The 55072-nt window shown below is 69.1% G+C and carries 66 protein-coding genes (1 of these 66 running past the window's edge); 21 read left to right on the forward strand and 45 right to left on the reverse strand.

Annotated features, from left to right (window positions below; translation table 11 throughout):
• The 12 genes from ACIQWX_RS13800 to ACIQWX_RS13855 form a co-directional block, all read right to left on the reverse strand.
• A protein-coding gene (locus ACIQWX_RS13800; protein WP_400869184.1) for a PP2C family protein-serine/threonine phosphatase crosses the window boundary here: on the reverse strand, window positions 1-3 show its start. It extends 954 nt beyond the left edge of the window; 3 of the gene's 957 nt are visible here — the first part of the coding sequence; the start codon lies at window positions 1-3; its stop codon lies off the left edge, out of view.
• 149 nt (window positions 4-152) lie between these two features.
• Window positions 153-2207 (reverse strand): ParB/RepB/Spo0J family partition protein, encoded by a 2055-nt coding sequence (locus ACIQWX_RS13805; RefSeq protein ID WP_400869186.1) that lies wholly within the window; start codon window positions 2205-2207, stop codon window positions 153-155.
• 383 nt (window positions 2208-2590) lie between these two features.
• Window positions 2591-4087, reverse strand: coding sequence for an ATP-binding protein (locus ACIQWX_RS13810; protein ID WP_400869188.1), 1497 nt, complete (start codon window positions 4085-4087; stop codon window positions 2591-2593).
• A gap of 96 nt (window positions 4088-4183) precedes the next feature.
• Window positions 4184-4807 (reverse strand): hypothetical protein, encoded by a 624-nt coding sequence (locus tag ACIQWX_RS13815; protein WP_400869189.1) that lies wholly within the window; start codon window positions 4805-4807, stop codon window positions 4184-4186.
• A 181-nt stretch (window positions 4808-4988) separates the two neighbouring features.
• The gene (locus tag ACIQWX_RS13820) at window positions 4989-5750 is read right to left on the reverse strand and encodes a hypothetical protein (RefSeq protein ID WP_400869191.1); all 762 of its coding nucleotides are present in this window, start codon (window positions 5748-5750) and stop codon (window positions 4989-4991) included.
• A 143-nt stretch (window positions 5751-5893) separates the two neighbouring features.
• Window positions 5894-6244 (reverse strand): helix-turn-helix transcriptional regulator, encoded by a 351-nt coding sequence (locus ACIQWX_RS13825; protein WP_400869193.1) that lies wholly within the window; start codon window positions 6242-6244, stop codon window positions 5894-5896.
• Window positions 6245-6545: 301 nt separating this feature from the next.
• On the reverse strand, window positions 6546-7226 hold the full coding sequence (locus ACIQWX_RS13830; protein ID WP_400869195.1) for a hypothetical protein: 681 nt from the start codon (window positions 7224-7226) through the stop codon (window positions 6546-6548).
• Window positions 7227-7282: 56 nt separating this feature from the next.
• Window positions 7283-8287 (reverse strand): DUF932 domain-containing protein, encoded by a 1005-nt coding sequence (locus ACIQWX_RS13835; RefSeq protein WP_400869197.1) that lies wholly within the window; start codon window positions 8285-8287, stop codon window positions 7283-7285.
• 261 nt (window positions 8288-8548) lie between these two features.
• Window positions 8549-9433, reverse strand: a complete 885-nt coding sequence (locus ACIQWX_RS13840) for a hypothetical protein (protein WP_400869199.1) — start codon at window positions 9431-9433, stop codon at window positions 8549-8551.
• A 49-nt stretch (window positions 9434-9482) separates the two neighbouring features.
• Complete coding sequence (locus ACIQWX_RS13845) at window positions 9483-10481, reverse strand: DUF4192 family protein (RefSeq protein WP_400869201.1); 999 nt, start codon at window positions 10479-10481, stop codon at window positions 9483-9485.
• Between the two features lie 168 nt (window positions 10482-10649).
• Window positions 10650-11624 carry a DNA-processing protein DprA gene (gene dprA / locus ACIQWX_RS13850; RefSeq protein WP_400869203.1) on the reverse strand — a complete coding sequence of 325 codons (975 nt, stop codon included), beginning with the start codon at window positions 11622-11624 and terminating at the stop codon, window positions 10650-10652.
• 42 nt (window positions 11625-11666) lie between these two features.
• The gene (locus ACIQWX_RS13855; RefSeq protein WP_400869205.1) at window positions 11667-12065 is read right to left on the reverse strand and encodes a hypothetical protein; all 399 of its coding nucleotides are present in this window, start codon (window positions 12063-12065) and stop codon (window positions 11667-11669) included.
• 622 nt (window positions 12066-12687) lie between these two features.
• Here ACIQWX_RS13855 and ACIQWX_RS13860 point away from each other — a divergent pair.
• Window positions 12688-13212, forward strand: a complete 525-nt coding sequence (locus ACIQWX_RS13860) for a hypothetical protein (RefSeq protein ID WP_400869207.1) — start codon at window positions 12688-12690, stop codon at window positions 13210-13212.
• Window positions 13213-13365: 153 nt separating this feature from the next.
• Here ACIQWX_RS13860 and ACIQWX_RS13865 read toward each other — a convergent pair whose 3' ends face one another.
• The 19 genes from ACIQWX_RS13865 to ACIQWX_RS13955 all read right to left on the reverse strand — a co-directional run bounded on the left by ACIQWX_RS13865 (window position 13366) and on the right by ACIQWX_RS13955 (window position 25951).
• Window positions 13366-13473, reverse strand: a complete 108-nt coding sequence (locus ACIQWX_RS13865; RefSeq protein WP_400869209.1) for a helix-turn-helix domain-containing protein — start codon at window positions 13471-13473, stop codon at window positions 13366-13368.
• A 100-nt stretch (window positions 13474-13573) separates the two neighbouring features.
• Window positions 13574-13915, reverse strand: a complete 342-nt coding sequence (locus ACIQWX_RS13870; protein WP_400869211.1) for a hypothetical protein — start codon at window positions 13913-13915, stop codon at window positions 13574-13576.
• Window positions 13916-14353, reverse strand: coding sequence for a hypothetical protein (locus tag ACIQWX_RS13875; protein WP_400869212.1), 438 nt, complete (start codon window positions 14351-14353; stop codon window positions 13916-13918).
• Complete coding sequence (locus tag ACIQWX_RS13880) at window positions 14350-15156, reverse strand: hypothetical protein (protein WP_400869213.1); 807 nt, start codon at window positions 15154-15156, stop codon at window positions 14350-14352. Before ACIQWX_RS13880 ends, ACIQWX_RS13875 begins: the two co-directional genes overlap by 4 nt.
• Window positions 15140-15754, reverse strand: coding sequence for a helix-turn-helix domain-containing protein (locus ACIQWX_RS13885; protein WP_400869215.1), 615 nt, complete (start codon window positions 15752-15754; stop codon window positions 15140-15142). The genes ACIQWX_RS13880 and ACIQWX_RS13885 overlap by 17 nt, the downstream gene beginning before the upstream one ends.
• Window positions 15751-16374, reverse strand: a complete 624-nt coding sequence (locus tag ACIQWX_RS13890; RefSeq protein ID WP_400869217.1) for a 2'-5' RNA ligase family protein — start codon at window positions 16372-16374, stop codon at window positions 15751-15753. The genes ACIQWX_RS13885 and ACIQWX_RS13890 overlap by 4 nt, the downstream gene beginning before the upstream one ends.
• Window positions 16375-16399: 25 nt before the next feature.
• Complete coding sequence (locus tag ACIQWX_RS13895) at window positions 16400-17641, reverse strand: tetratricopeptide repeat protein (protein ID WP_400869219.1); 1242 nt, start codon at window positions 17639-17641, stop codon at window positions 16400-16402.
• Window positions 17642-18072: 431 nt separating this feature from the next.
• Entirely contained in the window at window positions 18073-18732 is a 660-nt protein-coding gene (locus tag ACIQWX_RS13900; protein ID WP_400869221.1) for a transcriptional regulator, read from the reverse strand.
• Window positions 18733-18898: 166 nt separating this feature from the next.
• Entirely contained in the window at window positions 18899-19327 is a 429-nt protein-coding gene (locus ACIQWX_RS13905; protein ID WP_400869223.1) for a hypothetical protein, read from the reverse strand.
• Window positions 19324-20292: an SAM-dependent methyltransferase gene (locus ACIQWX_RS13910; RefSeq protein WP_400869225.1), complete on the reverse strand. Its 969-nt coding sequence runs from the start codon at window positions 20290-20292 to the stop codon at window positions 19324-19326. The genes ACIQWX_RS13905 and ACIQWX_RS13910 overlap by 4 nt, the downstream gene beginning before the upstream one ends.
• 70 nt (window positions 20293-20362) lie before the next feature.
• Window positions 20363-21361, reverse strand: coding sequence for a S1 family peptidase (locus ACIQWX_RS13915; protein ID WP_400869227.1), 999 nt, complete (start codon window positions 21359-21361; stop codon window positions 20363-20365).
• 186 nt (window positions 21362-21547) lie between these two features.
• Window positions 21548-22147, reverse strand: coding sequence for a hypothetical protein (locus ACIQWX_RS13920; RefSeq protein WP_400869229.1), 600 nt, complete (start codon window positions 22145-22147; stop codon window positions 21548-21550).
• A gap of 7 nt (window positions 22148-22154) precedes the next feature.
• Window positions 22155-22370, reverse strand: a complete 216-nt coding sequence (locus tag ACIQWX_RS13925) for a hypothetical protein (RefSeq protein WP_400869231.1) — start codon at window positions 22368-22370, stop codon at window positions 22155-22157.
• Between the two features lie 152 nt (window positions 22371-22522).
• Window positions 22523-23539, reverse strand: a complete 1017-nt coding sequence (locus ACIQWX_RS13930; protein ID WP_400869233.1) for an SAM-dependent methyltransferase — start codon at window positions 23537-23539, stop codon at window positions 22523-22525.
• Entirely contained in the window at window positions 23536-24000 is a 465-nt protein-coding gene (locus ACIQWX_RS13935; RefSeq protein WP_400869235.1) for a hypothetical protein, read from the reverse strand. The genes ACIQWX_RS13930 and ACIQWX_RS13935 overlap by 4 nt, the downstream gene beginning before the upstream one ends.
• 509 nt (window positions 24001-24509) lie before the next feature.
• On the reverse strand, window positions 24510-24980 hold the full coding sequence (locus tag ACIQWX_RS13940) for a hypothetical protein (protein ID WP_400869237.1): 471 nt from the start codon (window positions 24978-24980) through the stop codon (window positions 24510-24512).
• 19 nt (window positions 24981-24999) lie between these two features.
• Window positions 25000-25410, reverse strand: a complete 411-nt coding sequence (locus ACIQWX_RS13945) for a hypothetical protein (protein ID WP_400869239.1) — start codon at window positions 25408-25410, stop codon at window positions 25000-25002.
• Window positions 25407-25763: a hypothetical protein gene (locus tag ACIQWX_RS13950; RefSeq protein WP_400869241.1), complete on the reverse strand. Its 357-nt coding sequence runs from the start codon at window positions 25761-25763 to the stop codon at window positions 25407-25409. The genes ACIQWX_RS13945 and ACIQWX_RS13950 overlap by 4 nt, the downstream gene beginning before the upstream one ends.
• Window positions 25760-25951: a hypothetical protein gene (locus ACIQWX_RS13955; protein WP_400869243.1), complete on the reverse strand. Its 192-nt coding sequence runs from the start codon at window positions 25949-25951 to the stop codon at window positions 25760-25762. Before ACIQWX_RS13955 ends, ACIQWX_RS13950 begins: the two co-directional genes overlap by 4 nt.
• An 843-nt stretch (window positions 25952-26794) precedes the next feature.
• Here ACIQWX_RS13955 and ACIQWX_RS13960 point away from each other — a divergent pair.
• Window positions 26795-27985, forward strand: a complete 1191-nt coding sequence (locus ACIQWX_RS13960) for a multiprotein-bridging factor 1 family protein (protein ID WP_400869245.1) — start codon at window positions 26795-26797, stop codon at window positions 27983-27985.
• Between the two features lie 163 nt (window positions 27986-28148).
• Here ACIQWX_RS13960 and cutA read toward each other — a convergent pair whose 3' ends face one another.
• The 3 genes from cutA to ACIQWX_RS13975 all read right to left on the reverse strand — a co-directional run bounded on the left by cutA (window position 28149) and on the right by ACIQWX_RS13975 (window position 30410).
• Window positions 28149-28475: a divalent-cation tolerance protein CutA gene (gene cutA / locus ACIQWX_RS13965; RefSeq protein ID WP_400869247.1), complete on the reverse strand. Its 327-nt coding sequence runs from the start codon at window positions 28473-28475 to the stop codon at window positions 28149-28151.
• Window positions 28476-28546: 71 nt separating this feature from the next.
• Window positions 28547-28918: a hypothetical protein gene (locus ACIQWX_RS13970; RefSeq protein ID WP_400869249.1), complete on the reverse strand. Its 372-nt coding sequence runs from the start codon at window positions 28916-28918 to the stop codon at window positions 28547-28549.
• Between the two features lie 13 nt (window positions 28919-28931).
• Window positions 28932-30410 carry a transcriptional regulator gene (locus ACIQWX_RS13975; RefSeq protein WP_400869251.1) on the reverse strand — a complete coding sequence of 493 codons (1479 nt, stop codon included), beginning with the start codon at window positions 30408-30410 and terminating at the stop codon, window positions 28932-28934.
• Window positions 30411-31085: 675 nt separating this feature from the next.
• On the opposite strand from ACIQWX_RS13975, the gene ACIQWX_RS13980 reads away from it, so the two are divergent.
• The 12 genes from ACIQWX_RS13980 (at window position 31086) to ACIQWX_RS14035 (ending at window position 41740) form a co-directional block, all read left to right on the forward strand.
• Window positions 31086-31325: a hypothetical protein gene (locus ACIQWX_RS13980; protein WP_400869253.1), complete on the forward strand. Its 240-nt coding sequence runs from the start codon at window positions 31086-31088 to the stop codon at window positions 31323-31325.
• Window positions 31326-31397: 72 nt separating this feature from the next.
• A complete protein-coding gene (locus ACIQWX_RS13985; protein ID WP_400869255.1) occupies window positions 31398-32216 on the forward strand; it encodes a hypothetical protein in 819 nt (272 codons plus the stop codon).
• Entirely contained in the window at window positions 32194-33657 is a 1464-nt protein-coding gene (locus tag ACIQWX_RS13990) for a B12-binding domain-containing radical SAM protein (protein WP_400869257.1), read from the forward strand. The genes ACIQWX_RS13985 and ACIQWX_RS13990 overlap by 23 nt, the downstream gene beginning before the upstream one ends.
• Window positions 33654-34295, forward strand: coding sequence for a dTMP kinase (gene tmk, locus ACIQWX_RS13995; protein ID WP_400869259.1), 642 nt, complete (start codon window positions 33654-33656; stop codon window positions 34293-34295). The genes ACIQWX_RS13990 and tmk overlap by 4 nt, the downstream gene beginning before the upstream one ends.
• A 71-nt stretch (window positions 34296-34366) precedes the next feature.
• Entirely contained in the window at window positions 34367-34828 is a 462-nt protein-coding gene (locus ACIQWX_RS14000) for an NUDIX domain-containing protein (RefSeq protein ID WP_400869261.1), read from the forward strand.
• Between the two features lie 177 nt (window positions 34829-35005).
• Entirely contained in the window at window positions 35006-36061 is a 1056-nt protein-coding gene (locus tag ACIQWX_RS14005) for an XRE family transcriptional regulator (RefSeq protein ID WP_400869263.1), read from the forward strand.
• 50 nt (window positions 36062-36111) lie between these two features.
• Window positions 36112-37131, forward strand: coding sequence for a twin-arginine translocation signal domain-containing protein (locus tag ACIQWX_RS14010; RefSeq protein WP_400869265.1), 1020 nt, complete (start codon window positions 36112-36114; stop codon window positions 37129-37131).
• A gap of 164 nt (window positions 37132-37295) precedes the next feature.
• Window positions 37296-38078, forward strand: a complete 783-nt coding sequence (locus ACIQWX_RS14015) for a DddA-like double-stranded DNA deaminase toxin (protein WP_400869267.1) — start codon at window positions 37296-37298, stop codon at window positions 38076-38078.
• Window positions 38075-38485 carry an Imm1 family immunity protein gene (locus ACIQWX_RS14020; protein WP_400869268.1) on the forward strand — a complete coding sequence of 137 codons (411 nt, stop codon included), beginning with the start codon at window positions 38075-38077 and terminating at the stop codon, window positions 38483-38485. Before ACIQWX_RS14015 ends, ACIQWX_RS14020 begins: the two co-directional genes overlap by 4 nt.
• 182 nt (window positions 38486-38667) lie before the next feature.
• The gene (locus ACIQWX_RS14025) at window positions 38668-39330 is read left to right on the forward strand and encodes an HAD family hydrolase (protein WP_400869270.1); all 663 of its coding nucleotides are present in this window, start codon (window positions 38668-38670) and stop codon (window positions 39328-39330) included.
• Between the two features lie 523 nt (window positions 39331-39853).
• Entirely contained in the window at window positions 39854-41065 is a 1212-nt protein-coding gene (fxlM, locus tag ACIQWX_RS14030) for a methyltransferase, FxLD system (RefSeq protein ID WP_400869272.1), read from the forward strand.
• Window positions 41066-41215: 150 nt separating this feature from the next.
• Window positions 41216-41740, forward strand: coding sequence for a lantibiotic dehydratase (locus ACIQWX_RS14035; protein WP_400869274.1), 525 nt, complete (start codon window positions 41216-41218; stop codon window positions 41738-41740).
• A gap of 303 nt (window positions 41741-42043) precedes the next feature.
• Here ACIQWX_RS14035 and ACIQWX_RS14040 read toward each other — a convergent pair whose 3' ends face one another.
• Window positions 42044-42931 (reverse strand): RNA polymerase sigma factor, encoded by an 888-nt coding sequence (locus ACIQWX_RS14040; protein WP_400869276.1) that lies wholly within the window; start codon window positions 42929-42931, stop codon window positions 42044-42046.
• A gap of 93 nt (window positions 42932-43024) precedes the next feature.
• On the opposite strand from ACIQWX_RS14040, the gene ACIQWX_RS14045 reads away from it, so the two are divergent.
• Window positions 43025-43792, forward strand: coding sequence for a GntR family transcriptional regulator (locus ACIQWX_RS14045; RefSeq protein ID WP_400869278.1), 768 nt, complete (start codon window positions 43025-43027; stop codon window positions 43790-43792).
• 559 nt (window positions 43793-44351) lie between these two features.
• Here the strand turns inward: ACIQWX_RS14045 and ACIQWX_RS14050 are convergent.
• Genes ACIQWX_RS14050 through ACIQWX_RS14065 form a run of 4 tightly spaced genes read right to left on the reverse strand, consistent with a single transcriptional unit; the run spans window position 44352 to window position 47268 of the window.
• On the reverse strand, window positions 44352-45341 hold the full coding sequence (locus ACIQWX_RS14050) for an ABC transporter substrate-binding protein (protein ID WP_400869280.1): 990 nt from the start codon (window positions 45339-45341) through the stop codon (window positions 44352-44354).
• A 42-nt stretch (window positions 45342-45383) separates the two neighbouring features.
• A complete protein-coding gene (locus ACIQWX_RS14055) occupies window positions 45384-45719 on the reverse strand; it encodes a hypothetical protein (RefSeq protein ID WP_400869282.1) in 336 nt (111 codons plus the stop codon).
• Window positions 45719-46903 carry an MFS transporter gene (locus ACIQWX_RS14060; protein ID WP_400869284.1) on the reverse strand — a complete coding sequence of 395 codons (1185 nt, stop codon included), beginning with the start codon at window positions 46901-46903 and terminating at the stop codon, window positions 45719-45721. The genes ACIQWX_RS14055 and ACIQWX_RS14060 overlap by 1 nt, the downstream gene beginning before the upstream one ends.
• Window positions 46900-47268 (reverse strand): hypothetical protein, encoded by a 369-nt coding sequence (locus ACIQWX_RS14065; RefSeq protein ID WP_400869286.1) that lies wholly within the window; start codon window positions 47266-47268, stop codon window positions 46900-46902. The genes ACIQWX_RS14060 and ACIQWX_RS14065 overlap by 4 nt, the downstream gene beginning before the upstream one ends.
• Window positions 47269-47357: 89 nt before the next feature.
• On the opposite strand from ACIQWX_RS14065, the gene ACIQWX_RS14070 reads away from it, so the two are divergent.
• Window positions 47358-47618, forward strand: a complete 261-nt coding sequence (locus tag ACIQWX_RS14070; RefSeq protein ID WP_400869288.1) for a helix-turn-helix domain-containing protein — start codon at window positions 47358-47360, stop codon at window positions 47616-47618.
• Window position 47619: 1 nt separating this feature from the next.
• On the opposite strand, the gene ACIQWX_RS14075 is transcribed toward ACIQWX_RS14070, so the two are convergent.
• The 4 genes from ACIQWX_RS14075 to ACIQWX_RS14090 form a co-directional block, all read right to left on the reverse strand.
• Window positions 47620-47817, reverse strand: a complete 198-nt coding sequence (locus ACIQWX_RS14075) for a histidine phosphatase family protein (protein ID WP_400869290.1) — start codon at window positions 47815-47817, stop codon at window positions 47620-47622.
• Entirely contained in the window at window positions 47814-47945 is a 132-nt protein-coding gene (locus ACIQWX_RS14080) for a hypothetical protein (protein ID WP_400869292.1), read from the reverse strand. Before ACIQWX_RS14080 ends, ACIQWX_RS14075 begins: the two co-directional genes overlap by 4 nt.
• Window positions 47946-48262: 317 nt before the next feature.
• The gene (locus ACIQWX_RS14085) at window positions 48263-48604 is read right to left on the reverse strand and encodes an STAS domain-containing protein (protein WP_400869294.1); all 342 of its coding nucleotides are present in this window, start codon (window positions 48602-48604) and stop codon (window positions 48263-48265) included.
• A gap of 272 nt (window positions 48605-48876) precedes the next feature.
• Window positions 48877-49197: an ANTAR domain-containing protein gene (locus ACIQWX_RS14090; RefSeq protein WP_400869296.1), complete on the reverse strand. Its 321-nt coding sequence runs from the start codon at window positions 49195-49197 to the stop codon at window positions 48877-48879.
• A gap of 309 nt (window positions 49198-49506) precedes the next feature.
• Between ACIQWX_RS14090 and ACIQWX_RS14095 the strand changes: the two genes are divergently transcribed.
• Window positions 49507-49902 carry an STAS domain-containing protein gene (locus ACIQWX_RS14095; protein WP_400869298.1) on the forward strand — a complete coding sequence of 132 codons (396 nt, stop codon included), beginning with the start codon at window positions 49507-49509 and terminating at the stop codon, window positions 49900-49902.
• A gap of 156 nt (window positions 49903-50058) precedes the next feature.
• On the forward strand, window positions 50059-50277 hold the full coding sequence (locus ACIQWX_RS14100) for a hypothetical protein (protein ID WP_400869300.1): 219 nt from the start codon (window positions 50059-50061) through the stop codon (window positions 50275-50277).
• 26 nt (window positions 50278-50303) lie between these two features.
• On the opposite strand, the gene ACIQWX_RS14105 is transcribed toward ACIQWX_RS14100, so the two are convergent.
• Window positions 50304-51134 (reverse strand): SAM-dependent methyltransferase, encoded by an 831-nt coding sequence (locus tag ACIQWX_RS14105; RefSeq protein ID WP_400869302.1) that lies wholly within the window; start codon window positions 51132-51134, stop codon window positions 50304-50306.
• 791 nt (window positions 51135-51925) lie between these two features.
• Here ACIQWX_RS14105 and ACIQWX_RS14110 point away from each other — a divergent pair.
• The 3 genes from ACIQWX_RS14110 (at window position 51926) to ACIQWX_RS14120 (ending at window position 54171) form a co-directional block, all read left to right on the forward strand.
• Window positions 51926-52297 (forward strand): hypothetical protein, encoded by a 372-nt coding sequence (locus ACIQWX_RS14110; protein ID WP_400869304.1) that lies wholly within the window; start codon window positions 51926-51928, stop codon window positions 52295-52297.
• Window positions 52298-53383: 1086 nt separating this feature from the next.
• On the forward strand, window positions 53384-53656 hold the full coding sequence (locus ACIQWX_RS14115; RefSeq protein ID WP_400869306.1) for a DUF1883 domain-containing protein: 273 nt from the start codon (window positions 53384-53386) through the stop codon (window positions 53654-53656).
• A 221-nt stretch (window positions 53657-53877) separates the two neighbouring features.
• The gene (locus tag ACIQWX_RS14120; RefSeq protein ID WP_400869308.1) at window positions 53878-54171 is read left to right on the forward strand and encodes an isoamylase; all 294 of its coding nucleotides are present in this window, start codon (window positions 53878-53880) and stop codon (window positions 54169-54171) included.
• Between the two features lie 306 nt (window positions 54172-54477).
• Here the strand turns inward: ACIQWX_RS14120 and ACIQWX_RS14125 are convergent, their stop codons facing one another.
• Window positions 54478-54888 (reverse strand): STAS domain-containing protein, encoded by a 411-nt coding sequence (locus tag ACIQWX_RS14125; RefSeq protein WP_400869310.1) that lies wholly within the window; start codon window positions 54886-54888, stop codon window positions 54478-54480.
• Window positions 54889-55072 lie beyond the last annotated feature (184 nt).

A 55072-nucleotide genomic window follows, 5' to 3' on the forward strand; every position in this document is an offset into this window, starting at 1 on the left:
CATCGAAGCGACTCCGTTCACCCGCGGGGCTGGCGGCGAGCCCGGCGGGAGGCGAGGACGACGGGGTGGATGAGAACGGGGGCGGGCCCGGCAGCGCAGTGCGCGGGCCCGCCCCCTGGGCGAAGGACCGGGTGCGGCGACGAGCCGGGCGGTTAGACCGCGGCGCTGATCAGCTCCGCCTCGGCCTCGGTGTCGTGCTCGACCGGCTCCTGATCGGTGCCGGTGGCGTCGTCATCGGTGTGGTCGGTCGCCGTGTCGCTCTGGTCGTCCGTGCTCACGTCGTCGACGTCGTCGATCCCGGTGGTGGGCTCGTCAGTGGGGTCCTCGACTTCGGTGTGGTCGGCGTCGTTCCGGGCCTCGGCACCGTCGGCCTCGTCACCCTCGGCGATCGTGCCGCCGTCGCTGATGGCGTCGGTGGCGAGGTCGCCGAGCTGCGCGGCGATGACCTCCTGCTCGGTTTCCGGGGCGACGACCTTCCGCTCGACGTCGGAGGCGGGGTAGCCCCAGCCGATGATCGCGGCCATGTACTCCCGTGCGGAGCCCCACGGGCTGCGCCACGTGTTGCGAGACAGGTCGTCTTCGATCGCGCACAGGGTGAGGACCAGGTCGTAGAGGGTGGCCTTCCCCGCGGTGGGCGCCTTGGCGACCTTGTCGGTCAGGTCGGCGAGCGTCGCACCCACCGGCATGCCGAACAGCTTCATCCCCAGCGGGTGGTTGCGCTCGAACGCGCGCCGCAGCGCGTAGCCGCCGTGCGCCTTCTGCAGCGCGAGGAACAACTGCGCACCCTTGGGCGCGGTGCCGCGCTGCACCAGCCCGGCCAGCCACTGCCGGCGCGGGGCCTGGGATGCGTCCCAGTCCTTATTGTTCTGGATCACCCACTTGCGGATGATCCGCGCCTTCTGGCGCTCCAGCTCGGCGGCGGCGTGGGCAGCACGCGCGGCCGCGACCTCATCGGCCTGCCCGGCTGCGTCCTCCTCGTCGGGCGACTCGTGGTCGACGGATGTGCCGGTGCTGGTGGGCACGGGGGTGAAGTCCGCGCGGCCGGCCGGGGCGTAGCTGAGGGCGTGACCGTGGGCCAGGAAGTCGGCGCAGCCGTAGACGGCCACCGGGATCTGATTGCCCTGCTCGTCGTAGTGGTCGGTCTCGATCCACGCGCCGTGTCCCGGGCAGGACGCGTGGTCCTCGGCGCTCAGCTCGGTGTGGGGCTCGTCCTCGGGGGTGGGGCGCAGCCGGTCCAGCGTGCGCGCGTCCCCGTGACTGTCGGGCAGGCTCGTGTCGAAGATCGTGACGCCCGCGGCGGTCAGTTCCTCGGTGAGGTCCTCGGTCAGGGCCGCGAGCCGCTGCTGGTCGGCGCGTTCGGTGCGCTTGCGCTCGGCGAGCTGGGCGAAGTTGTTCGGCGCCGTACGCGCGGTGAGGATGAGCTCCTTGGCCGTGTCGGTGTCGCCGGCCTCGTCGAATTCGGCGATGACCGCGGCCTGCAGCAGATCGAGGTCGTAGCGCTCGGCGGCCTTGAGCGCCAGCTCGCTCTGTCCGGCCTGCAGGACGTTCTCGACGTAGGCTTTGCCCTGCTTGCCCAGTGCGAGCTTGCGGGCGATTCCGGCGGGCTTGAGGTTGAACGCGGCGAGCTGCTTGAGGGCGCGGGCGGTGTCGGCCAGGGTCACGGGCTTGCGGAGGGCGGGGTCGTTCTCGATGAGCTGGTTGACGATGCGCTCGATGGTGGCTTTGCGCTCGTCGGCCGGCGGCGGGGTCTTGATCCAGATCGGCACCGTGCAGCCGGCTTCGCGGGCGTTGAGGACGCGGCGCTGGCCTTCGGTGACCACGATGGTGCCGGTGTCGTAGTCGCGGTAGCCGTTGACCGCGGTCTTGACGCCGTGGGTCTTGAAGTTCGCCGTGGTGTCCTCGTCGGCTTCGGCGTTGTCGGTGCGCACGTTCTCAGCCAGCAGCACGGTGTGCGGGTCGGCCCGGACGATGGTGTCGATCTCGGCGTCCCACTGCGCGTGCAGCGCCGCGCGGTCCTTATCGGACAGTTCGTCGAGCGGGATCTCCTCGACGTCGGTCGCGGTCGTGTCGCCGTCGGAGACGGTGTCCTCGGCGGCGGCACCGCCCAGGTCGTCGGTGGGGAGGTCGGTCGTGGGGAGGTCGGTGTCCGGTGCGGACGTCGGGTTGTCGGTGTCGCGCTGGGTCGGCAGATCCATCGTGCTGGTCACGAAAGGCGCTCCTTCACACGGGCCGGCCGGTCACCGGGAACGAATCCGGTGACCGGCCACGAACCCCGCACCACCTTCCTTCTCCATCACCGCGTCGTGGTGATGGAGAAGCGGAGTGCGGGTGTCCCGGTCGGGACGCACTCGCCCCAGCGGGGCCGCCCGCGTCGACGGCAAGGCCGCCCCGACCGCACGACCGGAAGTAGAGATCGTGATGGGGCGGGCTTCCGTTGACGCCAGGCTCCGCTAGAGTGCGTCGGCCCGACCGGAATACCCGCACCGCTTTTTCCAGCGCAGCAACACTTTCCTCATCCTTCTGCCTGGCCCCGCTGCAGCGGCTTTATCGCCATGAGGCTCGTGCCTCACAACTCAGGGCCTGTTGCAGCTCACCTGGGAGCCGGATTCCGGAGCAGGCCGAGCATTCCGCTGCGGTGGGCGAGCGTCAGCCAGATGTCGGCGATGTCCGGGTGCGCCCGGCCATCCAGGTCGGCCCGTGTCCAGGCCAGCCCCAGGCACCGCGCAGCGGTCCGGGGAGTGATCCGGCCCTGTCGGATCGCGTCGTCCAGTTCCCGTACCGCGTGGGTGGGAAGGCCGGTGACGGCTGTCGTGTAGTCGATCTCGGTGCCGGGTTCCGGTGCGGCACCCCACCGGTAGCGCGCGCGTTCCCGCGCTCGGGCGACGCCCTCCCGCACCGACTCCAGGGACGGCAGCGACGGATGGGGCTCGGCGACGGTGACCTTCCGCAGGAACAGGTCGACGCGGTCGAGCAGCCACTGCGGGATCCGGGCGAGGTAGCCCGCACGCTGCGCCGGGGTGCAGCGGCAGTCCTCGGTCCGGATGCTGCCGCACAGGCAGTCGCGGGCGGTGAACACCATGCGCGCTCCGGCCGGGCGCGTTTCGGCACCCGCCGCTGCGGTCACGCCGATCGTGCCGTTCTCCAGCGCCGGACGCAGCACCTCGACGATGCGCGCAGAAAGCTCGGGGAGGTCCTCGACGGTCAGGACACCGCGATGCGCCAGCGTCAGCAGTCCCGGACGACTCAGGGATCCGGCTACCCCGGCTATCGTGTCGCCGGGCAGCAACGGAACTCCGGGCGGCCGGAGGCGCTCGCTGCGGTCAGGGGCAGGTTCGCCGGCCAGGAAGTGCCACGTGCTGACCTCGAGCGCCTCAGTGTCGGTCAGGTCGGCCATCAGCGCCCGGATCAACCGCGGCAGCAGCAGGACCGGGGTGCCGGGTGCCGCGACGTGCAGGGTGTGGTGACCGCCGGCCGCGGCGACCGCGGCGGCCCGGACCGCCGTGGGCGACAGCCGGGCCCAGGCTTCGGGAGTCCACGACGCGGTAGCCAATGCTCCTTCGCCCGATTCGGGTCGTAGGGCCGGAGCGGGCCCGCCGCGCAGCCAGCTGACCAGGTCATCCAGGCAGGCGACAGGGATGACGGTGAGGCCGGGGACGTCGCCGGCCTCGGCGGCATTGGCGGTGGGCACGACCAGGTGGGTGAACCCGGCGGCGGCCGCGATCGCGCGCGATCGCATGCCGGGAACCGAGCGGACGGTGCCGTCGAGACTGAGTTCGCCGACCAGCGCCGTCGCGGTCAGCCGCCGCGCTGGTACGGCCTCGGTGACCAGTAGGGCTGCGGCCGCGGCGGCGAGATCGACGTCGGAGCGTGGGTGGGCGGTGGAGGCGGTGAGGTGCACGACGCCGTCGGGCCAGGACATGCCGCTGTTGCGGACGCCGGCACGCACCCGGTCGCGGGTCTCGCGTGAGACCGTCGGGCTGAGGCCGTGCACGCGCAGCCCGGCGTCGCCGACGCTGAGGTGGGCGCGGATGTCGACGATCCGGGCCTGGGAATCGTCGAGGGTGACCACACGGGTCAGGGCTTCCATGGCTTCGTCCTTCCAGGAGGCAGAAAGAGACTCCGGTGCCAGGTAGGGCGCCGGAGTCGGGGGGTGTTCGTCGCCGCGCGACGGCGGGGCCGGAGGTCAGCGTGTGGTGTCAGGCGCGGCGGGTGCGGGGTGGTCGGTGGCGGCGCGTTCACCGATGAGCGCGGCGAGGGCGAGCGCGTTCTCGACGGTGGCGTCGATGCTGAACCGGACCCGGCGCTGGGGGTCGCGCCAGACCGGCTGCAGCACCTGCGCGGTCGCGAACAGCGGCTGGCCGTAGGCGCCGACCGACACGGTGTTCGCCCCTGCCGCCGGGGTCGTGCCGAAGCCCGCGCCGATCGCGGCGAGAAGGTTGGAGAGGTCGGCGGCGTCGCATGCGCGCCGGTGTGCCAGGTCTTTCGCCGCGTCGATCAGCTCGACCACGTTGGGGATCAGCCGCCGGGCGAGGTCTTTGCCGACCGCGTCGGCGGGCCGGGTACGCGCCACGGTCGCTGACGGCCGGACCATTCCGGTGGGCTGGTGGGGACTGAGCTCGGAGTCCAGCCAGACCTCCAACACCAGGCGTTCTGTCGATCCGTTGGAGGAGACGGTCACGCTGATCCACCCGCCGTCCGGGCCGATGAGCGCGGCGTCCTCGCCGACACAGCGGGGTGTGGCGGCACGCCACGGCTCACCGAGCGCCTCCGCAACCGCGCGCAGATACGGCATCAAGTCGTTCGACATCTCTCGGGTTTCCTTTCGATCGCGAGGTGTGCAGATCCGGTCGCCGGTGCCGCGGTCGCGGCGGGCCGGCGTCCCGGGTGGCACGTCGTGAAGCCGGTGACAGCGCGGACGGGGACCACGGCGGCGCTGCACCTGGGCCGCACCGTTGGGCAGCAGGGGGCCGCCGTGGTCCCGGGCGGCGCTACCGTGTTTCTCCGGACGCACCTGACCGGTTATCGCCGGCCGCTGTGGTTGGCTGGGTGCTGGTGCGGCGGGCGGCGCGGGCGGCGTCGACGCCGGCTTGCCAGCGGCTCCAGCGGCGCCCGGCTTGGCGGGCCTTGAAATGGGCGATGTTGTTCGCCGGGATCCCGACCGGTGTCGGTCCGAGTACGGCCAGCAAGTCGGACTCCTCCTGCGAATGCCAGCCCGCGGCCGCGATCGACTGCTCATCGGGGAAAACGTCCGCAACCCGATCTACTGCAGGGTCCAATGTGGAGTCTTGGGTGCCGCCGTAGGAGTAGACCCACCAGAAGTTCCGCGGCGGATTAGGCTCGACCAGCTCCCGAAAGGCCGCCACTTCCTTGGTGTAGGCGTAGAACCGGGTGCGCTGCCGGGCGCGCATGATCTCCAGCCACGCGGACAGGTAGGCGCGGGAGTAGAAGTCGCCGCTGTCGTGGATCCGCACCCACGCGTCGATGAACCGCTTGTGCGACAACTCATCCAGCATCGCGTGCTGCCAGCCGGGCAAGTCGTCCAAGGTCCAGCGCAGATTTTCCTGATGCCGTGCTCTCACCTGAGGAAAAAGGTATGTGCCGTTGCGGGCGTAGCAGGCTTGCGCGCACACCCCGGCCGAGGGACAGGCGTTGTAGTTACGGCCGTCCGGTAGTTTCCCGGCGAAGGCGGGCAGGGACCAATTCCAGATTCCCAGTCGTTTCAGTTCGCGGTTCTGCCGCAGCAGCGTCATTGTGACCACCGTCCTCATGCCACTCAATGCATGGGGAAGGCCATACCAAGATCTGGTAGCTCCAGGGTACACCTGCTACGCCACGGCGACGTGAGACCGACAGTGACGGGAAGACTGTCCTAACCGGAATGTCAGCGGCTCGGTCATCGCGGCCCTCGCCGTTGGCGGACGCCGCGACGAGCAGGTGTGGACGCCGTCCGACCCGTCTGTCCGGGTTCGCACGTCGCGTGGCCAGGCGGCGACATCCGCTGCGGTATCGCCTGCGTCCTCGGCAGGTGCGGTAGCGGGCACCGGAGGATACCGGTGACGTGGGCGATGGCGACGGCGTGCGCGCGGTTGCGGGCCTTCAGTTTGGCGAGGATGTTCTTCACGTGGGTACGGATGGTCTCGTGTGACCGGAACTGCTTGAGCGCGATCTGGATGTTGCTCAGGCCGCGGGCGACGTCGTCGAGGACTTCCCGTTCGGTAGCGGTCAGTGTGGCTGGCTGGGACATGCTCGGACCTCCGACGACGGTGGCGAGGCGAGGGGGCTGGCCGGGCAGCGCGGCGCGTGCGCTGACCCGGCCAGCCCCGAACCGGGATTCGGCTTGCCCGGGGGAAGGCGTGCCGCTCGGGGATTCCCGGTTCATTCAGGTGGCCTCGCGTGGGGTGGTGTGCGGACGAGGGCGGTCACCCAGGTCCCGCCGTGGCACCGGTCAAGGCCCCGTGCCTGCGTCCGGAGGTCGATGTGTCGACGTTGCTTGACCGGTGTCGCGGGACCTGGTCGCGTGATTGAGGCCGCACGACACCGCGAGGTCACGGGTGCCTGGGAGCCGCGGCATCGGTCGCGGGCCTACGATTCGCCGTCCATGCGATGAGGGCGTCTGCGGCGGCATGGACGGAGTCGTAGAGGGGTTGCTCGTCATCGGGCAGGTCGGGACGCAGTACGGATCCGGTGAGGCTGCGGGCCTCGTAGCGGTCGAGCAAGCCGGCGGTGGTGAGGCGGACGCAGCCGACGGCGCTGCGGTCGACGCGGACCCACCAAATCTGGTCAAACCGGTAGACCGCGCGCGTCGGTGCGGTCCGGGGATGGTGATCGGGATGGCGGCAGGCGGCCCACCAGTTGGTGACGGAGCAGTCGATGACGTGGTCGCCGGCGTTGACGATCGCGGTGACCGCGTCGCGGGCCAGCGCCGGGACGACGAGGTCGGCCAGCATCGTGAACGCATCCCGCGCCTCACTGATCGCGGCCAGCAGCGGCGCGGCCTGTTCCCGCAGCGTGGTCACGTTCAGGTGCCCGAGTTCGGTGTTGCGGTCGGCGTAGGCACGCTCGTCGGTGAACCCGCGGATCCAGCGGGGGGCGAGCGCGTCCAGGCAGGCGATGCAGTCGTGGCAGCGGTAGATAATCGGGCGCGACACCGCGATCGAGATGCCGTGACCGGTGTTCGTGCAGCCGTCGGTGCCGCACGTCACCGGTGTGATGGTGCTGGTGATCATGGTAGAAGTCCTTTCGTGAGCGGGAACGGCGAGCGAGGGCGGGGGCCGGAGCGCGTTCAGACGGCGGCGAGGACCTTGTGCAGGGTCGCGGCGGCGGTGCGGTCGTGCTTGGCCAGCTCACCCGTCATCACCCGGGTCATGTTCCGTTCTGCGCGGCCGGCGCCGCGGATGACGGCCTCGTGGTTGAGGTGCGTGTTGACCGCCTGGATTACGCCCCACCCGGTGTTCTTCCACGGGCTGACCCGGCTGTCGCTGGTCCACAACCGGGTCAGCGCCGAGCGCTTCTTGGCGGCGTTGGTGCGTCCCCGGCCCGGCTGCTCGGGGATCGGTGTGTGGGCGTCGAGGAAGGCTTTCCAGGCTCGGTCGGTGACGGTGGTTTGACACAGTTTCTTGACTTCGGCGGCGAAGTCGTCGGCGACGGTGTGCACGATCTGCAGGGCTTCGCGGGCGGACAGGAGCTGCAGGGCGCTGTTGCGCTTGTGGACGACGGCGACTTCTTGGCCGTCTTCGCGCAGGCCGAGGTTCATGGTGTTGTCGCAGACGACGTTGGTGACGACGCGCTTGTAGCGGGTTTTCAGGCTGGCGTCGTGGCTGGAGCAGGCGAGCAGGTTGGGCCGGAACTCCACGCCTTCGGGGGTGGTGATGTTGTCGGGGGCTTCGACGCTGACCCAGGCTTGCTTGCGTTCGCGCAGCAGGCCGGCGGAGCCGATGCTGAGGCCGTCGTCGAGCAGGGCGGCGACGTTGTCCAGCAGCCAGGTGCTGTACTGGTGGATGCCGTATTCGTCGGTGTGGATGGCGAGGATGTCGCCGGTGTCGGAGGTGGTGACGCCCAGGTGATGCGGGGCAAGACGCAGTCCGAACCGGTCCTCGACCAGGACCCGGGCCGGTTCGGCGCTCCAGCCGAACAGGCGTCGTTTGACCTCGGTGATGGGAATCGGGCCGGGGTAGTGGTTCGGTTCGGTTCCTTGGTGGTCGGCGCGGTAGTGCCAGGCGTGGCCGCGTTGGTCGGTGAATCCGATGAGGACGTTGTTGTTGAGCCAGGTGCTGGTTTCCTTTGACACGGTCAGGGTCCTCTCGTCGTGGCCGGTGCTTGCCCGCTGCTCGGGGGCGGCGGGCTCGCGGGTGGACGGGGCACGGCTCACCAGGCCGAGCGCCGGCGGTGCACCAGGCCCCGAACCGTGGGGTGAGCCGGTGTTGTGGACTGGTGGGGTGTGCACCGCCGGCGCGGGCCTGGTTCCCTCGGTCCGGTCACACCGCGATGGCCGAATGCCCGGCACCCCGCAACCGCCTCTCCGCGGGGGCGCGAGGGGCATGCCGGGGCGTCACCCGGCCCGAGTTGCCGCCGTGGCAGGGGATTCCACCTGGAGACGGCGTCGACGATCTTCGGGTCGTTCGCCGAGGCCGAGCAGGCGCAGGACGTGCTCGATGTCCAGCTCGGTGAGGGCTGGTGCGGCCGCGGAGCCGGTGTGCAGGTCGCGTAGTGGCAGCGGGTGGGTCTGGCCGTGGCAGCGCTGTTTGAGGATCGCCACGTCCCCGTGTTTGGCGCGGAAGTCCTGTTCGAGCTGGGCGTACCAGGCGAACCGATCGGGGAAGACCTTCTGGGTGCGCCGCCAGTGGGCCTGGCCCCCGCGCACGCAGAGACCGCCGCAGTTGTTGTGGCTGAACCCGAAGCGATACAGCCGCGGCGGCTCCAACCCGACGCCCCGACACCAGGACAGCAGATCGTCCTTGGTGAGATCGGGATGCTGCATCAGCGGATACTCGACGCGCCATGGCCGCCACCCGGTCGTGACCGCCGGGGCTCGGCGTTGCTCGCCAGGCTCAAGCCCGACGTAGAGGACGGTGTCGGCTGGGTCGGTGTGCTCGGTCAGCCACCGACGGCATGGTTTCTGCTTCAGCACCTGTGAACAGGGAGCAATTCGGGCGTTGCCGAGGTAGCTGCGCTGGACGAACAGCTGGGACGGTGTCCGGCCGTCGCAGACCCGTGTGATCGGGATCCCGAGCCGATGGGAGGCGTCGGCGTTGAAGCGGTAGAGGTCGCTGTCCTCGATCAGGACGTCTGAGAAGAGCAGGGTGATCGGGTCGCCGGGGTGTGCGCGGCGGACGAGTTCGGTGGCAGCCCAGGACCCGATACCGCCGGACCATTGAATCACGTGATGCACGAGGTGGCCTCCTGAAAGGCAGAGGCCGCAGGGTCCCGGGCGCACTACGACGCCCCGGGACACTGCGGCCGAGCAGGCTTGCTGGGGACGTGGGCTACCAGCGCTTGGCGCTGCCCCCGGGCGCCGCGGCGACCCGGTCGGCGGTCTGGTCCAGCTGCTGCTCGACGATCTCGGCGGCGGCGTGGTGCTGGAACAGCAGTCCGACGGTGGTGGCGCCGGGCGCTCCGTGGGCGTGGGCGAGGGCGCAGGCGGTGAGGTGGCGGTCGCCGCGGCGGACGGCGCTGGCCGCGATCAGGGTGGCCAGCCGGGCCCGGACAGCAGGGTCGGGGCTGCCGCGGTAGAGGGCCATCCACAGCTGCTCGACCCGCTGCGGGTCGTGCTCAGTCGGCGGCAGGAGCATCGGCCCGTAGATGGCGTTGTCGGCCAGAGCGGTCGTGACGGCGAAGGCTGCGATGTCGTCGACGAGTTCGCCGCGGCCGGCCTGGGCGGTGGCGTGGGCGATGATCCGGTTGGCTTCGTCCCCGCGTCGAATCAGCAGGGGCACGATCCGGCGGGCGAAGCGGCCGAGGTGGGCCGGCAGGGATTCGCCGGTGTTGGTGAAGGGCAGGCCCCAGGTTGGGGTCGGGGCGTCCCCTCCGAGCTGGATGGGTGCGGCGAAGTCGAGGTCAGTGCGTGGGGGGATGACGGTGCCGAGGTGGGTGGGGCGGCGGTAGTCGCGCCACGGGGCGCCGGGGCGGGTGTGCGGGGCCCAGTAGCGGCCGACGATCGTGTGTCCGGCGGGGCGCAGGTCAGTCTCGAGTGCGGCGATTGCGGCCCGCAGGGGCAGCCCGTTGCGCGAGTGGGTCCCGGCGATCACGACGACGACCAGATCGGTGTCGCGGTCGGTCGGAAGCGCCGCTCGTACGTGCCCGGCGATCTCGGTGGTGGTCATGCCCCGTACCAGGGTGACCGGGAACGCCGCGCCGGTCGGCGACGTCAGTCGCCACGCTGATGTGCTGTCGGTGTGGGAGGGCAGTGCGAGGACGTGCAGGGTGTCGGCACAGGTGTCGGGCAGGGATCCGATCAGTTCCCCCGGGGTCAGGTACGCGGTCACGTATCGGCGCTCCTTGGCTCGGCCTCCCGGGCGTGTGGGCCGTGGGAGGCGGTGGCGGCCCACGAAGGTGTGAGCCGCCACCGCCCCGAGCGCGCGTCCGACGGCGGCCCGTGACGCTCGTCAACGTCACCGGTCTAAGCGAGGTTCGGGCCGTCGTCGGGGCGTGCGCTAGCTTCGGCCGGCCTCATCCGCCGGGACGGCCGCCTTCGGATCGGCGTCCACCTCCTCGGACTCGTCGATCACCGCGATGACCTCGTCGGCCGAGGTAACCAGGCGGGCTGTGCCGTCTTGAATCAGCCTGTGACACCCAGCCGACACGGCGGAGGACACCGGACCCGGGATAGCGAGGACGGGCCGGCCCAGCTCGGCAGCGAGGCGCGCGGCGTGGCGGGCGCCGCTGCGCTGGCCGGCCTCAACCACGACCGTGGCGGTCGTGAGCGTGGCGAGCAGCCGGTGGCGCTGGAGAAAGCGGTGGCGGGCGGGTGGGATACCGGGCGGGTATTCGGACACGATCGCGCCGGAGGTGGCGATGCGCTGGAGCAGGCCCACGTGTCCGGCAGGGTAGGCGCCGTCGATCCCGCACGGCAGGACGGCGACGGTGGCGGCCGGGCGATCGGTCGCCATCGCACCGCGGTGAGCTGCTCCGTCGACGCCGTACGCAGCGCCGCTGAACACCCTGACACCGCGTGAGGCCAGAGCGTAGGCGAATTCGGCGGCGTGGTGCTCGCCGTATGCGGTGGCGGCCCGTGCTCCGACGATGGCGACCGAGTGCGTGGCCGCCAGCTCATCCAGCCGTGGCTCGCCCTGAACCCACAGGCCCAGCGGCGGCCCGCCGAGGGTGTCGTAGTCGGCGGCCAGGGTGCTCAGGCCGACGAAGACGTCGGTCGGCCATTCATCGTCTTCGGGGATCACGAACCGGCCACCGAGACTGACTGCGGTCTGCAGACTGGTGTCGGCGAGTTGCCAGCGCACGTGGCGACGAGACTCGGCGAGGACGTCGGCGGGTGCGGAGCAGTCGGCGATGCGGTGGGCGGCGTCGACGGGCCCGACCGCGGTGACGTAGCGGGCGAGGATCGGGTTGGTGGGTTCGGCGGCGTGCTGGAGGAACGCGCGGGCACGCCGCGCGTCGGTGGAACTGGACATGACGACTCCTTCATGGAGAGCTGCTGAACGGGCGGCGGGCGATCACGATTCGTCCGGGAAGCTCCGCACGCGGATCTCGTGGAGGCGGCGTTCGACGACGGTGCCGACCGGCCACATGGCGGCGAGCAGCAGCAGCTCCACCGCGGCGTCGATGACGCCGTTGCGCGTCTCGACGGTGTCTTTCCAGCCGAGGGCGAGAAGTCCGGCGTGGAAGTGGCCGATGTACTGCGCGGCGGTCATGTCGCTTTCGACGATCTCGGCGGTGGTGGAGGTTTGCCGGCTGGTGATGCCGACGAAGCTGCGGGCGCAGCCGCAGATGGGCGAGTCCGGGTCGTCGTGGCATTCGCCGGGAAGATCGACCAGTTCCGTACCCGGAAGGTCGTTGGAGTCGTTGTCCCGTTCACCTTGGGTGCGGTGGGTGGAGACGAAGTATTTCAACACGGATTCCTCCTCGGTGGCCGCGGCCCGGGTGGGCGGTGGATGCGGTCTTCGTCAGCGGGCCCCCGCGGGTCCGGGGCAAGCCGGCCACGTGGAGAGCGGCCGTGTCCCTCGTGGACGGTGGGCTTGCCCCGGACCGGGGGTCTGCTGCACTGCGCTGCAGCCACGCCCAGCCGTGGCCGCAGCGCGGGGGCGGATGATGTCGTCGAGTGCTGCGTTTCGCGCACAAGGTGACACTCAAAGTTATTACCAGAAAACCCGCCACAGTTGTGGCGAATTACTGGTTTCTGAGGCACTCTGGTTGTAGAAGGTGATCCGCGGTGGTCCACAGGGAGCGGCCACAGTGGACCCTTCCGGGGACCTTGAACCGCTCGACCCCCCAGCGGTCACAGGGGTTCCCGGCCCGGGGCAAGGTCTCTGGGGAGGGCGCCTGCCCCGGGCCAAAACTTCTAAACTGATGGCGCGCTCGCCGTTTTCGGCGGGCGGTTGAGGTTCCGGCCCGATGCGACGGCCTAGACCGAGCCTCGGTTTCTCGTGCGTGCGTTGACGAGCCGCTGCCCTCGCGCTCGAAGAAGCTCATCTTCTGGGCGGCCGCGACGCGCCAGAGTCGACGGGAGTCCTTGTCATGACAGCGAGTCTTCGATGCGCGAAGCGGATCGCAGCGTCACTGCTGACGTTCGGTGCGCTCGCGGGCGCCGTGATGGCGGCCGCGGGGCCAGTGCAGGCAGCCGAACAGTCGCCCGCCGCCGTTGTGGTGCCCGAACAACCGGACGTCGGATCACCGGGCGAAGGCGAAGCCAATGCGGGCACACCGGCCGTCGCGCCCGATGGCACCCTCGTGTGGTCCACATCGACCGCGCCGCACACGCGCCCGATGTCGGCCGCGACGGCGCAGGGCTGGATCGCGGTCATCGCGACTGCGGACGGGGCGCGCATCCGGTCTCGGCCGGTGGACGGTCCGGTGCTGGGCACGATCGGCTACGGGGCCGAGTTCTGGGTGTCGTGCACGCGCGGGGCGTCCGATGGGCACGCGTGGGGCTGGTCCTACCGCGGTGGCACCTACGGCTGGGTCCGTGGCGATCTGTGGGAGGTCGAGCAGCACACCGGTCCCGGCGGCGGCGGGACACCACGGGTTCCGCAGTGCCCGTGACGCCACCAACGCTGTGACATCCGCCGGGTGTCCCGCGTGGGCGGGTCGGTCCGGCCGGTGTCCAGTCCCGGCCGGGCCAACGTCCCATCCTCACCCGCACTGGCGGACCGGTGCGGGCGTGGCACGTCCATCGCGGACCGCGCACGGTCGACGTCACCGGTTGCCGAACCGGGCGATCCAGTCGCGGACGACGTGCTCGGGCGTGCCGAGACGCGCGGCGATCTGGGGCCAACGCACGTAGCGAGCCCGCAATTCGATCACCTCCCACACCCGATACGGGGTGCGCTCGCCCCGAGGCAGAGGCAGCGGGCAGTTCCGGGCGGTGGGTGGCCAGGGAAGCCAGTCCGGATCCGGCACGCCGTCAGCGGGAAGACGTCGGTGTGTGGCGGTGATGTACTGGCCGATGGTCGGCCAGCGTGTACCGGTTCTCGTCGACGTCGCCTGGTTCTGGTTGGTGTCCCGGGTGGACGGTGTTGGCATCTGTCTCTGAATCCTCTCTGAGCCGGCGTATCCCGGACACGAACAGGGCGACGCCCCAGCCGACATCGACGGCCACTGCCGCCCACGTGGCGACGGTGCCGTAGATGGGGCGCCAGCGGGCGAAGACCATGGCGATGATCGGAATCACCAGGGCTGCGACACAGGGGGCTCCGATGGCGTCACCGAGCACGCGGCCCACGGTGAACGGTTCGCGGGCGGGCATTCAACGCTCGGGTGGCAGAATGTCGAAGAATGACCGGATCAGCATCGGGTCGCGGCCGAGGAAGTCGCGGACCTGGTGCCACACGTGCTCCGCGCGCACCCAGTCGTGGTACTCGTGCCGAGGGATCTCGTCGTCGTCGCGTGGGGAGAGGTTTTCTTCGATGTAGGCGTCGAAGGACAGCCGGCCATCTCCGGCATCACGGGCGAGCAGGAAGATAGCTTCGTCCCAGTCGAGTTCGGCGTGGCCGGGCAGGTTGTGCAGCCACGTCATGGATTGCTGTTCGCCGTCCGGGTCCCGGCGGTGCATCCGCAAGGCCCATTCGCGACGGACGTGACCGCCGCGTTGAAACGTCCCGAGATCCCAGGAATAGCGGTGGATACGGTGACTTCGGGTGAAGTCCAGACCAAGAACGTCCTCGGCAGGCTCGTGGCCGGTCACGGCGTGGCCTCCGGCGGCTCTGTTGCGCCGCGGTGGGAGGCAGTCTCAGGTGGTTGTCGCTCGGTCGCCTGCCGAGGTAGCCGGCAAGAACAACCGTCATGCGGCGGCTGTGGCGGCCGTCCGTGGCGCTCGGTGGCGTCGCGGGCCGCGCGTGCCGGTGATCCGTCGGCGGGCGTTGCCAGCAACGCGCGTACGAAGCCGGCGCGGTGCGTGTCACGCGCGTCCACCAAGGCCAGCGCTGCGGCAAACGCTTTCCGGCCGGCGCGGATCCGGCTGCTCATCCAGTAGGCGCGACCGAGCAGGATCAGCATGTCTGCGCGCGCGACGTCCTTGATGGCGTCGTCGTCGGTGAGCGTGATCGCGCGACGCAGATGCGGCACAGCGGCGGCGGCGCGGCCGGCGTCCAGAAGAACCTCGGCCATGTCACGCCGCGCCAGCAGCCCACCATGATCGTCGCCGACGCGGTCGCAGGTGTCGATGAGGGTGGACAGTACGTCCATCGCCCGGTGGAGGCGGTCCCAGCGGCGGTAGAGATCACTCAGCCTGGTCAACGCCCGGCAGACACCGGCGTGGTTCTTCCGGGACCGCTCGAGACTGAGGACACGAACCCAGCCGGTCTCGGCCAGCGGCAGCTCGTCGTCGTGCTCGGCGCACTCGGCTGCCCGCGTCAGCACCCCGATGAGCGCTGCGGGGTCGCGGCTCTCGATGGCCTCTAGTTCGCGCAGCGCCGCAAGATCTGCGCGCCACGCCGAGCCGGTGAGGAGCGTAGGCAGCGGCTCTGCGGCACTACGACTGCGGCTCATCGGCCCACCCATTGCATCCGTCCCGGAAGTCCCGCGTGGCGATGACCGCGGCTATGGCACGGTCCACGCGCAATGCGTCCGCGACTGCGGCGACGTCGTGCAGCGACCGCATCGGTTCCTGCCCGCGTACCACCTTCTCCAGGAACGGCGCCGGCAGCCCGGTCCGGTCGGCCACCTCGACCAGGTCCACACCGGCGATCGTGCAGGTGTCGCGCAGCCAGTCACCGAATCGCCGCGGCGGGAGCAACGGGATGTATTCCACGCCGGGGAGCAGACCCGGTGGGAGCCGGTGATCCGGTATTGGCTGCTTGGTCTCTGCGGCCAGGCGACGGACGTTCCGTTGCATCGCCGCGGTCTGGCGTGTGAACTCCGAGCGTGGCCAGTCGCCGTCCAGCGGTGTGCGGCCGAGCTCCGCGAGACGTTCACCGGCAAGCCGGAACATTTCGGCGTTGTAGCGGTGAAACTCGATCCACTTCAGCACGTCAGTGCTCGTGCCGGGATTTCGCGCGTTCATCTCGCTCTGCGCGGCCGACAATGTCTCCGGAACGACGTCGATCTCAACTGTCGTCGGAATCTGAGGCTTGACGGGGCCGGTCATCGCGTTGCCTCGGCCAGGGGGAAGGAGTGCAGTACGGTCGAGGCGTAGTGACAGTGTTCGGGATCTTGGATGGTTTCGACGAGGTCGATAGCGTTCACGGTGATGCGGGCGTGACTGGGGCGCAGGTGGCGTTGCAGTGCGCCGCTGCAGCCGTGGCCGTCGGCGTAGCACAGCGCCATGTGCGCGGGGCGACTGTCGTGGGTGACCGAGTCGGGGCCGCATAGCTGGGCGATGGCCGGGCGCACACGTTCGACGAGGGCGTCGAAGGGTGCGTTGTGGTGGGTGTCGGCGATGACGCCGCGGGCCTGAGTAAGTACCGACCCGATCAGCATCTCGAACGCCGGCACGTCGGCGAGGACGGGACCGAGTGCGGTGATCAGCGCCGCACGGATCGCCGGATCGACGGTACCACCATGGGGCGGCCGGATCGGTTGGACGGTCAGGTGCAGCGCGTGGTCGGGGACGGGTTGGGTGGTGGCGGGATGCTCGCCCAGAATGTCGCGGCAAGATTTCACCAGGCGCGCGAGTTCGTCGTCGCGGCGGAGGTCGGGGATGATCATGAGCTGGAGTTCGCGGTGACCGGCCGGCCACAGGCGATCGGGCTGGAAGTGTGGCTCCACTGTGGACTCCTGATGGTGTGTGGTGTCAGAGCTGGGCGTGTAGTTCGGTGGCGGCTGTGAGGTCGCTGGCGGCGCCGGGACCGGCCCGACTGAGCCGGGCAATGAGGTCTTCGGTGATCCGGCGGGTCAAGCCGGCCGCCCCCAGGGCGTAGCGGGCGCGGGCGGCGGCCAGGTCGAGTCCGGTCCGGTAGCGTGGCGCCGCGGCGTTGCCCAGCAGGGCGTGCGCGCGACCGATGGCCGACAGCGCGCTGGACGGCTGCCGGTCGGCGGTGAGCGCGTCGGCGAGGTAGGTCAACGCCCGGGCCGTACCCAGCCGGTGTTTCGCGCGGATCAGCGCGCTGATCGAGGCGTCGAGGTAGCGGAGGGCGTCGGCGGTGCGGCCGAGGGCAAGGTGGGCTTGCCCGATGCGGCGGTGGGCTTGGGCGTGGCCGTGGTCGTCGACGACGCTGCGGTACTGGCGCAGAGCGGCGGTGAGCTCGCGCAGCGCCTCGTCCGGGTTGTCGACGGCCAGGTGGACGCGGCCCTGGTGGGAGTGGGCCAGCGCCAAGACGCCTGGCTCGGCGATGTCCTGGGCGAGCGCGACGGCGTCGGCTGCGGTGCCGAGCGCGTCGCGAAGGCGGCCCAGGTCGGCCAGGGCGGAGGCTTCGCGGGCGCGGAACACCGCAGCCATCGGACGCTGGGTGTGGTGGCTGAGGGTGTAGCCGGTGTGCTGTGCGTAGGCGAGGTCGTCGTGGTGGTAAGTACTGCGGGCCAGGTGCCAGGTGGCTTCAGCCAGCTCGATCGCGACGTCGTGGCGTCGGCAGTCCACCGCGGCGGTGAGGACGTTGCGCAGGACGCGGTGTTCCCAGGTGTACCAGTGCAGCGCGCGCCGCTCGTCGACGTGGGCGTAGGCCGGGACTGAGTGGTCGGCGGACGCGCTGAACCGGAACGCTTCGGGGGCGATGAGCGGGACGGCGGCGGAGGCGGTGGCGGCGTACCAGTCGATCAGCCGGGAGGTCTGCTCCGAGCGTGTCGGGTCGGGCAGTTGGGCTCGTCGATGGGTGGCGTGTTGGCGGGCCCAGGGCGCGAGCAGGTAGCGGTCACCGGGTGGGAGCTGGTCGAGCAGGCGGGCGGCGTGCAGGCGCTGCAGCGCCGCGGCCGCATCCGACACGCGGATGCCGAGGGCGGCGGCGATCGGGGGCGCAGTCGTCTGAGGTCCGGGGTGATCGGCGAGCAGCTCGTAGACCCGCTGGATCGGTGCGGGCAGGTGTGCGTAGGGGATGCTCACCGGTGCCTCCGACGACCGTGCGCGAACTGGGCCGCGTGGGATGGCGCGGTCCGGCGGCTGCGCGGCGGGTGTCTACGCGGTGCGGCGGCGCGGGTCATGCGGGCCGGCCGGATCGGCTGCGGGGCGCCGGGCGCGGCGTGGGAATGAGTTCCACGGCCGGCCAGAGCGGAACTATCGCCACGACGTAGAGCCACGTCGTGACCGGCAGCTGCCGGTACGCCAACGGCTCGGCTGCTGGCCGATGCCGGACTCTACGCAGCTCGGTACGCGCGACGTGCAGACCTAGGGCCGGGTAGGCAGAGCACAGCAGCAGGGTGAACAGAAAATCCATGCGAATTCGTCATTTCGTGGTGATGGCAGCGGTATCGGGACGGATCGGTCGCCACCGGGGTGCGGCGGCGCAGAACGTGCGAAGCCGGGCGGCGATTCGGTCAGGGCGGTGATCGATGGGCCCGGAGGCCGCGTTCGGCACCGGCAGGTCGGCCCGGCCGCGGGCCGCCGAAGGGTTCGACGGGTACGCCGCGTTTGTCGAGGATGCGCCAGACGGTTCCGTAGGAGACGTCGTTGCACCGGGCGATCTCGTGGATCGGGGTGTTGTGCCGGTAGTCCTCCTCGATCTGGGCTTCGTCGATATCGACGGTGTTTCCCTTGCGGGGATTGGTCCGTGACGACGCGCCGGCGTGGGCGATGACCGTGAGCTGGTCGGCGCTTTGGCGGTGCAGCAGGTGCAGCGCGCGCAGCCCGAATGCCTCCTGGACGCGGTAGGCGAAGTGGGCGCTGATGCTGGTTTCCGCGGTCAGGACACGGGTGACGTGGGACTGCGTGTAGCCGACGGCCCGGGCGAAATCGGCCTTGGTCAAGGCACGCTCGTGGCGCAGTGCGCCGAGCATGTCGGCTGCGGTGGGCTGGGCCTGGCCGTGGTGCAGGTCGATGTGGACGCAGGTGTACTGCGCGTACTGCTGCATGGTGGCCAGACAGAGGTTGCAGAGGGCGATGGCCTGGGTCAGGCAGGGGCCGTCGAGGAGGACGGCGGGCACCGCATTGTGCGCGCAGACGGCGCACGTCTGGTCCAGGAGAAGAAGTCCGTTCATCGCCGTGTCACGGGGTTGCGGGAGCAGGCAGGTCGGCAGCGAAGACCACCATGAGCGCCAGCGCCCACAAGCAGGATGCAGCAGCCAAGTCCGCCCACCACCAGGACGACGGTCTTGACGGGGTCGGTCCGGCGTCGCGGCGTCGTCGGGTACCACTTCTCGTCGGTCACTGGCCACCGCTCGCCGTGGTGGAGCCGGGTGCGGCGGGGTCGCCGCCGAGCTGATCAGCGCAGGTTGCGGTGTCCTGATGCGCTGCCTGCCGGTAGAGCTGCGCGGTGATCTGGCCGGTGGTGTGAGCCCACGACCGCAGGTATCCGGCGAGGGCCGTCGGGCTCTGGTGTGCCGGCGGGTCTTCGGTCACCTGCTTTTCCATCAGTGCGAGGGCGATACGCAGCCGCCGCAGAATCTCGTCGATCTCCTCGGCCGCCCCGGCTGAGGAGAGTTCGGCGTCGTGTCGACGGAGGTAGAGCTGGGCTCCGACCGCCAGCGCCTGAAACGCCGCACGCTCGTAGGCCGCGATCGCGTCCTCGGCCGTGGCGGCCTCGACAATGCCCAGAACGGCGACGCCGCACGGGCAGGCCATGCTTGAGGTCACCGGCGATCTCCCCGTCCGTTGACGTCCCGGGGCTGCTCCCCGCCCGGCCGGAGCGCGGCAGTGGCGGTACGCGGCGGACGGTGGCCAAGCAGGACGGTCCGCACGACGGTGCCGGGCGCGACTCGATCCAGAGTGGCCGGCGTGACCGGGTGCGTCGTGACGTCCGCGACGTCGCCGAGCAGCTGATCGGCTGCGCGACGATCCTCGACAGCGAGCGGGATACCGGCCGCGGCGAACCGCGCAACGAGTGAAGACGCAACAGGGTCGGACACACCGGCGCCGTCGCGCTCGTCAGTCCCGTGCGCGGTGAGCTGGGTGATCGCCGCGAGACTGCCGGACGGCGCGCCCTCGAGCAGCGCCAGGATGACGGCCAGGCGGATTCCGGCCGGTCGGAGCAGGCCAGTGGCGAGGATCCCGAGCGGCGCACCGCTGGCGAGCAGGTCAGCAACTGCGGATGTGGCCGCCAGGTCGTGGTGGCGGTCGGCGGGCAGGCAGAGGACGTGGGCGCGGCCGGCGGCAGCGCCGTGGTCGATGCGGTCGTGCAGGCCCCGGGTGACCGGGTCGTGTTCGATCACCACGATCCGCGCGCCGGCGTCGTGCAGGTCGGCCAGCGTGGACGAGTGGGCCCAGATGGGCAGGCCGCCGGTGCCGAGGACAAGGAAGTGGCGCAGCCCGCGATCGAGCATGGTCTCCGCGGCACTGCGATCCCAGGTGGCGACGGACCTCGCCACGCGAGGCAGCTGCGGGTGCTCGGCGAGGACACGGTCAGCGAACAAGCGGTCGACGGCGGTGTTGAGCGAGCCGTCGAGCAGGTAGTCGGCGACGGCGTCGCGGCGGGGACTCTCGATGTCGACGTGGACGCGTTCGCCATCGTGCGCGCGCGGCTGAGGGGGTGTGGCTGTACTGCGTGGTGGCATGTCGAGGTGCTTTCGTAACTGGTCGGTCGACCTGCGGTGGCCGGACACGTCTCGGGGCTGAGGGGTGGCCGCAGCATCGGAACTGCCGCGGCCACCCCAGGAGCAGGTGTTCGGTGGGTCAGCCGACGGGGGTGGCCGACGCGGTGTGGGTGGTCGCATTCGGGGCGCCGGGCAGCAGCTGGTGGATCTGCTGGGTGATCCATCGCTGGTAGGCGTGGAGATCGGTGTAGATGGCGGCGCTGCCGCAGAACTCGGCGATGGTGCGGGAGGCCGCGCCGAGCAGGTACCAGTCGTCGCCGTGGCGCTGCAGCAGCCCGGATCCGGAGTCGCCGTTGCAGACACCACCGCCGGTCGGCGGGACCCCGGCGCACAGCTCCCCGGCGCCGATCCCGCCCGGGGCGCACGTGGCCGCGCGCAGGAGCGGGACGTCGAGCTGGCTGAGCCCGGCCGGTGCGGGACCGGTCCAAGCGGCGGGGTCGGTGGTGATGCCCCAGCCGATCATCCGCGCGGGCCGCCACATCCACGCCGCAGCGATGCGGGCCGGGCGGACGCCGTCGACGTGGCCGTGGACGCGGATGAGGGAGACGTCCCAGATCTTGCCTTCGTCGTCTGGCAGCCCCCAGGCCCAGTGCGGCGGGACGACGATCTTGGCGCCGGTGCGGACGACACCGCCCAGCAGCCGGTTGGACGACCCGAACCGCGCGTGATAGATCGCGGGATCGCTGCGGTCGATGGTCGGGTCACGCAGGTCGGTGCGGAAGCTGACGAAAATCTTCTTCGCCGCGGGGGTCATCCGCGCTTGCTCGGCGGGGCTGGGGGTCTTGCTGAGGCAGTGGCTGGCCGATGCCGCGACCGCCGCGGGTTCGCCGGTCTCGTCGTAGCCCTGGGCGAGCAGGGTGACCCCGCACGAGTGCCAGTCCGGGTCGCCGTGGTCGAGCAGCTGCAGGGACCCGGCGCCGGCGTAGGCGATGGGTGCGGGGTCGCCGCCGATGATCCGCGGGGACGCGGTGGCGGTCGGTGTTGGGGGTGTTGTCGTGCTGTCGGCGGTGGCGGCGGAGCCGCCGAGCAGCATCGGCAGCAGCGCCAAGGCTGCGAGGACGGTGTTTCTGAGACGCACGAGCAGTAATTCCTTTCATCGTAGAGGGTTCTCGCCGCAGCTGCGGGTGGCGGCGGGCCGTGTGGGTGCCTGGCCGCGCAGGGGTACGGCGTGCAGGTGGTGCCGTCGGGCAGGTGTCCCGAGGCGTCGATGAGGGATGCGGTCTAGGCTTTGCCACTGCCACAACGGATATCGGTCATCGAGACGTCAGGGTTTCCTTTCCGGGGAGGTCGCAGTCGTGTGCGGTTGTCCCCGGCGGCACGTCGTGGGTCGGGGCTTCTGTGGGCCCGCGGTACTCGTGGTAGCGGCCATGTGGTTCTGCCGTGCCGCATAGGGCGAGAGTTCGAGACGGAGCCACAACATGCGGTCGGCGGCGGTCTCCTCCCGGCTGCCGCTTCTGATCGCGTCACGGTGGTCGGCGACGGCCTGTGTCAGCGTCTGTAGCGCGGTCGCCATCCGGTTGAGGGTGTCGTGCTGATTGATGCGGCGTACCCGGTCTTCGAGCTCGCCGCGGCGAGCTCGGGCGCAGTTGGCGAAGTGGACGGTCCGCGATTTCCACTCCTCGTACACGGCTACGGCTTGGTGGTAGTCCGGGCGGGGACCGCGGAACGCGCGGAGGACGGCTTTGCGTTTGGTGAACGCGACTTCCACTTGTTTGATCAGCTGGCCGAGTACCCGATAGGTCTGGCGCAGACGATCGTCGCCGGTGGTCATCGCTTGCCACCGCGCCGGATCTGGGCGGTTGATCTCTGCGCCTACTGCCTCGATGGCGGCTTGGTCGTCGTCGACGGTGTAGGGAAGTTGCATAGCGGAATCAGCTCAGCTGGATGCCGCAGGAGTCGTTGGCGCACCACGTTGTCCCGGTCGCCTTGTCGCACTCGGTCTGGCTGTGTTTACACTTCGCCTGTTCCTGAATGAGGATATTTCCGCCCTTTTTGACCAGTTCGTCGTAGCTGATCTCGCCTTTCTCGTGCTGTTCCTCCAGTTTGGCGTACTTCTCGACGTCGGTGGGGCGACGGAACAGGGACACGAGAAATCCTTTTTGTCGCAGTAATTTCTGTCGGCGGTAGGTGAGGTCCGGGGCGAACGGTGTCCTCGCGGTGTTAACCCCTGTATTCGTGCGAGGGCGGCGGCTCCGGATCCCTGACCGCCCGCGGTGTCGGGGCGGGTACGACCCGGAAGTCAGGTGTGTGTCGGCCGCCATGGGGGTTCCGGCAGGGTGTCGTCCGGTTCGGGTTTCTGGGTGAGGACCGCGGCGGTGAAGTTGCCGCATACCGGTGGGTTCGCGGGTGGTCCGTCGGGGTACCAGGTGAACGCCGGGGCGATCCCGGGCGGCAGCGGCGTCGTGCCGCGGATCATCGCCTCGATTTGAGCCTGGGTGGCCAGGCTTCCAGTGCCAGCAACGTTGTACTGCAGGGCGGCTTCGAACTCGCGGGCCTGGGCGGCGAGATCGGGGTGTTCAGGCAGAAACAGGTGTGTCATGGCCAGGAACGCGCAATCGGGAAGCCGCCCGAGGTGGGCCTGCACGACGTCGGCGACGTCGGCGCGGCTGCCGCCATGAAACGACATCACTCCGCCCAGCAGCAGCGCCACGTGGTCGTAGTCGGAGGAGACCAGCCCCGGGTTTTCGCTGCCGGTGTTGTAGAGGGTGTCCCACATCGCGGCGGGGTCCCACGGGTCGGCATCAACGACGTAGACGCCGCTATCGGCGTGGGCGAGGGGGCGCAGCTGCGCGAGGACCAGCGGGTCGCGCTCGACGTAGATCACGCTTGCGCGGGTGGTGAATTGTTCGCGGTTGCGGGTGGCTGCTTCCCGGCGGCGGACGACTGAGTGCAGGTCGTGGTCGCTGGCGATGTTAGGCAGGCCGGCGCCGGCGACCACGAGGCTGGTGACGCCTTGGCAGGCGGCGAGGTAGGCGGCTGCGCGGTCGAGAAAGTCCCGTTCGGACCGGAAGATAAATCCCGCGTCCGGCATGGACGCAGCGAGCTTGCGGGCGGCATCGCGTTCGTTGTGGTGGGCGAACTTGTCGCACGGCTTGAACCGGCCGTCGCTGTTTTGTGCTTCGCGGAAGGCGTCGTAGAGGTAGGCGAGGTTGATCCGGTGCTGGTCGACGCCGCAGGGCCGCCACCACCACGGTGCACGATCGGCTTCGGACTGAGGAGTGGACGGGTTCTGGTATGTCGCTTCTGTTGATGTCATAGGTGTACCGGTGCTTCGGTGGTCAGCAGGATGGTCAGGTGCGCGATGCTCAGGCGGCAGCTGTCTGCCATCGCCGCGAGGGTGTCGGTAGTCAGGCCGCGAATCGGTGACCCCCCGGCGTAAAGGATGTCTTGTGCCCACTGGGCTACGGGACGGAGCTCGTCGTGCTGGGTGGCGGCCAGGGCGGTGAGGTCCACGGGGAGGTCGGGGTCCCAGCCGATGCGGCGCTCAGCCCGTGCCAGCAGCCCTGAGGGCCGCAGCTGATAGAGCCTGGCGGCTGTACCGAGCTGGCGCAGGGACATCGAGCGGGTGGCTTTCTCCCACGTAATCAGCGTTCGCACCGTCGGCCGGCCGTCGGACCACGCGGCGAGTGCAGGGCGGGACCAGCCGCGGTTCTCCCGTTGCTGCTGTAGTTCTGCGCCTACGGCGTGGGCTAGTTCGCCGGTGTCGGTCGTGGTCATCGGGATCGTCCAAGGCCTGTTGCAGGGGGTGGATGGTGTGGGGTGCGTCGGGATCACGGGTGGGCCAGTGCCGTATCCGCGCGGTCGGGGTGCGCGAGTCGAGGTAGTCGTGCAGCGGCCGCGGGCGGGCGGTGCTCCACCAGTAGGTCTGCGGGCGGGCGCCGTCGGTCACGGGCATGGCGGCCCCGGATGCCTGGTCGCGTTCTCGGCGGTGCAGGCGGTCGCGTCGCTGCATTGAGGTTTCTCACAGGTGACTGCGGCGGAGGTGGCGCGGTAGTGCGGGTTGCGTGACTGTGCCGCTGCGATCACGTCGCGGCGGGAGTCGGCGGAGCTGCATGCGGGTGCGCACACGCCGGTGGCGTCGAACGTGGGGCCGTGGAGGGCGTGGATGCGTGGGTGGTTGGTGGAGGGTGATCGCAGGACGGTCGCGGTCGGCCGGCTGGATGAGTGCACAGATCGCCCGTCACGGGAGCATCGGTGTTCGGCCTGCTCGCGGCTTGCGTTGTTGTTCACCGGTGTTCATCGCCCGGATGCCCGGTGCCGTTCTCGGCGTCGGTGGCGTGGTGCTGCCCGAGCGGGTTGATGTCGGCGATCGCTGTCGGGGACAGTCCGGCGGAGATGCGGTACAGCTGCGTGGCGGTCTGGGCGCAGTCCTCGGCGAACGCTCCGACTTCCCGGGCCACCGCGTCCGCGCTCACCGGGTTGCCCGCTATCCGCTCGGCGAGACGCAGCGTGGTTTGCAACTCCCGGACCGCTTCCTCCGCGACGGCGCGCGGGTCATCGGTAGCCGGCTCGCGACGGGCGTAGGCGTGCATGATGACCCGTGCTCCGACCCCGATCAGGTCATGGCCGAGTTTCCGGTAGGACGTCCAGTCGTGCTGGTCACGTTCGGCGTAGGCCAGTCGCATCAGCGCGTCGGTGTAGGCGTCGGTGATCAGGGCGAGCAGTGTGATCGGCGGCGTGCCTGGCTTGTCGAACACGGGCGGTCGCTGTTGGGCGTCAGTCATCGGTGTGGTCCAGCGGTCTGGTTGGCGGTTCGTCAGGATCAGGCGGCGTCTCGGCGTGCTCGTCGGGCGCCAACCGGCGAGAAGCTGCGTGCATGGCGTCCACAAGACGCTGGTACATCGAGGCTGCGTGGGTTGCGGGGATGAGGTTCTGGTGTCCCCAGCCCTGCAGCCATGCGGTCATCCACGCCTGGGCGTACTTGAGTGCGCGCGCCTCGTCCGAGCTTGCGCGGACCGTTCGCAGCGCACCGTCGATGGCTGCTGCGACGTCGTGGAGCTTCTGGCGAGCCTTCTCCTCGGCCTCTGGGTTGTGCCAGTCGATGTCGGGCAGTGCGACGAGCTCTCGTTGTGCGCGGGCGATGGCGAGCTGCCGTCGCGCGCGTCGCCGCGCCCAGAGGGACTTCATGGCGTCCACATCCGCGGAGCGGAGCCAATCACAAGGCGGGGCGCGAGCGGGGAACTGGGAGCGGGCAGGTCGACGAGCTGGTGCAGGACGTCGAGGGCATGCCCGTCGCGTTCCCAGACCTTCCCGCCGGCGTGGTCCACGCGGAGGGCGGCGGCATCGGTTTCGCTTTTGACGCAGAGTGCGTCGACGTAGCCGTCCACGTCCCACGTGAACGAGCCTGTGAACCGCTCCAGGAGGCCGTCGGCGCCAAAGACGGGGAGATATTCCCAGCGGCGTTTCAGCAGGGTCGTGAACGGCTCGATGGCCGGCTCCTCCCAGAGGAACGCGAACGGGCTCGTGATGGGCGTGGTCATCGCCGATCACGTCCCGAGCGGTGAAGCCGCGCACCGCGGGGAGCAGCGTTCCGCCTGCCCTTCACGGGCGCCTGCTGCTTTCGGCCGGTGGCCCATTGCTGGGTCAGCCCGACGGTGAAAGCGATGGCGAACAGGGCGGCGAAAGTGATCGGCAGCAGCGTTGCCAGCGATTCAAAGTCCACTGTCATCCTGTGCTCCTCGCCTTCGTGGCACGCTTACAGCAGCGAGGCCGGTCGCCGTGACCATGACTGATCGGGAATCCAGCGCTGCACTGCTTTGCCGACCGCCCGAAGGACGCGGCTGGGCCTGGGCTGACCTCGCTCAATCGCTGGGGGATACTTCGGCGCAACTCGCGGGTAATTCGCTGATGGACAGGCAGGTTGCCAGCATTGAACGAGTGGTCACTCGATAGAGGAGAGTCTCTCCCCGAATCAGCTGCTGCGGCTGCCACCAGTTCCGTCTGGTGCACCCCTACGCCCGCACCCCAGCCGGCGACCTGGTGATGGGACCTGTTTTCGATTTCGTCACCCCTCCGGTCCCGCTGCCGATGGCGCACGGATGACTGGTGACCGGCATGCTCGCGTCGGTGGGCCGTACAGTTGGTCGACGTGTCGGCGTACGCCGGGTCGAGTAGCTGAAGCGCCGGGTCATCGAGCTTCACCAACATGACAACTCGGTCGCCGGAGGTGCTCCGAACGCGTTGCGTTGTGCTCCTGACCAGCACGTTGGCCCCTTTGGCGCCGTAGCCAGTGCCGGAGATGCGTACGTCGCCAAACTCGCCCACGGTTGCGAAGCTGGTGGCGGATTCTGAGCGTGATGGCGCGGAGAGGACGGTTTCATCGTCGGGCCGGATGTCAGCAGACTGCCGGTCGCCCTGGTTGCCTCCGTGGACGGAAGGCATCTGATCGTTACGCGCCGTCACGTGTGTGACGCTAAGTGCGACGGACGGCGGCGAGGGACAATAAAGGGACAACGCCGTACGCTGGTGGTAAGCAGCAGCAAACGGGAACAAACGAGAGCAGGTGACACCCATGGCCGTGACCGAACTATCCGGTGACAACGTCGGCGACCGCCTGAAGGCTGCCCGCAAGCTGGCTGGCATGACGCAGCAACAGCTCTCGCAGTCGACGCACTTCTCGGTGTCCCTGATCAAGAAAGTTGAGCAGGGCAGCGTGCCTCCATCGGCCGCCTTTGTCGCCAACGCAGCCAAGGCGCTCGGCCTGCGTACGGCCACTCTGTATGGCTTGGAAAAGGTGATCGACGAACCAAGTCCCGAAGCCGCTGGCGTCGCTGACCTTCGGAGGGCGCTCGACGCCTACGACGATCCCCAGCCCGAGGGGGAACCGCTCGATCTGGCGACGATCACCGCCAGGCTTGCTGCGGCCTCCGACAAGGTGTTGGGGCTTAACCACGTCGCGGTCGCCCAGCAGTTGCCCGCCTTGCTGCACCACCTGTACGTTCTTGCTGACCAACCCGGCCACGAGGGCGAGCTCGCACGAGGCGCGCTGCACGACGCTTACCGCATGGCCGCCACTGTGAGCGGCCGGTTCCGTCAAGCCGACCTGGCCGCAATCGCGTCGGAGCGGCACGTTCAGATTGCCGACCGCACCGGCGACCCACTGCGCATCGCGATTAGCGCGTACCACCGAAGTACCCGTTACCTGCAGCATGGCGAGTACCGCGCCGGACTCCGCTTACTTGACCGTGCTCGCCAGCACGTCGCTACTAGCGCCGTCGACCGCGCCGTCGCAGTCCAGCTGGACCTTCGATCATCGATCCTCGCAGCACGCGCCGGCGACGGAGCAGAGGCCGACGGATACCTGGATGAGGCACGCGCGATCGCGAAGGAATTTCAGCCGCCCGCGGTGCCGTACTACGGCGTTGATGCGAGCGAGACGAACATCACGGTGCACTGGTGCGCGGCTCCGGTCGAGCACTACGACGGCGCGGAAGCGGTCCGTCGAGCCTCATCCGTCCGCGTGACAGATCCACGACGTCCGGAACGCGTGGGGCACCACCACATTGATATGGCGCGCGCGTGGATGCTGCACGGCGACCGGGGGCAAGCGCTCGAGGAGCTCAACGCCGCTCGCCGAGTTGCTCCGAACGCGACCCGCTACCATCCCTCAGTCCGTGAGACCGTGCTTGCTCTCGCGGCCGCCGATCGTCAGACCACTGACTCTCTGGCCGGATTCGCTCGCTGGTCTGGCGTGCAGCTGTAGTTTCAGCGCATCGAGCAGGCCGTTGCGACTTTGACTCGCGCTAACGACCTGGCTGCGGGAGTCAGCTCGTACGCCCGGCAGTCCGCATCCAGGCAGTGGCCCGTCAGCTGACGCGGTACCGATCGACGCCATCAGTAGGCGAGCTGCTGACCAAGCTGGGTGCCTAAGCCTCGGCGCTCGTCGACTCCTCGACCCATTGCAGGTAGCCGGCGGAGCCGCGCACAAGCTCGACGGCGGTCACCTCGGGTTTGTTCCATGGGTGCTGCTCGACGATGTGCGCTTCGAGTTCGGCGTAGCGGGTGTCGGTGGTCTTGAACGTCACGTTCCACTCTTCGCCCTCGCCCTGCTCGCCGAGGTGCCAGAAGAACGACGCTACAGGGCCGGTGACCTGCGCGGTTGCGGCCAAGCGCGCGGCCACCGCCGATCCGGCGATCTTCGCGCCGGACGCGCGGTCGGGAGTGGTCGTGGTCACAAGGAGGTAAGCAGCCATACAACCAGCCTAGAGATGGATCGCGTTGGCGGGCACGCGCTGCGATCAGACAATGGAGTTGCCTTGACGAATTAGTGAGTTTTCGCGCTCGATTGCTCAATTCGTTCAAATATTTCGGTGTCTGTCTCCTTCTGCCAATCCGGCAGCTGGTCCCAGTCGGCAATATAGGCTGGTTTCGGCTCGGGTATGTGTTTGTAGATCTGGCCGGTCCAGCACAGGCTGACGAATCGGCCTTTCTGTTCGCGGGTCAGCTTTGCTGCCGCGCCGGCGGTTACTTCGATGAAGGCGGCCACCTGGTCGTAGACCGCTGCGGCACTCTGGCGTTCCCAGACGGGGGTCTCTTCCCAGGGTGTGATGTAGCTGGGTTTGGGTTCGCCGGGGTAGTGCTTGGTGACGCCCGCGATCCAGGCTTCGCGGAAGATGCGGCCGTGCTCTTCGGACAACGAGAACTCCCTCTCAGACGGGGACGGTCTTGAGTCGGCTGATTTCCTGCTCAAGGTGGCGGACGTGGGTATCGGCACGAAACGGTGCCAGCTGCGGGCGTAGCGCGGCGAGCTTGCGGCCGACGTACCCAGCTGATCCGGTCTGCCGGGCGACGTCGAGTGCGGCGTTGCCGTAGGTGACGAGCTGGTGGGTGTCGCGTCGCTGTGCGCCGATCGTGGCCAAGTCCGTCAGGACACTGCCTCGCCGACGAGGAGAAAGGTCCCGGTAGAGGGCGTTGGTCAAGGTGGCTTCGGCGAGGTCCGGGCGTCCGAGTTCGACGTAGCAGGCGCCGCGCTCCTCGGCCAGGCGGGAGCCTTCGAAGCGCAACCAGCCGCCGGTGTGCACCGGACCATCGAGGTTGGCGACGTCCTCGGCCTTGGCGAGTGCACGCTCGCAGGCGGCCAGGTCGCCGAGACCGGCATGTGCTTGTGCCTGGACGGCGGCTACCCAGTGCCGGGTGGACAGCCGCGAATTGCCGCGCAGGGCCACCGTGGCGGCGCCGGCGAGCAGCGGTGCGGCTTGTTCGAACTGGCGCTCGTAGACGCCGATGAAGGCGTGCCGGGTCATCGCGCAGGCCAACAGATCGTAGGCGTTGGCCTCTTTGGCGGCGCTGACGGCGAGGGCATAGCACTGGGCGGCGTCGGTGTACTGGTCGCCGTCGAAGAAGATTTCGCCGCTGAGCTGGAAGAGATCAGCGGTTGCCGTGCAGAGCTTGTGCCGCACGGCGGAGGTTTGCGGGTGCTGGAGTGCGGTTTTGAGGATGCCGAGCTGCGTGCGCACGGCGGGCAGGGTTGTCTGTTTGGACGTGGTGCGGGAGAACACCTGCCATAGTTGAGTGTTCAATCGCTCGTGTTCGGCCGCTGCCGCCAGGTCGGTCCGGCCGATCGCGGCGGCGTGCTCGAGGCGCTCCAGGTCGACTTGCTCGTCGAGTCCGGGGACGGCCAGCAGCGCCCCGGTCATGGAGATCAGCCGCAGGAGCTCGCGACGGTTCATGGCGTCCACCGGTCTTGCCTGCTGTGCGGCCTCAGCCGACTCAGGTGCGGCATGGCGATCGGGCTGCGAGGCACCCGGAACGTCGAACCACAGCAGTGCGGTCGGAATTCGGAGAACACGTGCCCACTGTATGAGCTTGGCGAGGTCTTGGGTCGGCGCGCCGTTCTCGATGCGGCTGAGCTGCGTCTGCATGAGGCCGACCCAGCCGGCGACCACCCTCTGCGGCAGCGGCTGCCGATGCCAGGGATTGCGCCGGTAGGCGTGGACGACCCGGCCCATGTGCCGAGCGGACAACGCGTCCCGCAGCTCTTCGGTGTCCCAGAAGCTCGGCGGCACTTCTGGCGCGCTGACCAGGGTGTTCAGCGACCTCCGACGACACGGGTCGCACAGCGACCTGGGATTGTCCTGAGCCAGGCGCGCACCACAGCGGCAGTAGCGGGCGGTGCGGGAAACGCTCATCTCGCAGGACCTCAACATAGGTCGGCTGACTGTCGGTATGACGGCGATCACTGTATGCGCTCCGGGGCGTAGCGGCTATGCATCGGACGCATACCCATCACGCAGGTCTCGTCATGATCTTCGCCCGCGCCGTGGCCCAGGCTGGTCAGCAGGCACCCCCGGCGGCCGGTTGTACCGCTTGCACCAGGCGACGCCGGACGTCCCCACCGCGGCGCGGTCCCGCTTCGCCCGTGTTCGACGTGGTCCCGGCCGCCGGGGTGCCTCCAGAGCCCATGAGGAAACGGGACGACATGACCACCACTCGCGTTATCCACCACACCCGGCGGCTGGCGGCGCCAGTCCCGGCGGTCCGGCGCGGTCGTCGTGGGCAGCCACCCGAACGTCTGACCGCACCACGAGAGCCTGAGCCTGTCCAGTTGTACTCGATGATCATTGTGGCCCTGCAGCGGCACGGGCCTGGTGCGAGCGGCCACGGCCAGTGTGGGCACGCGTGGCCGTGTGCCCCGGCAATTCAGGCGCACCGGCTGCGAGAGGGCTTCTGATGCTCTCGCAGCCTTGGTGGGACGGCGCCGCTGTCCGACCCCACGCTCAAAACCTGCCCGATCCTGACGCAGTTCCGAGCCCGCTGGCATCTGTTTCGTGCCCGTCGGCGGATCGCGTGGACGGATGGTCACGGTGAGCGAGTTCGTCGTCGGCTACGCGGTAGCTGTCGCAGTCACGATGGCGATCTTGACGGTCGCGACGCTGCTCGGACGTGCCGCGCGGGCAAACCTCAAGCGCTTGACCTTCTCGACTCGCAGCCGTCATGCATCGTCCGCTGTGACGGAGCCGGCGATGGTGTTCGTCCAGCGCATCGGTGACAAAACCACGTCAATCCACCGGCACCGCGCCACGCCCGTGAGGGCGGGCCGATGAGACGCACCTGGGCCCAGAGGGCGCGATCACCTCCCGCGAGAATGTCCCGACCCGAAGCGAGAAAGGCCGAACGTGGCGTATCCGACCATGATGCTCGACCACCCCGGATGGCTCCGCGGAACCGGCGGCCGGGCACGGCGCGTCCTCCGTTCGGCCAACGCTGTCTGGTCAGTGATCTGCTCGCCTGCGCCCGAGGGCGGTCATACCGTCGACATCGCTCGCCTGGCCGGCAGCACCGACAGCGCACCGATCGTGGACACGATCGACCCGACGAACCTGACCGGCGACCCGACCGTGTGCGCTCCGCTGCAGGCCGACGGCCCGATCGCGCGCGTACGGACCGCAGACGTGTGGGAAGCGCTCGGCACCGCGATCACCCGACAGGTGATCAAGGCCGCGACAGCGAGGGACAACTACCGCCGATTCTGCGAGACCCACGGCCAGCGGTACGACACCGGCGCCGGCCTGGCGTGGTCGTTTCCCGCACCCGAGGTGGTGCTTGAACTGCCTGATGAGGCGTTCGATGCCCTGCGCATGAAGTTCTTCCGTGACGGTCTGCGCACCGCCGCCGACGCAGCGCTCACAGCAGCCAGCGACTGGGCCGACATGACCGGCGACCAACTCGTCGACGCGGTGCAGAGCATTCGCCGGATCGGCCCATGGACGGCTGGCGCGACGGTCGCCGACGTCACCAACGACTACAGCCTCTATCCCTTCGCCGACCTCGCCGTGCGCACCTGGGCGGGCAAGCTCGCCCCTTCGGTCGACTGGCCGAAACCCGAACCTGAGTTCGGGCGGGTGTGGCAAGCGATGGCCGGCGCGCAGTTGTCCGAATGGACGCTGCTCACCCTCGCTTGGGGAGTTCGACATGCAACGGGAGTTGCCCTCTGACCTGATCGCCGGTGCCGACCTGACGCGCGGGATCGATGCCCTGTTCGTCAACGCGCCGTTGCGCGACTACGACGAGCGCCCGCGGGTGAACGACTTCACATTGCCGGTGCTCGGCATGGCCTACATCGCCACCTACGCGGCCGCGAAAGGCTTCAACGTCGGCGTGCTCGACGCCGAGGCACACGGGCTCGGCGTCGAACAGACCGCCCGCCTGGTGAACGCGGCCGCGCCGCGGTGGGTCGGGTTCAACCTGCTGGCCCCGACGTACGAAATCAGTGCCCGGATCGCCGAGCGGCTCGACCGCGACATCATGCTCATGCTCGGCGGGCACCAGGCGAAAGCGATGCCGGCCGAAATCCTGCGCGACCATCGGATGAGCCAGTGCGAAGCGCTGGTGATCGGCGAAGGCGAAACACGCGTCGCGGCCCTGCTCAACGACCACGGACGACGGACCGAGCTGCCCGGGGTGATGTGGCTCGACCCGATCATGCACACCCCGGTCACGGGCGGGATGGGGGCGAAGAACGGGCACTACCTCGCACCGGACATCAACGGCTTGCCGTTCGTCGACCGCGGCTACCTGGCGCAGGACCCGCACCACGACGCCGGCCGGCTCGAGGCGAACATGGTCGGCGCCCGCGGCTGCCCCTACGACTGCTCGTTCTGCGGCGCCGCCGTCTCGGCGAACCTCGATATCACCATCCGCACACGGGAGCCGCACAACATCCTCAGCGAAATGGACGAGCTTCGCGGCGCGGGTGTGAGCGCCTTCCGGTTCGTCGACGACCTGTTTCTCGGCGTCCCTCGCGTCATCAAGACGATGATGACGGCGTTCACCGCCGCCCAGGTCGGTGACTGGGCCCGGTGGGACGCCACGGGGCGAATCAACGTGCTGAACCGGACGAGCGACGCCATGCTCGACATCCTCGTCGCGAACGGGCTGCGCGAGGTCGCGCTCGGCGTCGAGTCTGGCAACGCACGGGTGCTCGAGCGGATCGACAAGCGCATCACCCCGGACATGGCGCGGTCGGTGGTGCGCCGGCTCGCCGAGCGGGGGATCAACGTAAAGGGGTATTTCATCGTCGGGTTTCCGACGGAGACGTGCGCCGAGATCGACGACACCGTGCGGCTCGTGCATGACCTGTGGGACATCACCGACGGCCTGCCCGGCCGGTTCCGTGCGTCGGCCTTCGAGTACCGCCCGTACCCGGGTACGCCCGACTGGGTTGAGCTGATGAAGTCCGGCCGATACACCGCCGAGCAGCTGCTCAACTACAGTGCCGTGGACCTCACCTCCGGCGGTGTCGACGAGTCGATGCGCGAGCGCGACGAGTTCAATTTCTCCGTCAACATCCAGTTGAGCGAGGCACCGATCGACTACGTCCGGCGCAGCCTGGTCACGCTTACCCGCGCGCAGTTCGACCGGAAGGCGGCCGCGTGAGGCGATGGAACCGCGGGGCGTTCGTCACCATCGACGGCCCGGCCGGCGTCGGCAAGACCACCACCACCCGCCTGCTGCGCGAGTACCTCGGCCGACGCGGGTATCAGGTGCACGCTACGACTCAGCCGTCGCACGGCGTGCTCGGCGAGACGGCTCGGCGCAACACCGACACATATCGCGGACACACGCTCGCCTGCCTGGTCGCCGCCGACCGATATCACCACCTCGAGCAGGAGGTGCGGCCGCACCTCGCCGCGGGGGCCATCGTCGTCTGCGACCGCTACGTCGCCTCGTCCTACGTGCTGCAATGCATGGACGGCGTACCGCTGCCATTCGTCGAGGCGATCAACGCGGCGGCCGACGTGCCCGACCTCGCCGTCATCTTGCAAGCACCGCCGGAGGTGACGGCGGCCCGAGTCGCCGCCCGGGGCGCGCACGACCGGTTCCACACCGGGGAGGACAGCAGCCGGCGCGAGTGCGAGCTGTACGAGAAGGCTGCGGAGCGGCTAGCGCGGTGGCGGTATCCCGTGCTCGCCGTGGACACCGCCGGTGCCTCACCGGCGGCGGTCGCGAGCTACCTCACGGATCGAATCGCCGAGTTGGTGGAGGGTCCCGCCGCCGAGGTGGCCACGGCGTAGCCTGCCTGCGAGCCCGCCGGCGCGGGCGGGCTCGCAGGTTCAGCGCCCGCCACCCGTGAGGATCTCGCCGGATGCCCAACGGCCAGCACACCATCATTGACGTGCACGTTCTGCTCGTTCGCGGCGATGATCTACTGCTCATCCAGCGCCGCGGACCGTATGGCGATGGTAAGTGGCACCTCCCATCCGGCAAGCTCGACGCCAACGAGTCCCTGCCTGCCGGTGCGGCGCGCGAGGGTGGCGAAGAAGTAGGCGTGCTCATCGACCCGGCCGACCTGCGTTACGTGCACACGTTGCACGTCGCGGGATCCGGCCCAGTGCCGCGGCTCGGCGTGTTCTTCGAGGCTCGCCGTTGGTCCGGGGAGCCGTACAACCGCGAGCCCGACAAGTGCTCGGCCGTCGAATGGTTCCCGCTCGACAACCTGCCCGACGACGTGATCCCGTACCCGCTCGCCGGCATCCGCGGCTATCTCGACGGTGTCCCGTTCGGCCTGCTCGGCTGGGTCAACCACCCGCATTCCGTACTTGCTTGATCGGCTTCGCTAGCCGGTCGACGTTCACTGCCTGCGGAACCTGCCCGAAGTTCGTGAGATCCCGCTGCATCTGTTCGGGCTGGCCTCAGCAGACAGCGGCGCGGCAGAGACGCGCGAGGTGTTTGGCCGGTTACTGTCGGTGCAATAACCTCCGGCGGACAGGACGGTGACGAGGCGATGCGGCGACGACAGGTACTCGCAGGGCTGGTCGGCTTCTCGATCGCCGGCGCGCTGCCCGGCACCGCCCGCGCGGCCACCGGCGAGGAGTCGCTGGAAGCGCTATTGCTGGCGAAGTCGCAGCTGCCGGCCGCACCCGTGCCGCTGGCAACCCTGCAGCAGGCCCTGGCCCAGGCACAGGCGGCCTTCGAACGCTGCGAGTACAGCGAGCTCACCGGCGCGCTTCCCCGGCTGATTGCCGCCGCCCACGCCAGCCGCGACGCCGCCTCGGGCCAGCTACGGGACCGGATGTCGGCGACGCTGGCGCGGGCCTACCTGCTCGGCTCCGAGCTGGCGACCAAGGGGCACCGCGACACCGTCGCACGGGTCGCCGCCGACCGGTCCCACACCGCGGCCGAAGCCAGCGGGGACCTGCTGACGATCGCGGCGAGCTCGCGAGCCATGGCCATCGCGATGCGCCGCGACGCCCTCGGCGCGACCGAGCGTCTCGACCGCGAAGCCGGGCTGAACGGCGCGATCACCATGCTCACCAAGACCGCGCTCGACCTCGGCGCCGACCACGGCGATCCGCAGGCGCCGGTGCTGGCGACCTACGGGTCGTTGCTGTGCACCGCGAGCTACTCCGCCGCCCAGAACGGCAACACCGCTCAAGCCATCGGGCTCATCGAGGAAGCCGAAAACGCTGCACGGCGGCTACCCGGCACCGCAGGCGGGACCGGCAACGCCCAGTTCAGCACGACGACGGTCGCGGTCTACCGGATCGGCGTGCACACCGCCCTCGGTGACTTCGCTCGAGCTCTGAGCTATTTCGAGTCGGTGGACCCGGCCCGGCTGCCGACTGCCGAACGTCGGGCGCGTGCCTACGTCGACGGCGCGCGGGCATGGAAGGACCATGGCAACCTCGACCATGCTGCTGACGCCCTGACCGCAGCGTTCACCTGCGCACCTCAGGAACTCCAGCGGCCCTCGGTCAGAGGCTTGATCATCACTATGCGCGACGCTCCGGGCCGGACTCCCGCCGCCTTTCCGGTGCTGGCCGCTCACGCCGGTATCTGACCCAGCTGTGCCGACGGACTGGTAGCAAGCTCGCCCCGGAGGAGGACGACGTGCGCCGACGCAGCTTCTTAAAGGCCGGTGGCGTTGCCATCGGCGCCGCTGTCACCGGCGCCCCGGCCGCGGAGGCCGCGACGTCCACGTCCGCAGTGGGGCCGGACCCAGCCGTCGTGCTCACCGCCCGGCTGTCCGACGTCCTCATCGGCGCCCGGGCCGCGACAGGTCCGGCGTTGCCGACTGCCGGTCTGACCCGCGTACTCGCGGGGGCGCGTGCAGCGTTCGGCAGGTCTGACTTCCTGGCGCTGGCCGACCAGCTGCCGGCGTTGGTCCGCGCCGCCGAGGCTGTCCAGGACGCCAGCGCTACGGCCCAGGTGTACACGCTGGTCACCCGCGCGCTGGTCAAGCTCCGTCCTGCGGGACTGGAGTGGATCAGCGCCGACCGCGCCGTTCGGGCCGCGGAGGCAGCAGGTCAGCCGCTCATTCTCGCCGAAGCCGAGCGCATGCTCTCCGGAGTGTGCCGCCGCGCCGGGGACCACGATCGGGCCGGCGCCCTCGTTGTACAGGCAGCGGAGCGACTGACGCTCGATGGTCGGGACCCGCGCCATCTTTTGCTGCACGCCAGCTTGCTGTGCACCGGCGGATACTCCGCAGCCCGAGCGGGCGACGGCGCCCGAGCCCGAGACCTGCTGACGGAGGCCGCGGCGACCGCGAATCGGCTCGACGGTGTCGGGTCCGCGCGGGCGCGGGCGAACCTGTTGAGCCATCGCGTCTCAGTGGAGCAAGTGCTGGGTGAGCCGGGGGCTGCGCTGCAGCATGCTCGTGCGGCCCAGGGGGTGCGGTTCCCTGACGTCGAGCGGGAGGGGCGCTACTTGGTCGACTTGGCCGCGGTCCAGCTGCAGCTCGGTCAACACGGACCGGCGTACAGCACGTTGCTGGCCGCCGAACGCCGCGCGCCAGGCGAGGTGCACACGCGGGCAGCCGTCCGCACCATCGTCGATGCGCTGCTGGACCAGAATCGAGCAGCTGTGCCGGGAATCCGCGATCTCGCCGCCCGGGTCCATGTACCGGCCTAACCCCAGAGCCGGGCTGTCTGATCGAGTGTACCCGCTTCCGGTCCAGGCAGTGAGCCTGATCGAGCTGAACCAGGATCAGAAGCGGTACGAGTGGCGGGAGCTTGCGCGCGTGCCGCTGACCGCTGCGGGCACGGAGTAAATTAGTTGTTCCTGCGGTCTTGCCCGTGAGCGACCTAGACGACGTCGCCGACGCTGTGAGCGCGGGTATCGCGGCCATCGACACTGCCCGGCAGACGGCGCTACACGCGGCGCAGGGCTTCGCCGACACAGCCGCCACCGTGGCCCAGCAGACTGTCGGAAGCGCTATTGCCGACCTGCCGGGCGTGTACCTCCTGGCGGGGGCCGAGGTCGAGCGACAGGCGCAGGCCATCGGGGCGACCGCCGAAGGGCTCCGCAGGTATCTGGACCGCATCGGCAAGGGACAGAGCCCGACCGGAGCACAGGGCAACCCCCATACCCAGGGCAGACCGGACGGCGGCCGGCCTGGAGTGCACACCACAACGCCCGCGAGCACGGCACCCACCCCCGTGCCGGAAGCGCGAGTAGCCGCACTTAGACGAGCACTCCCGCCGCCCGTTCAGCCGCGAGACGGCACGAAAACACACGGCCAGTGGGTCGCCGGATCGGGCAACGGCCCCGCCGGACACATCAAGAGCGGGCGAGACGAAATGGAAACCGCCGCCGTCGAGTTCTTCACGAGCCAGGGTGCGCGCCGAATGCCGAACACCACTGCTGACGTTGAAGTGAAGCTCGCCGTTCACATGAGCAACAACGGCATCAAGCACGCGACAGTTGCCGTCAACAACCAGGTGTGCCAAGGGCCGTTCGGATGCGACACGCTGTTACCTAAAATCCTGCCCGAGGGCAGCACGCTCACGGTGTACGGAACCATGCCGGACGGCCAGCCGACCGGTTCGACCTACTTAGGCAGGCGGAAGACTTCATGATCGAAGCTTGGTACGAGCGCGACGCAGGCGCGACCAGGGTCACTACCCCGGCGGAACTTGACCGCGTTCTGGACGCCGTGGCCGCCACGGACGGGCCGACCCTCGCCGAGCTATTCACCGACGGAGACCCGGAAAAATCTTGGCTTGAAGTGGGCTTGCACGGGGACTGGGCGAGCCTGCGCTACGTCGGCGACGACGCGCCGAACGGGGCGTATTCGAAAGGCGGCACGTTCGCACCTTCGATCGACGGGGAGGTTCTGTACTACTACATGAACAACCCCCGGGAGTACCCGGCGGATGCCGAGATCCCCGTAGAGGTGGCTAGGAAGGCCGCTCACGAGTTCCTGGCGTCGGGCGGCGCTCGTCCCTCTCAGGTGGCCTGGACGGAGCAAGACGGTCCCCTCTGACAGCTATTCGGGGTAGCCCGGCGGGACGGTGCGGTTGCTCCCGGCTGCGTCGGTGCTCGCCGTCAAGTGGGCAAGATAGTCACGAGGTACGGTCCACGGCCCGTCCGGTGAGCGTCCGGGCTGGTCTCTTGCGCGTTGGGCACCATGACGGTGACCGAGATGCACAGCAGGAGGATCTTCCCGTGGCTAGAATCGAAGCTGTCTTCTTCGATGTGGGTGAAGTGCTGGTCGACGAAACCCGTGAATACGGGACGTGGGCTGACTGGCTCGGCGTCCCGCGTCACACGTTCTCCGCAGTCTTTGGCGCCGTGATTGCTCAAGGTAAGGACTACCGAGAGACCTTCCAGGTTTTCAAGCCTGGGTTCGATCTGGCAGTGGAGCGAGAGCGACGTGCCGCCGCCGGGCAGCCTGAAAGCTTCGCTGAGGAGAACCTTTACAGCGACGTACGGCCGTGCCTACGCCAGCTGAAGGACTCCGGTATTCGAGTCGGCCTGGGTGGAAACCAAACCGCACGAGCAGAGGAGATCCTCAAAGAGCTGGCACTACCTGTCGACGTAATCGGTACCTCCGACGGTTGGGGCGTGGAGAAGCCGTCATCCGGATTCTTCGATCGGGTTATCGAAGAGGCCGGAGTCGCAGCCAGTTCGGTCTTGTACGTCGGCGATCGGCTGGACAACGACGTCCGTCCTGCGCAGGAGGCCGGCATTCTGACCGCGCGCGTCCGGCGTGGACCGTGGGGTCACATCCTCGACATGCCTGAGGTTGACCGGCATTGCCTCTTCCACCTGTCCGGATTGGCGGAGCTGCCCGCACGAGTCGCCGCCCACAACGCTGAGAACAGTTAATCAAGTTTCGCTGACCGGACTGTCAATCAAGGCCATGACTCGCTCGTCCAACTCGGCAACGAAAGGTGTGCCGGTGAGAGCTGCACGAACGGCGGGCACCCGCCGCAGCGCCGCGCCATACGGAAACTGACCGACTAGATCACATGCCTGCCGAACGGTGTCGAGGGCGCGGTCGCCATCTGCCAAGGTTGGCACGGAGGATTCGCCAGGGCGTTGACCCGGACTCCACTCGGCCGAGATGGCCTGCTCGGTGCTCTGCTCGCCAGTGTCGGTCGCCAGGATTGGCCGGGGCGACCAATGAGTGCGCGCTGGGCGGCGGAGTAGCGGTCCGGCGACATCGGTGTCATGCATCCTCAAACGCCCCGTCGACGGCGACCGGAAAGCCGGACGCCATGCCCTCCGGCCCTTGAACCTGTCCGCCGACCACGTCGGCTTGACGGCGCGATAGTTACGACCGGCATACTGAAGATCGCTGTCTGTCACCGATTGCTGACACCGCACAAGCCTGGGAGGCACGTATCTCTTGAACGTAGAAAACACCACGCGAGCACAGGAACTCCGCAACAACCTGGTCGACAAGCTCATCGACGGACGCATAGCGCGGGGTCTGACGCTGCCCGCCGAGGCCGAACGGGCGCTGCGAACCGTGCCGCGTGAACTGTTCATCCCCGGCGTCTCGCTGGAGGAGGCGTACGGGAACACCGCGGTGGTCACCAAGCGGCGCGAGGACGGCGTGAACATCAGCTCGGTGTCCGCGCCGCACCTCATCGCAGACATGCTTGGGCAAGCCACCGGCCGCCATATCCTCGAGATCGGCAGTGGCGGGTACAACGCGGCGCTGCTGCGCGAGATTGCCGGGCCGGACGGGTCGGTCACCACCGTGGACATCGACCCGGACGTCACCGACCGGGCACGGGAATGCCTGGACGCGGCGGGCTACCACGATGTCACGGTCGTGTGCGCCGACGCCGAGTTCGAGATCGAGCCCGGCCGCCGCTACGACCTGATCACCGTGACCGTCGGGGCGTGGGACATTCCGCCGGCCTGGTTCAGCCAGCTGACCGACGACGGAACCCTCGTCGTCCCGCTGCGCACGCTGGGCATGACCCGCTCCTGGACGCTGCAGCGCACCGGGGACCACCTGGTCAGCCGCAGCAATCTCTCGTGCGGATTCGTGCCGATGCGGGGCGCCGGTGCCAGCAAAGGTCGGGAAGTCCCGCTTGGAGACGGCGTCAACCTGTGGCTCACCGACGAGCGCCAGGACGTCGACGGCGCCCTCGTGCAGGGCGTGTTCTCCTCACCGCGTCACCACGCACGCTCAGGCGTGATCGTCACCTGCGGCCGGCACTCGTCCGATCTCGACCTGTGGCTGGCCAGCCACCTGTCCGGATTCGCTGTGATGATTGCCCAGACCAGCGCCGTCGAGAGCGGTCTGGTCGATCCGTCCTGGCAATACGGGACTCCCGCCGCGGTGCACGAGGCGACGCTGGCCTACCGGGGCAGACTCCGCAAGGTCGCCGACGCAGAATTCGAGTACGTCGCCTACGCCCACGGGCCGGACGGTGCGCGAGCGGCCGAGGAGATGGCCGAGCAGATGCGGGCTTGGGATCGGGCCGGGCGCCCGGCTCCGATTCTGCACGTCTTCCCGATCGGCACGCCCGACACCGAGCTGCCGGAAGGACTGGTGCTCGACAAGCGCCACAGCCGCGTGGTGTTCACGTGGCCGACTCAGTAGCGATCCTCTCGGGAACACGTCCCTGTCAACGATATCGCGGCAGGGAAGCAAGGAAATCCCTCTGGAGAAAGGACATTCGGATGGACCCCTCGGAGTTTGCCAGGGTTCGCCGCTGCGGTGAGGGGCGCCTCCGCCGAATTGGCGACCTAGGTGAAGCAGCGGATCGCCGAGCCGGCGCTGGCGTGCGAGTCGGTGCGGCGGGCGCGGCGGCTGGTCGAGACGGTCGCCCGGTATCTGCTGCGCTGGACTAGCCCAGCGACGCCGTTCGGCTTGTTCGCCGGCGTGGCGCCCCTGGACATCCGTGCCCGCGCGTCGGTCAGCTGGAGCGGCACGCATCGGACGGTGTTGCGGCCGGACGGTGCGTTTGTGGACGAGCAGGTCAAGCGCATCGAACGGCCGGAGGTGCTGCGGACCGTCGACGTGGTCACCAACAGCATCGGATTCGCCCGCGGCTGTTCGTGGATCTTGCCGGGCGCCGGCGCCGAAGACGGTGCAGCTACCGACGATCACCTGTGGGACATTGAGATCGACCTAACCCGGCCGGTGCGCCTGGCCGTGGAGACCGCTCGGCGACCGATTCCGTTCATCGACTTGGCGGTAGTTCGCCAGGCCCTGCACGACTTCGTGGCGTCGGACGGCGCCCGGCCCGATGGACTGACCTGTCAGACTTTGTGACCGGCCTGCTTCGGCGCGGGTAGCCGCACCGACGGGGACCGCACCCGGCCGAGAAAGCGGACCAGCGCGAATGTCCGCGGATTTCGGCTCGACGAGCCCGCACGCGTCACTGGCCATGACTTTCCCAGTTCCCTTGTGGCAGCGCGGATGCGGGTCTCGCCTACCGCGCGCTGTCGTCCGCGGTTGCGTTGGTCACGTGTCCAGGAGGCAGGTAGTCGTCGGCGCGACGCCGTCGTCTGGACACGGCAGGCGTGTTGGCAGGTCAACGTCTGCTGGGCCCTTTGCTGCCGTAAGAGGTTCGCGTCATGCGGGAAGTTCGTGGCGAAGTTCGGTGGCGACGGCGCGGCAGTGGCGCCAGTTGGCGAGGTGGTCGTCGACCTGGGTGGTCTCGCGCTTGTTGAGCGCTCCGCGGGTCCACGCGCCGAGCCTTTCGATCGACAGTCGGCACGCGTCTGAGCGTCGGGCGTCTTCGGCGACGTGCGCCTGGAGGTACGCCTGCCGCAGACCTTCCCGGGCCCGGTACGCCAAGGCGGAAACCGCGTTCGGTGACATGTGCATGCCTGCCGCGACCGACGCCGTCGTCAGTCCCCGGATTTCGGTGCGCCACAGTACTTCCTGCCAGCGGCAGGGCAGGCGAGCGAAGGCAAGTGCGGCCAGGGTGCGCTCGAGGCGGGCTACAGGGGTGTCCTGGAACGGTTGGGTGATCACGTGGGGAACGTCGCCGTCGATCGCGGTGGCCTCGACGCTGTCGGTGAGCACGAGCCTGCGGGCGCGGCGGGTTTCGGTGTAGGCGATGTGCCGCAGCGCCGTGAACAGGTAGGCGCGGAACGAGCGGGTGGGGCCGCCGCCGCCGTAGATGATCTTGAGGGTCTTCGCGAACGCCTCGGCGACCAGGTCGTCAGCCTCCAGGCTGGATGTGGTCAGCTGGCGGGCGTGGGCCCGGGCGGCGGTGTGATGGCGCTCGAACAGCACGCCGTAGTCCTCGGTGTGGCCGGCGCGGACGCGCGCGAGCAGCTCGGCGTCGTCGAGTTTCGCGACAGGGCGGCACCGGAAGGGAGCGCGGAATCCGGGACGGTTCTGCTGGGTCGGAGCTTCGGCTGAGGCATCGGCGGTCAATACGGCGCTGGACACGGCTGACTCCCCTGTGGCGTGGTAAAAGACATGACTGCGCGGATCCGTCCGGGCGAACACCCAGAGTTAGTACTAGTACTTTGAGGATGACATGCCTCTACCTGCGGCGCAATAGTCCTAGTACAATTGAGGCTTGCGAAAGGGGCGGTACGGGTGGCCGAGACGCCGGCATACACGGCGATCGCGCAGGAGCTGCGCAACGGCATCGTCGACGGCACGTACCCGCCCGGGAGCACGCTGCCCACCCTGACTGACCTCACCCAGCGCTACGGGGTGTCGAAGCAGACGGTGCAGAACGCCATTCGGGTACTGGCCGAGGAAGGCTTGGCCGAGCCGGTACGTCGACGCGGCACGGTCGTGCGGGCTGCGCCGGCGCGGGAGCTGATCGTGCGTGAGCGCAGAATCTTCCGTGACGAGCGCGGCTACTTCTTCGACCTGACGGCGCAGAGCTGGGACGCGGTCGAGAAGCCGACGGTGCGATCCGCGCTGCCGCCGACCGATCTCGCCGGCCTGCTGGAGACCGAGCACGGGCAGGCTGTCGTCGTCCGCGACCGGGTGATGGGCGATGCCCAGACGGGCGAGGCCCACCACGTGTCCCTCAGCTACTTGCCGCCGTGGCTGGTCGACGAGCTCCCCGTTCTCGGCGCCGCCGACACCGGCCCAGGCGGAATTTACGACCGAATGGAAGATCACGGTCTCGGCCCCCTGGCGTGGGAGGAGCGTCTCGGCGCACGCCCGCCCTCGGCGCGCGAGCGCGCACTGTGGACGCTGGCACCCGGCACGCCGGTGCTGCGGCTGCTGCGGATCACGCGCAGTGACGCGGGGCGGGTGTGTGAGGTCAACGAGATGGTGTTGCGTGCCGACCGCTACGAGATCGGCTATCCGCTGCAGCGCGCGACGACCGAGCCTCCCGGCCGCTGACCCCTTGGCAGTCGCGCCTGCGCGCAGCGACCACCTGCGCGGAACAGGACACGTCGCGCCGCCGGCGACCGGCTGATCACGGGCGTTGCCCCGAGAGGGTGATAAACGAACCCGGGCGCGCATTGAGGGGCCCTGGATCGTCTTGTTGGGTATGAACGTGTTCCGAATCCTCCCCGAACACCGCGAGCCGGAGGTCGGCGACCTTGAGGCGCGCCTGAGGGACCTGCGGGACGCGATGTTGCGGGCGTCGCGCGCGCGGCACGACCCGGCGGCGCAGAAGAATTTCTTGAAGACCTTGTTCGCCGACGCCGGGGTCTCGCCTTCCTGCTCACAGCGGTCGTCGAGGCCCGTGACGTGCCGAGCTAGGACGTCGGCAGGTCACGTCTACGGAGTTGTCGAGTGCCGACCGGAACACGGAGGTGTGGCAGCCCGTCTCCGCGATGGTCGGCTGTGGAGCCGCGACCGGGGTGTGGCTGGTCGGCGATCTGGCGCTGGTCGTGGAGACGGGAACGGCCCACGACGGGGATGGCGTCGTGGGCCGTTGGTCTGGCGGCGCTGGTCAGCTGGTGGGCTGGTGGACGATCATGCGGCTGGCGTCGACGGTGGACGGGATGATGCCGAGGTCGTGCAGGGTGTCCGGCACCCGTTGCAGGCGGCGGGCGTCGAGCTGCGCGCCGTAGCCGGGGAGTTCCATCAGCTTCGCGGTGGTTTCGCTGACTTTGGCGTACTTGACGATCAGGCGTTCGAGCAGACCGCGGTCGTCGCGGACGGCGGCGGTGCCCCGGATCAGTGCGCGTTGGAACGCGGCAATCGTCTTGGGGTTGGCCTGCGCCCACGTGGCGGTGGTGGCGTAGCCGGTGAGCGGGAAGTCCAGGGTGGAGCCGCTGCCGATGTCGACGATCGGGATGGCGCCGACCGTGTTGGCGGCGTCGGTGACGAACGGCTCGGGCATGTACGCGGCGTCGACTTTGCCCTGCTGCAGCGCGGCGGCCATGTTCGGCAGCGGCACCGGAACCCATGTGACCGTGGACCTGTCGAGGCCGCGGTCGCGCATCACCGACTGCGTCAGGACGTCGGAGGCGGCGTTCTTGCTGGTGTATGCGATCCGCTTGCCGGGCAGGTCTTCGACGTGTTTCACCGGCGAGGTGGGAACGGTGACGATCTTGTTGCTCTTCGGGGTGGCCGTGGTGGCGTCGGCGACCAGCCGGAAGTCGGCGCCGCCCTCGGACTGAGCTACGAACAGCAATGTCCAGGTGGTCAGGGCGATGTTGGCGTCGCCGGCGATGACCTTCGTCATGGTCTTGGCGCCGGAGTCCGCGATGTCGATCTTGACGTTGAGGCCCTCGGCGGCGAAGTAGCCGGCGTCCTGGGCGGCCCAGAGCGGGGCGAGGTCGACGGTGCTGATGATCGAGACTGTGAGTCCGGAGGTCTCCAGCTGGCTGCCCGCTACAGCGGTGGGCTTGTCCCCACCGAGAGCGCTGCAGCTGGAGGTCAGGGCCAGCGCGGCCGCCACGGCCGTGGTGAGGGCGGTACGTTTGGCGTTGCGCACGCGTGTGCTCCTTCGAGGGTGGCGGGGAGGGGGAGGCGGTGATCAGGCATGGGCGCGCGGCCTGGTGCTGAAGTCGGCGTGGAAGGCGTCGTCGTCGTCGACGACGACGAGCAGCCGGCCGGAGGCGTGGACGATCCAGTCCCCGGCACCGAGCGTCAGTTCGGGCTCGGGCTGGCGGGGTTGCCGGATGGTCGCGGTGTCGCCGTCGACGGCGATCGCGGTGGGTGTACGGAGGACGGCTTGGGCGTCGAGCTGTTCGACCCAGCCGCGGATGACCTCGAGCACGGCGGGGCTGGTGTTGCGGGCCGCTTCGACCAGCTGCCCGGCCTTGAGGCCGCCGTCCGCGCGGACGGTCCAGTAGAGGTCGATTTCGCTCATCAGGGGACCTCCGGCGAGGTCGAGGCGGCGCGGACGTCGCCGATGGTGGTTGCGGTGAGGGCCTGGCCGACGAGGGCAACGACGAGCGCGAACAAGCTCCAGGTCCAGGTGCCGGTGGCGGTTTCGAGCAGGCCGAGGCCGAGGGCGAGGACGCCGGCGAGGGCGTAGCCGATGCCCTGCACGACCGACGACAGCGCGGCGGTGGTGTCCGGGTCGCCCGCGGTGCGGCGGTTGAGGTCGACCAGGGCGAGCGCGAGCGCGCCGAGGCCGACGCCGAGCAGCCCGGTCCAGAGCCACGTGACGCTGGCGGGGCTGATCATCAGCCCGGTGACCCCGGCGATGCTGGATCCAGCGAACCCGACGGCGAGCGGAGTGTGCGGGACGCGGCGGGCGAGGAACGGGACCGCGAGGGACACCGGAACGCCCAGCACCATGACCGCGGCGAAGTGGTGCCCGGCCGCAGCCGGGGTGAGACCGGCGGCGTGCAGGATCGTCGGCAGCCGACCCATCAACAGGAACGTCACCGCCGACAACAATCCGAAGTGGACAGTCAGGGTGGCGATGGTGCCGCGCGGGGTCAGCGCCCGAGGGCTGACGCGCACCGCCGGGACGGCCCCGGCTGGGACGGACAGGTGGCGACTGCTGCCCTGCCAGGCGAGGAGACCGACCGCCGCGAGCAGCGCCCAGCAACCAAGCCCGAGCTGCCACGCCACCCCGGTCGGCGTCAGCAGCGCCCCGACCGCGGACCCGGCGCCGAGGCAGGCGGTGTAGCAGGCCGCGGAGCCGGGGGTGGCCGTGCTGACGATGACCGGCAACAGCGCGCCGAGGACCGCGATCGCCAGGCACGCCGCGGTGGTGCCGGCGACGATCGTGATGTCGCCGGGCAGGGTCCGTGCGATCAGCGAGACGGCGAGGACGCCGAGGGCGCTGGACACCACGGCGCGGATCCCGAACCGGGCCCGCAGCCGCCACGCCGTCACTCCTCCGAGTGCGAACGCCCAGGTCGGTAGCGCCACCAGCGTGGCGGCCAGGGCTGGGGACAGGCCGGCCGCGGTCTCGATGTGGCTCAGCAGCGTTCCCATGCTGGTGACGGCGGGCCTGAGGTTGAGCGCGAGGACGGCGACGGTGAGGCCGGCGGCGACCGGACTGACGATCGCGGCGCGGGGGACGTGAGCGGTGATCACGCCACACCGCCGGGGTCCTCCACCGGCAGGCTGGCCAGCCGTATCCGGGTCGGACACGGCACGGGCTTGGCGCACTCGCGGCACCAGTCACCCATCGGCGAGTGCGCGTTCCACTCGGCGGAGAAGGCGTCGATGAGGGACCGCAGGGCGCGGGGACCTTCGACAAGGAGGTCGACGAGGTCGCGTCCGTCGAGGACTGCGACGACACGACCGTGACCGATGAGGCGGACACCGGGCCGCACCTCGATGCCGGCGCGCGTGGAGTCCGTGGCTACAGCCAGCGGGCCGCGGCGCTCGACCCGGACGCTGAGGTCGAGCCAGTCACTCAGCAACGCGGGTGTAGCGGCAGGTGGTGAAGGTGTCACCTGATCGAATGTAGGTTATCTTCGACATTTTGTGCAAGATATTCGACAAAGTCGGGGATGATCGGCCGTCCCGGTAAGGTCCTCGGGCGATGAACCAGCGCGACGACGGCCCGCCCGATCACAAGCTCGAGCAACACCTCGCGGCGACCGGCTTGCGCCTGCGGGCTGCCCGCCGACGGGCGGATCTGACCCAGATCGAGCTTGCTGCGCTCAGCGGGGTGGATCGGGGCAACATCAGCAGGGCGGAGCACGGGGGCAACATTTCCCTGGAGACCCTGTGGCGCCTCGCCATCGCGCTGAACATGCACGCCGCTGATCTGCTGGATGACCGCCTGCGCAGCAACGGCTAACTCAACCGGGCGGCGGCAGGGTGCAGCGTGGTCGGCTGCTGTAGGCCGCGAACGGCCCGGCCATCGTCAGGGATTCGCCGAGGGCGGTGGCGTGGTGCGGGGATTCGGGCAGCAGGCGGGAGTCGGAGCGGCCCTTGAGCAGCGCGGCTGCGTTGGCGTCGGTCTCTCCGTGCCGGATGAACATCAGGCGGGCGGTCATGACCGGCTCCAATCCGCAGTGAGGATGACCTTGAGCCGGTCTGCGGCGGGCCGGTCGTAGAGCCGGTAGGCCGAGGCTGCGTCGGTGATCGCGAGGTGGTGGGTCAGCAGCAGACCCAGTTTGTCCACGTGACGGCGTGGGTGGTGAGCAGTCCGATCGGCCCGAGCCCCAGCAAGATCACGCGGCGCCCGGTGAGGTCGGCGCCGAGCTTGCCGGCGGCGTACAGGACGGTGGCGATCGTGGTTGCTGCCAGACGGTCGCGTCGAGACCAGGTTCGTAGAGGCCGAAATGTCGTCCGTGATCCTCGACGAGCTGCTATAGCTCGTTCTGGGTCGGGCCTCCGACACCAACCGCGGCGATAACGGTGAGCCCAAACCGGTTGAACGGGTAGGCAGTCAGGGTGAGCTTCTCCGGCCTTCTGACGGAGTGTGTTCCTTTGCCGGGCTCAGCGCAGACGAGCCACCAGTCCGAGCCAGGTTTCGGCCTCGGCGCGGTCGGCGTGGAGGGGCAGGACGCGGTCGAGTTGCAGCAGTTTGATCGGGCGGATCACCGCGCGCTGGGTCGCGATGATCGCGCAGGGGATCCCGCGGGCGTGGGCGTTGGTGGCGGCTTCGAGCAGGGCGGACAGGCCGCCGGAGGAGCAGAAGCCGACCCCTTCGAGGTCGATGATCAGCGCGGAGGGTCGTGACTTCAGCTCGACGTCCAGCCGGTCTCGCAGGCCCGGTGTGGTGGCCAGGTCGAGATCGCCGGAGACCGTCACCGTCGCAGCGTCCGCTGTGGTGGTCACGGTGATGTGTGTGCGTGCGCGGTGACCCGTCTCGATGTCGCGGTGGTCGCTGATGGTGACGATGCCGGGCATAGGTGACCTCTCGTCGATGCGGGAGACTTGCGCTCCGTGCCTCCCGCGCTGCCGGCTTGCCGGTGGGCAGGCCGAACCGGGTTCGGGGGCGGCTGGTGGTCTCAACCGCTGCGTCGCGAGCCTTGACGGTGCGCGCGACGCTGCGGCCCGGAGCGAGGTGCCGTCCGGGCCAACCTCATACTGCCCACCGGCTCGGGAACTCAATCAGTCCTGGCGTGCCGGTCGAAGGCCGAGCCCAGTACACGCCGCCGGACCTCGGCAAGGACCGTGTCGGTGGTGTCCGCATTCAGGTCATGGTGTTCGGTCCGGCTGCCGGCCGCGACCACGACGGTCGCGACGTCGTGAAGCTTGACGTTGGTGCGCTGGGAGACTTCACGCAGCGCCGCGAAGGCTGCTGCAGCCGAGCAGCCGCGCACCAGCATCACCATCCCTTTGGCCTGCTCGATGATCGGCTGGGTCTCCAGGGCGTCCCGCAATTGGCCGACCTCGTCGGCGGTGCTCTCCGGCGATCTCCACGTCACCTGCTTATTTCACAACATCCAACCCGTCGACGCACCACAGCGTAGCGAATATGGATCGATTTGCCGTGGTGTTCAGGGTCTGCGGAGGGCGGAACGTTGAGCAAGCGATACCCGGACTGCTCCACTAAGCGGCGGGTATGCGGCTCGTGGTGGCCGGGCGAGTTGAGAATCCAGCCCGTCTGTGCACTCCCTCCGCCCCTCGGCTCTGAATACGAGTCGGATCCCCGTGCGGCAGGGGGCTCGGTAACGACGAGGTGCTTGGCGACGCTGTAGTCAGCAGACGACGTCGGCGAGAACGGGGTGCACTGGATGAGCACGACGCACGCTGATGTCGCCGGGCGCGGCGCTGTCGGGGAACCGGCAGCGGGATTCACCGTCACCGGCCCGCTCGCCGCGGTCGTGACGCTGACCGCCCGCGGGCCCCTCGACGCGGCCGCGGTCGATCGTTTCACGACCGCGGCCGACGCCGCGTTGCAGCGCGCAGCTGGTGAGGCCGGCTGCGTGGTCGTCGACCTGACGGCGGTCACGTACCTGGCGATGGAGGCGCTCCGGCAGCTGGTCATCTTCGCCCGGGCGTGCCGGCTGGCCGACGTGCAGCTGCGGATGTTTGCCTCCCCGGTGGCCCGGAGGAAGATCGTACTGGCGGGGCTCGAGGAGTCGCTGCCGCTGGAGGGTGGGCGTGATGACGGCGGCCTGCTGCGATGACCGTCGTAGCCCAACACCGCCCCGACGGTGTGAGGCGGTCATCCCGGCGGGCCGCCGTCCGTCCCCGAGACCCCGTCCCGAGTACTGGAGACGTACCCAGTCCAGGAGGGTGCTCAATCGTTCCCGGCACGACTTTCGCCGGCAGGCGAGCTGGATTTGACCGTCACCGATCAGCTCGCCGGGCTGCTCCGACGAAGCGCGGCGGCGACCGCCGGCGTGCCGGTGACCGACCCGAGGGCCGCGGTGGCCCACGACGTCGGCGTGTTGCGCGCCGAGACCCGTCTGGACGGGGTCACCGTGTCCGGCCTCGTCTACGACGTCACTACTGGTCTCGTCCACCCCGCCGCCCGGCAGGAAGAACGGACTCGTGGATGATCTTCGGTGCTCCACGCCACGCGAGGTCAGGCTGCGGTGATGCCGACTCCTCCATGGCTGAGGCTCATCGCCACACCGCCCGGGCGCAGCTGGGGCCCGTCGGGCCACCACTCCTGCACCGGGCCCAAACCGGGATCGAGGACGTCGTAGCCGTCGAACAGCCGATGCAGCTCGGAGACGGTGCGGCACCGGACGCGCCGACCGGCATGGGCGTGCCATACCTGCTCGACCGACCGCGCCACGCCGCGGTCCTGGGCCGGCCGGACCCAGCCGCTGAGCGCCAGCACCGATCCGGGTGCCAGCAGGGTGCGGTATCCGGCCAGTGCCGCGCCGAGGCGGTGGTCGTCGAGTTCGTGTTGGACGCCGCGGGTCATCAGCACCGCGACCGGGCGGCGCGGATCCAAGACTGACCACAGCTGTTCGCTGTCGAGCAGCCGGTGCGGATCGAGGTGATCGCCGCACACGATGTGGGTGGCGTCGTTGTCCTCCAGCAGCGCCCGGCCGTAGCTGAGCAGCAGCGGGTGGGTGTTGGTGTAGACGACGGTGGCGTCGCGGTTGTGGCGTTGGGCGATCTGGTGGGTGTTCTCGCGGGCGTGGGGCAGGCCGGCGGCGAGATCGAGGAACTGGTCGATGCCGCTGGTGGCGAGGTGGCGCACGACCCGGACGTGCCAGGCGCGGGTGGCGCGCAGCAGCTCGGTGAAACCCGGCGCGGTCTGCTCCAGGGCGGCCAGTGCTTCGCGGTCGAGCTGGTAGTTGTCGGTGCCGCCGTGCGCGGCGTTGTGGATCCGCGCCGGAGAGGCGACCGGCAGCCGCCACGTCCGGGCGGTGAACAGGCCAGGCGGCGTTGCGAGTGTCATGCCGAGAACCTCCGGCATCTCGGAAAATGCAGTTCGCGCAGGCAGGCAGCCTAGCAACTTCGGTAACGTCTGTGACCACTTCACTGGTGACACGAAAGAATGGTTCACTGGGCCTCGGTTTTCACTGGCAGTGGTTTCGAGGGGCAGGTGAAGGGTGAGTGCCCGGATGCGTGCGGCCATCTGGGTGTAAAATCTGTTACCGAGCGTCGCACCGGTCGGTACCGTGACAGAAATGGGCTACCGCTCGGCGTCTCACTGCGACTGTGCGGAGCCGACCGTTACGGTGGGCGAGTAAAATTTCGGCGCAGGGTGCGCCGTCGACGTGGTCGACCGCAGCTTTGACGGTCGCGGCCAATGTGGTGTCGACATCCGGTTCGGCCTGCAGTGCAGGGGTGATTTCTCCGAGCGCCTCGGTCAAGTTCTTGTTCTTCGGTGAGTGCGGGACGCGATGGATCATCCTTCCCTTCTGTTCCGGTGACCTATGAGAGCCTTCGCGTCGAGCGGGCGATGAACCAATCGTCGGAATTCGCTGAGTACCCGGCGCAACACCGTGGATACAACGGGGTAAGTGGCACGGAGATTCAGGAACGCGACTTCGGTGTCGTGGCTCCGAAGCGGACGGGCACTCGAATGGGGCATATGCTCTGCGGTCAAAGGCTTGGCATGGCCACACGATGGTGGGTCGCATCCCAAGTCGCAGTCGGTTCATCAGTATCTTTTGATCGCACGGAGCGGAGAACACACCTCGCCGCCGCTTTGGCCATCAAGACTGCATATTTCGAGGAGAATTCATGCTGAAAAAGGTTGGTTTCGTCGTGGCCACGATGGCCGCGGGCGCGTTTCTGGCCGGCGGTGTCGCCGCCGCCGACACGCCCGACGGACACAGCCACCACTACGGTCACCACCACGGTGGCTACGACTACAGCGGCCAGGTCGGACTGCTGAACCTCAACAACACCGACCTGCTGCACAACGTCAACGTCACCCCGGGCATCTGCGGCAACAACGTCAACGTGCTCGGTGTGCAGGTCCCGATCCAGCACTCGCTCAACGGCATCGGCGTGCCGATCCTCTCGCCGGGTGCCAACGAGGCCGACGGTGCGAACCCGTACAACTGCGCCTCGGGTGCCGTTGCCGACGGCGGAACGAGCCAGGGCAACTGAGTTTCCGCGCCGCGGCCGCCCGTTGTGTGTGCGGAAGCCGGCTCGCGGCGCGGACCCGGTGTCGCGAACGAGCGTCGTAGGGCGTGCCCGGAACAGGGAGCGAGCTGCACACTCCGGTTCCCCGTTCTGGGCACGCCGCGACCTCGTGTGACGCCGGCACGGGTGGGACCGGCCACGCACCTGGTGACGTGCGCCGGTCCCATCTCCTGTGAGACTGAATCGGTATATTCGCAGAAGATTCCTCCCATTCCCGGCCGGTAGCTCACATTCACCGCGGCAATCACCAGTTCCGCCACCGCACGTGCAGCGCGACACTGGACAACGCTGGCGTGCGGCGCCTGCCGCGCGCCGACGATCCGCTAGCCCTGTCAGCAAAAGCGCCGCGGGCGAAGTCCGCTCGTCGTCGGCAAAGCTCGTTTCACGCGCTCGGCGGCGAGGTGGGCGGACTCGCCCGCGGCTGCGCCGGGTTCGTTCGAGGCGTCGTCCATCCGAGCACCATCTCGCCTTCTGCCGTCGTTGCGGTAGCAGCCGGGAGCGAACGGCCGAACCCGATCATGACCTCGTCGAGCCTCTGCGAGCCGTCTCGCGGTACGAGTCTTCCGACCACTGCCGCGGGCAGCAGATGCCACGGGACCTCATGCCGGCTCACGCGACACTTGACGGCTCAAGAGTGCGCAGGACCGTAGCCGCGCAGCTTGACCACGAAGATCGGTAACCCGGTAAGAACCGGGTCAGCCCGACGGCGTCCAAGCACCATCCGCGAGGACTCGGTCAAACAGCGGCTGTCCGGCGACCGGCGGTGCACTGCACGCCCTGAGCGGGCGCATGGATCGGTGTTAGTGGGCCGTCGTCGACCAACGCGGAGTCCCGATCCGGCGAACCACTCGCGGTCAGCAGCGTGGCACGCCCAAGAGGCACCGATGGTGTCCGGCGAAGACGTGGCCGTACTCGACCGTGAATTCCCCACTCGTTCGGTGCTGTAACAGTGGATTCAGCGGACTCGACCCTATTGAGGCGTGATCTTTCGCCCAGCCTCCGGTTGAAAAAGCCGAGCGGAGGAGGACTTTCGTCTTCCCGGAGGTTGCCATGGCATCAGACGTGACAGTGTTCGATCTCGGCTGGCTGAGCAGAGCCACCACCGTCCGGGTCAACCTGGACGTCATGGCGAACGTCCGGCTGATGACGAAAGCCAACATCGACGCATACACGAAAAGAATCGCTTACCGCATGATCGGCGGAGTCGCGACAATACGGCCATTCGACATCACCATCCCAGTCGATGGGCATTGGTACGTCGCTGTCGACACCGAAGGCTTGACAGCGAGTCGCTTCCAAGCCGAGGTCACGATCGTCGCGTGAGCCACTCGCCTTGCGACCACCTGCAGCAATGCGCGTTTGGTGTGTCCGACACGGGAAGTGTCGGTTGGTCGAGGCCGCGGCCTCTGAGCCGCGCGGGTTATCGATGGGGTGATCACCGAGTTTGCGAGGGTGCGTTTCCCGGGCACGCGATGGCATCATGGACGTGCTCAGCGTCGAGTGTCCGGGTCTTCCGCCGACACCACCGAGAGGGCTGCCGCCGAGTGATCAAGATTTGTCAGGGCCGTGACGGGAACGGCGCCAGGCGCATCGTCTTCAGTTTGCCCGCCGACGAGCCGCCCGGTCGGGTCAGCGTCGTCGGCTCATTCAACAACTGGGCTCCTGGCCAGCACCACCTCGAACCCCGGACCACGGGGCGCCGCTCCGCCAGTGTGGAGGTCGCCGCCGGGGTGGCGGTCCAGTTTCGCTACCTCGGCGAGAACGGCCACTGGTTCGACGATCCCGATGATCCGGACGTGCTTGACCGGGTCAGCGACCCCGGCGCGACGCGGCCGTGACGGTGGAGTCCGTCTCGGTGCCGTAGCGTGCCGACCCCGGAGACGGTGAACGTCACCAACCAGATGACCGTGCCGCGCGGGCCGCTGCAGTCCAGCGCTGACGGATTCCGTCCAATGCCGGCGCGACGACCGAACGGCCACCGGGTCCGACCCGACGGTCGGCGGCACGCCGGTGACCCACACCGAGGAGATCGAGAAGCGCGAGCAGGACGTTCTCGGACGGGCCGCCGGGCACGTGACCAGCAGTGATCGAGGGCAACGGTAGTTCGTCGTCGCGACTTGGGAAGCGAGAGCCGATTGGTTCGGTCAGCGTAGTCGGGTCAGGAGCGACAGCCAGGCTTCGGCGTCGACGCGATCGCGGTGCAGCGGCAGCACGTGGTCCAGTTCCAGCATGCGGATCGGGCGCAGCACGGCGTGCTGACCGGTGATGATCGCGACTGGAACATCGGCGGCGTGGGCGGTGGTGACGAGATCGAGCAACACCGACAGCCCGTCGGCTGAGCAGAATCCGACATCAGCGAAGTCGATGAGCAACGATGCGGGACGCTGGCGCAGGGCTTGGTGCAGCTGGTCATGCAGCTCGGCGGTCACAGTCAGATCGACATCGCCGCTGACCGCGATGGTGGTGTGGTCCGACGTCGGTACCGTCCGGATGTGGGTGCGCTGGCCAAGAGTGAGGGCGCATGCGCCCGTGCAGTTGGCAACGGAGTAGAACATGGTGTCCCTCCTCGTCCAACGGGTGGAAGGCCGAGGTATCGCGTCGGCTGTCTCACCACCGCCGGCCTGCCGAAGGCAGGCGTGGCCACGGGTTTCGGCGGCTGCTGCGTTGAATCGCGCGAGGCTCGCACTCCGTGACTGCAAGCAGGCCGCCAGAGACGTCATCGCTGGTTGTCCGCCTACC

The organism is Amycolatopsis sp. NPDC098790, from assembly GCF_044759945.1.
In the GTDB taxonomy this organism is placed as follows: Bacteria; Actinomycetota; Actinomycetes; order Mycobacteriales; family Pseudonocardiaceae; genus Amycolatopsis.

Coding starts and splice junctions, on each gene's coding strand:
- ACIQWX_RS13825 (WP_400869193.1), bottom strand. CDS start 6,244: ATGTCCCAGCCAGCCACACTGACCGCTACCGAACGGGAAGTCCTCGAC.
- ACIQWX_RS14005 (WP_400869263.1), top strand. CDS start 35,006: ATGCGGCGACGACAGGTACTCGCAGGGCTGGTCGGCTTCTCGATCGCC.
- ACIQWX_RS13870 (WP_400869211.1), bottom strand. CDS start 13,915: ATGCCCGCCCGCGAACCGTTCACCGTGGGCCGCGTGCTCGGTGACGCC.
- ACIQWX_RS13990 (WP_400869257.1), top strand. CDS start 32,194: ATGCAACGGGAGTTGCCCTCTGACCTGATCGCCGGTGCCGACCTGACG.
- dprA (WP_400869203.1), bottom strand. CDS start 11,624: ATGTCCAGTTCCACCGACGCGCGGCGTGCCCGCGCGTTCCTCCAGCAC.
- ACIQWX_RS14105 (WP_400869302.1), bottom strand. CDS start 51,134: ATGACACTCGCAACGCCGCCTGGCCTGTTCACCGCCCGGACGTGGCGG.
- ACIQWX_RS13930 (WP_400869233.1), bottom strand. CDS start 23,539: ATGACATCAACAGAAGCGACATACCAGAACCCGTCCACTCCTCAGTCC.
- ACIQWX_RS13920 (WP_400869229.1), bottom strand. CDS start 22,147: ATGCAACTTCCCTACACCGTCGACGACGACCAAGCCGCCATCGAGGCA.
- ACIQWX_RS13975 (WP_400869251.1), bottom strand. CDS start 30,410: ATGAGCGTTTCCCGCACCGCCCGCTACTGCCGCTGTGGTGCGCGCCTG.
- ACIQWX_RS13955 (WP_400869243.1), bottom strand. CDS start 25,951: ATGACAGTGGACTTTGAATCGCTGGCAACGCTGCTGCCGATCACTTTC.
- ACIQWX_RS14075 (WP_400869290.1), bottom strand. CDS start 47,817: ATGACCGCCCGCCTGATGTTCATCCGGCACGGAGAGACCGACGCCAAC.
- ACIQWX_RS13950 (WP_400869241.1), bottom strand. CDS start 25,763: ATGACCACGCCCATCACGAGCCCGTTCGCGTTCCTCTGGGAGGAGCCG.
- ACIQWX_RS13960 (WP_400869245.1), top strand. CDS start 26,795: ATGGCCGTGACCGAACTATCCGGTGACAACGTCGGCGACCGCCTGAAG.
- ACIQWX_RS13880 (WP_400869213.1), bottom strand. CDS start 15,156: ATGAGCCGCAGTCGTAGTGCCGCAGAGCCGCTGCCTACGCTCCTCACC.
- ACIQWX_RS14070 (WP_400869288.1), top strand. CDS start 47,358: ATGAACCAGCGCGACGACGGCCCGCCCGATCACAAGCTCGAGCAACAC.
- ACIQWX_RS14055 (WP_400869282.1), bottom strand. CDS start 45,719: ATGAGCGAAATCGACCTCTACTGGACCGTCCGCGCGGACGGCGGCCTC.
- ACIQWX_RS13885 (WP_400869215.1), bottom strand. CDS start 15,754: ATGACCGGCCCCGTCAAGCCTCAGATTCCGACGACAGTTGAGATCGAC.
- ACIQWX_RS13820 (WP_400869191.1), bottom strand. CDS start 5,750: ATGACGCTGCTGCGGCAGAACCGCGAACTGAAACGACTGGGAATCTGG.
- ACIQWX_RS14115 (WP_400869306.1), top strand. CDS start 53,384: ATGGCATCAGACGTGACAGTGTTCGATCTCGGCTGGCTGAGCAGAGCC.
- ACIQWX_RS13860 (WP_400869207.1), top strand. CDS start 12,688: ATGACAGCGAGTCTTCGATGCGCGAAGCGGATCGCAGCGTCACTGCTG.
- ACIQWX_RS13830 (WP_400869195.1), bottom strand. CDS start 7,226: ATGATCACCAGCACCATCACACCGGTGACGTGCGGCACCGACGGCTGC.
- ACIQWX_RS13935 (WP_400869235.1), bottom strand. CDS start 24,000: ATGACCACGACCGACACCGGCGAACTAGCCCACGCCGTAGGCGCAGAA.
- cutA (WP_400869247.1), bottom strand. CDS start 28,475: ATGGCTGCTTACCTCCTTGTGACCACGACCACTCCCGACCGCGCGTCC.
- ACIQWX_RS14000 (WP_400869261.1), top strand. CDS start 34,367: ATGCCCAACGGCCAGCACACCATCATTGACGTGCACGTTCTGCTCGTT.
- ACIQWX_RS13900 (WP_400869221.1), bottom strand. CDS start 18,732: ATGAACGGACTTCTTCTCCTGGACCAGACGTGCGCCGTCTGCGCGCAC.
- ACIQWX_RS13945 (WP_400869239.1), bottom strand. CDS start 25,410: ATGAAGTCCCTCTGGGCGCGGCGACGCGCGCGACGGCAGCTCGCCATC.
- ACIQWX_RS13810 (WP_400869188.1), bottom strand. CDS start 4,087: ATGGAAGCCCTGACCCGTGTGGTCACCCTCGACGATTCCCAGGCCCGG.
- ACIQWX_RS14125 (WP_400869310.1), bottom strand. CDS start 54,888: ATGTTCTACTCCGTTGCCAACTGCACGGGCGCATGCGCCCTCACTCTT.
- ACIQWX_RS13815 (WP_400869189.1), bottom strand. CDS start 4,807: ATGTCGAACGACTTGATGCCGTATCTGCGCGCGGTTGCGGAGGCGCTC.
- ACIQWX_RS14095 (WP_400869298.1), top strand. CDS start 49,507: ATGAGCACGACGCACGCTGATGTCGCCGGGCGCGGCGCTGTCGGGGAA.
- ACIQWX_RS14110 (WP_400869304.1), top strand. CDS start 51,926: ATGCTGAAAAAGGTTGGTTTCGTCGTGGCCACGATGGCCGCGGGCGCG.
- ACIQWX_RS14020 (WP_400869268.1), top strand. CDS start 38,075: ATGATCGAAGCTTGGTACGAGCGCGACGCAGGCGCGACCAGGGTCACT.